Annotated in this window: 38 protein-coding genes (2 of these 38 cut by a window edge); 26 read left to right on the forward strand and 12 right to left on the reverse strand. The window is 32.0% G+C overall.

The features are described from left to right. The 3 genes from ASC44_RS01755 to ASC44_RS01765 all read left to right on the forward strand — a co-directional run. Positions 1-1953, forward strand: partial view of a M16 family metallopeptidase gene (locus ASC44_RS01755; protein ID WP_055445906.1) — the 3' portion only. Its footprint begins 873 nt before the window's first position; only the last 1953 of its 2826 coding nucleotides appear in the window; the start codon falls outside the window, past its left edge; the stop codon is at positions 1951-1953. A 126-nt stretch (positions 1954-2079) separates the two neighbouring features. Next, positions 2080-2994, forward strand: coding sequence for a serine hydrolase (locus ASC44_RS01760; RefSeq protein ID WP_055445907.1), 915 nt, complete (start codon positions 2080-2082; stop codon positions 2992-2994). Positions 2995-3000: 6 nt separating this feature from the next. Then, positions 3001-5841, forward strand: coding sequence for an NTP/NDP exchange transporter (locus ASC44_RS01765; protein ID WP_241491389.1), 2841 nt, complete (start codon positions 3001-3003; stop codon positions 5839-5841). Here ASC44_RS01765 and ASC44_RS01770 read toward each other — a convergent pair. Together ASC44_RS01770 and ASC44_RS01775 are read right to left on the reverse strand one after the other, a co-directional pair. Beyond that, positions 5838-7151, reverse strand: a complete 1314-nt coding sequence (locus tag ASC44_RS01770) for a serine hydrolase (RefSeq protein ID WP_055445908.1) — start codon at positions 7149-7151, stop codon at positions 5838-5840. The two genes, ASC44_RS01765 and ASC44_RS01770, sit on opposite strands and share 4 nt — an antisense overlap. 8 nt (positions 7152-7159) lie before the next feature. Further along, positions 7160-10063, reverse strand: coding sequence for a PEP/pyruvate-binding domain-containing protein (locus ASC44_RS01775; protein ID WP_055445909.1), 2904 nt, complete (start codon positions 10061-10063; stop codon positions 7160-7162). Between the two features lie 224 nt (positions 10064-10287). Between ASC44_RS01775 and ASC44_RS01780 the strand changes: the two genes are divergently transcribed. After that, positions 10288-10716 carry a PepSY-like domain-containing protein gene (locus ASC44_RS01780; RefSeq protein ID WP_055445910.1) on the forward strand — a complete coding sequence of 143 codons (429 nt, stop codon included), beginning with the start codon at positions 10288-10290 and terminating at the stop codon, positions 10714-10716. 10 nt (positions 10717-10726) lie between these two features. Here ASC44_RS01780 and ASC44_RS18415 read toward each other — a convergent pair whose 3' ends face one another. Continuing rightward, positions 10727-10900 (reverse strand): YqaE/Pmp3 family membrane protein, encoded by a 174-nt coding sequence (locus ASC44_RS18415; protein WP_083476228.1) that lies wholly within the window; start codon positions 10898-10900, stop codon positions 10727-10729. A gap of 38 nt (positions 10901-10938) precedes the next feature. Between ASC44_RS18415 and ASC44_RS01785 the strand changes: the two genes are divergently transcribed. The 6 genes from ASC44_RS01785 to ASC44_RS01810 all read left to right on the forward strand — a co-directional run bounded on the left by ASC44_RS01785 (position 10939) and on the right by ASC44_RS01810 (position 17194). Beyond that, positions 10939-11844: a YihY/virulence factor BrkB family protein gene (locus tag ASC44_RS01785; RefSeq protein WP_055445911.1), complete on the forward strand. Its 906-nt coding sequence runs from the start codon at positions 10939-10941 to the stop codon at positions 11842-11844. Between the two features lie 63 nt (positions 11845-11907). Continuing rightward, positions 11908-12504: a GNAT family N-acetyltransferase gene (locus ASC44_RS01790; RefSeq protein WP_055445912.1), complete on the forward strand. Its 597-nt coding sequence runs from the start codon at positions 11908-11910 to the stop codon at positions 12502-12504. A 259-nt stretch (positions 12505-12763) separates the two neighbouring features. Further along, positions 12764-14008 carry a DEAD/DEAH box helicase gene (locus ASC44_RS01795; protein ID WP_083476220.1) on the forward strand — a complete coding sequence of 415 codons (1245 nt, stop codon included), beginning with the start codon at positions 12764-12766 and terminating at the stop codon, positions 14006-14008. Between the two features lie 109 nt (positions 14009-14117). After that, complete coding sequence (locus tag ASC44_RS01800; RefSeq protein ID WP_055445914.1) at positions 14118-14972, forward strand: winged helix-turn-helix domain-containing protein; 855 nt, start codon at positions 14118-14120, stop codon at positions 14970-14972. A gap of 175 nt (positions 14973-15147) precedes the next feature. Next, on the forward strand, positions 15148-15654 hold the full coding sequence (locus ASC44_RS01805; protein WP_055445915.1) for a redoxin domain-containing protein: 507 nt from the start codon (positions 15148-15150) through the stop codon (positions 15652-15654). 142 nt (positions 15655-15796) lie between these two features. Further along, entirely contained in the window at positions 15797-17194 is a 1398-nt protein-coding gene (locus ASC44_RS01810) for an NAD-dependent succinate-semialdehyde dehydrogenase (RefSeq protein ID WP_055445916.1), read from the forward strand. 65 nt (positions 17195-17259) lie between these two features. Here ASC44_RS01810 and ASC44_RS01815 read toward each other — a convergent pair whose 3' ends face one another. Further along, the gene (locus tag ASC44_RS01815) at positions 17260-18225 is read right to left on the reverse strand and encodes a BT4734/BF3469 family protein (RefSeq protein ID WP_055445917.1); all 966 of its coding nucleotides are present in this window, start codon (positions 18223-18225) and stop codon (positions 17260-17262) included. 277 nt (positions 18226-18502) lie between these two features. Here ASC44_RS01815 and ASC44_RS01820 point away from each other — a divergent pair, with 277 nt between their 5' ends. The 13 genes from ASC44_RS01820 (at position 18503) to ASC44_RS01880 (ending at position 32105) form a co-directional block, all read left to right on the forward strand. Beyond that, the gene (locus tag ASC44_RS01820; RefSeq protein ID WP_161804993.1) at positions 18503-20290 is read left to right on the forward strand and encodes a reverse transcriptase domain-containing protein; all 1788 of its coding nucleotides are present in this window, start codon (positions 18503-18505) and stop codon (positions 20288-20290) included. A gap of 45 nt (positions 20291-20335) precedes the next feature. Then, positions 20336-21601, forward strand: coding sequence for a DUF2130 domain-containing protein (locus tag ASC44_RS01825; protein ID WP_055445919.1), 1266 nt, complete (start codon positions 20336-20338; stop codon positions 21599-21601). A 245-nt stretch (positions 21602-21846) separates the two neighbouring features. Then, on the forward strand, positions 21847-22038 hold the full coding sequence (locus ASC44_RS01830; RefSeq protein WP_034058905.1) for a cold-shock protein: 192 nt from the start codon (positions 21847-21849) through the stop codon (positions 22036-22038). 154 nt (positions 22039-22192) lie between these two features. Beyond that, the gene (locus tag ASC44_RS01835) at positions 22193-23533 is read left to right on the forward strand and encodes a DEAD/DEAH box helicase (protein WP_055445920.1); all 1341 of its coding nucleotides are present in this window, start codon (positions 22193-22195) and stop codon (positions 23531-23533) included. A 143-nt stretch (positions 23534-23676) separates the two neighbouring features. Continuing rightward, complete coding sequence (locus ASC44_RS01840) at positions 23677-25212, forward strand: SDR family NAD(P)-dependent oxidoreductase (protein WP_055445921.1); 1536 nt, start codon at positions 23677-23679, stop codon at positions 25210-25212. A gap of 422 nt (positions 25213-25634) precedes the next feature. Further along, entirely contained in the window at positions 25635-26021 is a 387-nt protein-coding gene (locus ASC44_RS01845) for a SpoIIAA family protein (protein ID WP_055445922.1), read from the forward strand. Between the two features lie 106 nt (positions 26022-26127). Further along, the gene (locus tag ASC44_RS01850) at positions 26128-27021 is read left to right on the forward strand and encodes an EamA family transporter (RefSeq protein WP_055445923.1); all 894 of its coding nucleotides are present in this window, start codon (positions 26128-26130) and stop codon (positions 27019-27021) included. A gap of 65 nt (positions 27022-27086) precedes the next feature. After that, entirely contained in the window at positions 27087-27278 is a 192-nt protein-coding gene (locus tag ASC44_RS01855; RefSeq protein WP_055445924.1) for a cold-shock protein, read from the forward strand. 207 nt (positions 27279-27485) lie between these two features. Continuing rightward, positions 27486-28082: a hypothetical protein gene (locus ASC44_RS01860; protein ID WP_152973248.1), complete on the forward strand. Its 597-nt coding sequence runs from the start codon at positions 27486-27488 to the stop codon at positions 28080-28082. 143 nt (positions 28083-28225) lie between these two features. Continuing rightward, positions 28226-29902, forward strand: coding sequence for an SGNH/GDSL hydrolase family protein (locus ASC44_RS01865; RefSeq protein WP_055445926.1), 1677 nt, complete (start codon positions 28226-28228; stop codon positions 29900-29902). Between the two features lie 420 nt (positions 29903-30322). Next, the gene (locus tag ASC44_RS01870) at positions 30323-31297 is read left to right on the forward strand and encodes a fatty acid desaturase family protein (RefSeq protein WP_241491390.1); all 975 of its coding nucleotides are present in this window, start codon (positions 30323-30325) and stop codon (positions 31295-31297) included. Positions 31298-31387: 90 nt separating this feature from the next. Beyond that, the gene (locus ASC44_RS01875; protein ID WP_055437225.1) at positions 31388-31579 is read left to right on the forward strand and encodes a cold-shock protein; all 192 of its coding nucleotides are present in this window, start codon (positions 31388-31390) and stop codon (positions 31577-31579) included. Between the two features lie 334 nt (positions 31580-31913). Beyond that, entirely contained in the window at positions 31914-32105 is a 192-nt protein-coding gene (locus ASC44_RS01880; protein ID WP_055445928.1) for a cold-shock protein, read from the forward strand. 122 nt (positions 32106-32227) lie between these two features. Here the strand turns inward: ASC44_RS01880 and ASC44_RS01885 are convergent, their stop codons facing one another. Next, positions 32228-32623, reverse strand: coding sequence for a DUF983 domain-containing protein (locus ASC44_RS01885; RefSeq protein ID WP_055445929.1), 396 nt, complete (start codon positions 32621-32623; stop codon positions 32228-32230). A 186-nt stretch (positions 32624-32809) separates the two neighbouring features. Here ASC44_RS01885 and ASC44_RS01890 point away from each other — a divergent pair, with 186 nt between their 5' ends. Then, positions 32810-33694, forward strand: a complete 885-nt coding sequence (locus ASC44_RS01890) for an AraC family transcriptional regulator (protein ID WP_055445930.1) — start codon at positions 32810-32812, stop codon at positions 33692-33694. A 36-nt stretch (positions 33695-33730) separates the two neighbouring features. On the opposite strand, the gene ASC44_RS01895 is transcribed toward ASC44_RS01890, so the two are convergent. Next, complete coding sequence (locus ASC44_RS01895; RefSeq protein ID WP_055445931.1) at positions 33731-34633, reverse strand: EamA family transporter; 903 nt, start codon at positions 34631-34633, stop codon at positions 33731-33733. A gap of 206 nt (positions 34634-34839) precedes the next feature. Between ASC44_RS01895 and ASC44_RS01900 the strand changes: the two genes are divergently transcribed. Beyond that, positions 34840-35763 (forward strand): hypothetical protein, encoded by a 924-nt coding sequence (locus ASC44_RS01900; RefSeq protein ID WP_055445932.1) that lies wholly within the window; start codon positions 34840-34842, stop codon positions 35761-35763. 62 nt (positions 35764-35825) lie between these two features. Here ASC44_RS01900 and ASC44_RS01905 read toward each other — a convergent pair whose 3' ends face one another. Beyond that, the gene (locus ASC44_RS01905; protein WP_055445933.1) at positions 35826-36446 is read right to left on the reverse strand and encodes a hypothetical protein; all 621 of its coding nucleotides are present in this window, start codon (positions 36444-36446) and stop codon (positions 35826-35828) included. 344 nt (positions 36447-36790) lie between these two features. Further along, entirely contained in the window at positions 36791-37231 is a 441-nt protein-coding gene (locus ASC44_RS01910; protein WP_055445934.1) for a TlpA family protein disulfide reductase, read from the reverse strand. 309 nt (positions 37232-37540) lie between these two features. Between ASC44_RS01910 and ASC44_RS01915 the strand changes: the two genes are divergently transcribed. Then, entirely contained in the window at positions 37541-39394 is a 1854-nt protein-coding gene (locus ASC44_RS01915; protein WP_083476222.1) for a S41 family peptidase, read from the forward strand. 10 nt (positions 39395-39404) lie between these two features. Here ASC44_RS01915 and ASC44_RS01920 read toward each other — a convergent pair whose 3' ends face one another. The 4 genes from ASC44_RS01920 to ASC44_RS01935 form a co-directional block, all read right to left on the reverse strand. Beyond that, positions 39405-40400 carry a PorP/SprF family type IX secretion system membrane protein gene (locus ASC44_RS01920; protein ID WP_055445936.1) on the reverse strand — a complete coding sequence of 332 codons (996 nt, stop codon included), beginning with the start codon at positions 40398-40400 and terminating at the stop codon, positions 39405-39407. Positions 40401-40429: 29 nt separating this feature from the next. Further along, positions 40430-54274, reverse strand: a complete 13845-nt coding sequence (locus ASC44_RS01925) for a T9SS type B sorting domain-containing protein (RefSeq protein WP_055445937.1) — start codon at positions 54272-54274, stop codon at positions 40430-40432. A 68-nt stretch (positions 54275-54342) separates the two neighbouring features. Beyond that, positions 54343-56997, reverse strand: coding sequence for a PorP/SprF family type IX secretion system membrane protein (locus tag ASC44_RS01930; protein ID WP_055445938.1), 2655 nt, complete (start codon positions 56995-56997; stop codon positions 54343-54345). Position 56998: 1 nt separating this feature from the next. Further along, positions 56999-57671, reverse strand: partial view of a T9SS type B sorting domain-containing protein gene (locus tag ASC44_RS01935; RefSeq protein WP_241491391.1) — the 3' end only. It continues 719 nt past the right edge of the window; the window shows 673 of its 1392 coding nt (coding positions 720-1392); the start codon falls outside the window, past its right edge; it ends in the stop codon at positions 56999-57001.

The raw sequence follows: 57671 nt of genomic DNA on the forward strand, positions 1-57671 counted from the left end.
CAAGATAAATATGCACTAGAAATTTTAGGTGAGCTGTTAAGCGGGAGCAAAAAAGCACCGTTATATAAAACAATTGTCGAAGAACAAAAACTAGCACCAGGAGTTGGTACTTATCAAAGCAGTAGCGAATTAGCAGGAGAATTTGTTTTTAGAATACGTGCTAATGCAGGAATAGATTTAGATAACGTAAAAACGGCTTTAGATGAAGGTTTAGCGCGTTTTGAACAAGAAGGTGTTAATGATAGCGATTTAAAACGTATTAAAGCAGAATTAGAAACCAATTTGTATAGAGGAATAAGTACGGTTTTAAATAAAGCATTTCAATTGGTAGAAGATAATGAGTATAAAGGAGACCCAAGTTATATTACGCAAACAGCAAAATTATCTAATGCCGTTACTGCGGCAGATGTAATGCGCGTGTATAATAAATACATTAAAGGTCAAAACTATGTCATGACGAGTGTTGTACCCAAAGGTAATTTAGATTTAGCGGTTGCGGAATCTGAACAAGCAACCGTTTGGATTGAAGAGGTTAAAAAAGATGTTGCAAACGAAGAAGTAAGCCAAGGCGCAGAAGCTGTTTACGAAAAAACAATTTCTAAGCATGATAGAAGCGAACCTGCTTATGGAGAATTACCATTGTTTAAATCTCCAACAGTATGGAAAGATGCTCTCAACAATGGCCTAACAATTTATGGTATTGAAAATAACGAAGTGCCTTTAGTGCAGTTTGATATAACTATTCCTGGCGGACATTTATTGGATCCAATCAATAAATCTGGTGTAGCTAGTTTATTAAGTGATTTAATGTTGGAAGGTACTATAAATAAAACATCGGCAGATTTAGAGGAGGCTATTGGTCTTTTAGGAGCTAACATAAATACTTATTCTACGTCTGAAGATTTTCATATTACGGGCTCTTGTTTAGCTAAAAATTTCGATGCAACTATTGCATTGGTAAAAGAAATAATTCTAGAGCCACGTTGGGATAAAAAGGAATTCAATAGACTAAAAAAAGCATTAGAAACAAGCTTAAAAGGACGTGAAGCTAACCCAAATAGTATTGCATCAATGGCTTACAATAAGTTAATATATGGTGAAAATCATATATTTTCGGTTCCTAGTTCTGGAACTCAAGAATCAGTTAAGGATATAACAATAGAAGATTTAAAGGCCTATTATAAAAATTTATCACCAGAAAACACAACTTTTCATATTGCTGGTGCATTAAATCAATCGGCTATAAAAAATACATTAACGGCATTAAATAATTGGAATACAAAAAGTGTCGCTATTCCAGAATACAAGTTACCTGAAAGTACAGCAAAGAATCAGTTGTATTTTATAGATTTTCCCGGAGCAAAACAATCTGTTTTTTTAATTGGTAAGTCGGTATTGTCACAGGAAAACGAAGACGCAAACAATTTAAGTTTTGCTAACGAAATTTTAGGAGGTGGATCTAGCGGAAAATTATTTCAAACCTTAAGAATAGGTAAAGGTTATACTTACGGCGCTTATTCAAGTATAATTAGTAATAAAGAAGTGTCACCTTTTACAATTAGAACAAGTGTAAGAGCAAATGCAACATTAAAATCGTTAGAAATTATTAAAAATATGGTGTCTAATTATGCTAATGATTTTACAGAAACAGAAGTAGAGCTTACTAAAAATAAAATTCTAAAAGGAAATACTAGAGCTTTCGAAAGTTTAGGAGCGCAATTAGGGATGCTTAAAGAGATTAGTAAATATAAATTATCTCAAACATTTACAGAAGATAATCAAGAAGAGTTGGTAAATATGTCTTTAGAAGATTACAAAAATATTATTAATAAATATTTAGTTGAAGAGGATATGATTTATGTAATAGTTGGTGATAAATCGACTCAATTTGAGGAAGTTAAGAAGCTTGGTAAAACTATAGTTGAGCTTGATATTAATGGAAATAAAATATAGTTTTTATAAACCTAGAAATCAATAGTTTAAAACATAAATATTAACATTAAGTTATGAAGAAAAAACAGGAACTTTGGCACATATATTGTATACTATGTTAGTTACGATTAAAACTTAAAAAAGGAAATGAATAACACGATAAAAAATGCCGTTTCTATAGTAATATTATTCTTAGGTGTATTAGGTTTTTCGCAAACCGAATTACCATTAAAATCAACTGAAGCAATTGATCCTATTGCAGAATTACAAAATGCCGACTTGCAAAAACTTTTGCAAACCGAAATTTATAAGAATGCCGAATGGAAGAGTTTAATTCAAAATAAGAAGATGTCTATTGCTATTGTAGATTTAACAGATCAATGCAATATTAAATATGCTGGTTTAAATGATGACCATATGATGTATGCAGCGAGTTTACCAAAAATAGCGATATTATTAGCAGCAATGGATGCTATTGACACTGGCGAATTGGAGGATACTAAAGAGGTGCGTAATGACATGAGGTTAATGATTAGCAAATCTAATAACCAGGCATCCACACGTATGATTGATCGTGTTGGTTATGATAAAATTGAAGCTGTTTTAAGAGCTCCTAAAAATAAACTCTACGACGAAGAAGTTGGTGGAGGCCTTTGGGTTGGAAAGCGTTATGCAGCAGGAGGAAAGCGCCATCCAGAACCAATGAAAGGTTTAAGTCATGCAGCAACTACAAAACAGGTTTGCAGTTTCTATTATCAATTGGCAATGGGTAATTTGGTAAATACAGAGCGTTCTAAAGAAATGTTAGAAATAATGAAAGATCCTGCTTTGCATCATAAATTTGTTAATACGTTAGATAGAATAGCACCTAAAGCTACAATCTATAGAAAATCTGGTTCTTGGAAAAATTACCATGCAGATTCTGCGCTAGTTTGGGGACCAAAGCGTAAGTATATTATTGTGGCATTAATAGAAAATGATTTGGGAGAACAAATTACTAGAAATTTAGTAGTGCCTATTGAGAAAGTTCTTAAAAAATCACGTTCTTTGATTAAGATATAAAAGACTTTGCTGCCCTTACTAAAAAATATACTTAATAAAACATTTGGATTAAGAGATGGTGAAATATACATCTCTTTTTTAATGCAGTTATATATCTTTCTTGTTATAACGGTATTATTAATTGTAAAACCAACGGTTAATGCACTTTTTGTCAATCAGCTTGGAGCAGACAGTTTGCCATATGGTTATTTGCTGGTTGCATTGGTAGCCGTATTTACATCAATATTTTATAACAAAGCCGTTAGGGCATTTTCGTTACTTAAAGTAACTATTGGTTCTTTAGTAATCTTTAGTTTAGCGTTTATTGCATTAAGTATCGTTTTGCATTATAATATCCTTGAAAAAGGATTATTATACTTTTATTATTTAAGCATTTCACTATTTGCTGTAATTGCAACGTCCCAGTTTTGGATTTTAGCCAACATGGTTTTTAATGCTAGGGAAGCTAAGCGGTTATTTGGATTTATTGGTGCAGGAGCAATAGCAGGTGGTGTTTTTGGAGGTTATTTAACTAGTATTATCGTATCCTCTTATGGTAATAAATATGCTATATTTATAGCCGCTCTTTTTATTTTGTGTTGCATTCCAATTATCCAAAAAATTTGGAAATTGAGAATACAAAAAATGACTACTTACGTTAGAAAACAACGTAAAGATAGCGAGTCTAATGTACAAGATTCTTCTTTTAATTTAATCTTAAAATCTAAGCATCTAACTTACTTAGCATTAATCACTGGTATAAGTGTTATTGTAGCAAAATTGGTAGATTTTCAGTTTAGTGATTTTGCAAATAAAGCGATTTCAGATCCCGATGAGCTAGCTTCTTTCTTTGGTTTTTGGTTTTCAACTTTTAATGTTATCGCCTTAGTGCTTCAGTTGTTTATTACTAACCGATTTTTGAGTCGCTTGGGTGTTTCATCTACATTATTAATCTTACCGCTAGGTATTGCTTTAGGGAGTTTATTATTTTTAACTTTTCCAGAATTGTGGGTTTTAGTCATTATAAAAGGTATCGATGGAAGTTTTAAGCAATCTTTAAACAAGGCTGCGGTAGAATTATCCATAATGCCAATTCCAAACAGCATTAAAAATCAGGCAAAATCTTTTATAGATGTTGCTGTAGATAGTATCGCTACAGGTATTGCAGGTTTTTTACTTATCTTTTTAATAAAGAGATTAGATTTAAGTACGTCTTATATTACAATTATAATTCTGCTTTTTGTTTTTATTTGGATTCTTCTAATTTACAGGTTGCGTGAAGCTTATTTTGATTCCTTCAGAACAAATATTCAAAAAACATTAGTTTTCGAGGCTAAAACAAAGAAGAGAGAAAAGTATGAAACAACTTTAGTTGCAGCTAGACGTATTTTTAACTCTGGAGCTGAAACTGAAATTTTAAGCCTTTTGGAGCAATTAGATTCTTATAGATTAATACCATTAAAGGATAGTATTATAAATTTATTAGAACATCCATCAAATTGCGTTAAAACCGAAGCAATAAAGCAGTTATTTCAATACGATAGAGGTACAGCTATAAAAAAGGTAGAGGCTTTAGTTACTGAGCAAAACGATGATTTAGTTTATAATGCGCTAAACTATATTATTCATCATTCTAACATTAATGCTGATGAGTTTTTCGATAAATATTTAAATCATGAAACCGATTATATTTCTAATGCAGCATTACTATGTCTTGCAAAAGAAGGCGTAAATAATAACAAATTATCTATTAAGTATAATTTACAAACTAGAATTGCACAACAAGTAAGAACATTAAATACACCCGAAGGCTTTAGTAGAAAGGAAGCAGTTGCAAAATTATTAGTCACTATTGCTTATTCTGGAATTGAGAAGTTTTATCCTTTTATAACGGTACATTTAAATAATAGAGATCAATATATAGTAAAGTATGCTATTAAAGCTGCAGGAATAACTGCTAATGAGCGTTTTGTTGATGAGTTGTTGAACTATTTATCCATTAAAGAATACCGAAAACGTGCGATTAAGGCTTTAAAAAATTATGGAACAGGAATAACTAAAACCATTTTAGATTTAGATAAATCTGAAGATTTAGCGGATAATATCAAGCAGCAATTACCAAAAGTAATTAGCGCTTTTAACTCTCAAAATTCTGTAAAAATTTTATTAAGGTTATTAAAAAGTAATGATGTTGTAATAAGGCTTGAATCTTCAAAAGCTTTATTAAAATTAAGACAGAAAAACCAGTCACTTTTTTATAATAAGCGTATTTTCAGGAGTGTAATATTAAGAGAAAGTAGATATTATAAGAGCACTATAGATGCTATCGCATCAATACAAAACACAATCAATCATGCGCTTTTGGAGCCTGAAAACGATACGATTACTGAGGTTTTTATTGCAAGACAAAGTTTAATTGATGTTTTAGAAAATCAGTTAGAAACAAGTTTAACCTGTATTTTTAAGCTGCTAAGTTTGGTGTATGATGAAGCAGATATTGAGGTTACTTATTCTGGACTCTTTAGTGAAGTTAAAGAAGCAAGAGTTAATGCTCTAGAATTCTTAGATAACTTATTAAATGCACAATTAAAATCTAAAGTATTTCCGTTAATAGAGCATACGGTTATTGAAGAAGATCATTTCGATTCTACGGTATTAAAAATCAATACCATTCCTGAAAAGGCCTATTTAACGATGCTAATTAAAAGAAGAGGTAAACGTGTTAAATTAGAAGTTTTACACCTTATTAAAGTACTTGATAATAAAAAATACGTCCCAATTGTAATGCCTTTAAAGAAGCATCGTAATAAGGACGTAAAATTCTTTGCTTATGCTACGATTGATAGTTTAACAGATGTTAAACTTTAGTTTCCGCCGGTATCATCTTTATCTTTAAAATTCTCATCTAATTTAGCATCAGAGTTTTCGTTGTTTTTTTCAATTAAATCATCAAGTTTACTCGCCAAATACATGTGTGCTCCTGCAGAATTCTTGTTTAATACGTTAGACATTAAACAAACAATGTATTTAGTACCGTTGTTTGGATGTTCTACAATAATAACAGAATTCATATAATTAAAAACGTTTCCGGCATAATCCTTACAATCAGGATTCTTCTTTCTATCGCATTTGTAATAGCTACCAGACTTAAAATATACAGCAGCACTATCTAGTCTATTAGATTTTGCATAACGAATACGCCTGTCTGTAGAGTAGAGTAGTCGTTTCATTTCAAGACTAGTCTTTGTATCTACAATTTTACCTTGCTCTAGTTTAACAAACCATTTCATTAAACCTTTTGGCGTACCAATACTACCACCTTTTCTGCCCACATACTTATCTGCTGTACGTGTAAACATACCACCAAGTCTCCAATCGTCTTCAGTGATTCCTAAATCTCTTAAAGGTTCGTTTACTACCGTATTTGCTAAGTTTGTTAAACTATCTCTTGATGTCTCTTTAAAGTAGTTTTCACCTTGTTCCTCGGTTAAATTAACATATTCTTGTCCAAAAGCTGCCATTAACATTGCTTCTCTGTACATAACACTTGCGGCACCATTATTACTAACAGAAACCATATGGTCTAACCATTCAAATAACGAAAACTTATCGCTGGCTATAACTTGTCTTTTAGATAGTTTATCTTTTTCAATATCATAAATTGGCACAGTATGGTGATCTCCAGTTCCCCAATAACGAGAAGACACTTTAATGTCTTTTAGGTACATAATACGTTCATCGAAATCGGTACATACTTTAGCCATTTGCGTAAAAACAGCATTTAAAACGGCTATTTTACCAACACTTCCTGGTTGGTAACCCACATTTTCTCTATGCGCCGCGTATTTTAAATCCTTAGCATTGGTCATGTCCATAATTGCTAAAGAATAAGCACCACTAGGCACCAAACGTTTAATACGGTCAGCAAATTCTTTATTTTCTACAAATAATTCTTTAATACTGTCTTCGGTTCTAGACGTTAGATTAAGCTTAATATCTGCTAACTTTTTATAGGCACCAAACGGAATACGGTTATAAGGCACACTGTCTATTTGCATTTTATGTATTTGGTATAAACGCTTAATTCCAGTACGCTGGTAACCATCTATTGGGTAGGATACAAACCCAAAAGAAAGTAAAATACAAAGACCAATAGATATGTAGAATATTTTTTTCATAATATTTTTTATAGTTTTTCTGAAAGACTGATTAATGTATCACCTTCAATTTTTGGTGAGATAGAAGAGAGGTATTCAGAACTTTTTGCCTGCTTGTTTTCCACAAACGGACGAATTTGAAACAACCACAATTTATCATCCTTGAAACCAAATTCTACATCGTAAGCTTGATTTGGAGTGTCGGCATGTTGCACCATTTTTTTTCTAATTTCGGTTGCCAATGTTCTAATTTCACTAATATTACGAGCATTTAAAATTGGAAACTCAAAAGTTGTTGTATATTTTTTAGTGCCACCATAATCTGGAAGTCTTATGTAATCGTTTTGTCTTGCAGGCGCTAATAATTCATCTGTTTTAGATGAAATTAAACGTGTCTCTGCACTTTGTCCGTCTACAGCACCACCAGCACCACGACTAAAAGCAACCGTTAAATCGTTATCATTTCCAGAGTTAATACCTTTAGTAATCATAACACCAGAATAATCAACATCTACACTTGGTATTATTAAAATAGAAGGAAATACATTTTCAGGATTACTTAAATATTTTTGACGCCATTTAAAGCTACGTTCTGTGTAAGCACTTGCCCAAACACGTTTAATACCTTTTACAATGGCATCTTCATCTTTAATATTAAACAACGTTAAATTTAATCCAGCACCTGTAAATTCTTTCAAATCTTCCATATTGGTATCACTACGTAAAAACACAGGAACATTACCAATAGTGTCTCCAAAAGCGGATTTAAAATTAGATTTCATGTCTTCAATAAAACTAGTTTCTAAAGGCATGTTTATAATAGCGTCATGCAATTTTTTTAAGTTTTTAAGCTGAAATTCTTCTACTACAGCTTCATCAGTTTTATTAGCACGCATATCATTAGCAACAGTAAACGTAGCGTTTAGGTATTCCCAATACGTTTTATTCTCATTTGCCATTTTTGTATTCATGTGCGATCTAAAAATTCCGAAAGGAATAATAATACCTTCCACAACCTGCTCAGGAAACAATTGCTTTAACTCTCCTAAATTAGCAGCTTTTGGTCCACATAGCTTACCGGAATCTGTAGCATCAACATCACGCATATTAAGTACTTTAGATACGTCTAAACGAATTTGATCTACAGGAACAGCAATAATGTTTTTACTACGTTCTTTTTTGCTAAAAAGCTCTTTTTCGGTAGAAGACATAGCGTCTTCTGCTTTAATAATTACACTACCTTTATTTGACACCGCATAGAAAATGGTTTTGCCATTGTATTTTTTCATTGCTTTTAAATTATCATAAGACAAAGCAGCATTTGGTATTCCTAAATTACGGGCTAAAAGTTGAACGTGAGACACTAAATTACCTTCAGAAACGGTTAGTATTCCTGCAACTGGTTTTAAATCGTGAGGTGGTTTTTCAAAAATATAAATGTTATTACTGTTCACTTCAACATCATCAGGATTACCATCTACAACAACCAATTCACCAAAGGCATATCCAGGATTTAATCCTCTTATTGCACTTTGATTTTCTATAGACATCACCGCGTTGTTAATTTTAGACGTTTTAGAAACAAAAGCACCAAATTCGCTAACGGTTTCACCTAAGCTTAAAGCAACGCTACTTCTAACGCGATCATCTATAAAACCATAAGATAGTGGCTCGAAAGTAGTATAGTCGTCAACAATATCTTGATAATTAGCTTTAACCATTGCAGCACTCCATTCTACAACACTGCGACTTGTGGTTAATAATTGATTTAAATCGTTAATACTTAATTCGGTATTTGCAATTTTACTATTAGTTGTCTCTTCTATGGCATTGTATTCCCAATCTTCAATTAAACCAGTTCCTAGGGCAGCACAAGACAAAGCGCTAATTTTATCTAGGCTTTCTCCAGGTGTAGTGGTTTTCCAATTTTGAGTTTCGGTAAGTAAAGTATGTTCTAATTGGTTAGATAAATCCAATAATTTTAAACGGTCTTCACTGCTTTTATAGCTTAAGATATTACTTCTAATTTCAACTAAAATAGTAGCGATTTCAGAAATAAAAGAAGCTGAGGTATTATCATTTTTATTAGCAGTAATAAAATCTTGAATTCTTTTAGTTGTAATGTTAGTGCTTGGTAATGTTTTTAAATCTTCTTTTAATCTTGTAAAATCGATAGGAGCATAAAATTTATCCATGGTTGCTAATAACGCATCGAAATCCTTCTTTAATTCTTCTGGAATACTTTTAGTTTCCATAAAATCTTTCACCAATTTAATATCAGTAACTTCTGGTTGCCCATGAATTTTAATTCTAATATCCATAAACGATTTCAAGTCTTCAGAAATAGTTTTACTTTGACTTCTCATTAATTGTGCAATATTATCATCGCCATTATGAGGGACATCTTTTAATACTTGTCTTAAAAAATAATAATTGGCATCAATAAACTGTTCGTCTTTTAATAACCATTCAAAAAAGTCTTTTCCCCAAGTGTCTTCATCTTCACTTTGTATAGCACCTCTGTAGTATTGTGCTTTTTGTAAAACCCATCCATCATCTACACTAGCAAGGTATTTACCAATTTGATATTGTTTTATTCGGCTAAACTTATGGTCCCGATTTAAAAAATCGTTTTGCTTTACGGCAGCAATAATTTCACCAAAATAAAGACGATTTGTTTTTCTTAAATTTAAAGCAGATTCTTTAAAACTGGCATGTTGTATTCCGCCTCCAATACTATCAGGACAAGGATCTTTGGGCTCACGTTCCGTATTGTCTTCACAAAACCACTTAATACGATTATAAGGACCTCTAGGATCTTTTTTATAAGCTTCTATTAAGTTTTTAATTTGCTTTTTTTTAAGTTCTTGTGCTTCTGTTTTTAAATTAAAAGCAATAAGAATAACAATAAATGGGATTAAATTTTTTAACATTATTTTAAGATTTGTCTTCACACAAAAATATCTAATTTATTAATGTGATTTTTCTTTTATTTAATTATTTATAAGATTTAAATGAACACAATCGCCTAGTATTTTTTTTTATTAAAAATATTAAGATTAGCTGCTACTAAATGGCCATGTTTTAAGATAGTTTTATAAAAATTTTATTTTACAATTATTAAATTCACAGTATAATAATTATTAAAATCAGGAATATGAAAAGGAAATCAATAATATTATTAGTTGTTTTTGCAATGGCATTTTTTGGTTGTCAGAACAAAGCAGAAAGTCAGACTCCAAAAGCAGTAAAAGAAGCATTTCAAGCAAAGTACCCAGGCGAGAATGACCCAGATTGGGAAATTGATAGTAATGGAAACTACGAATCTCATTTTAAAATAAAAGGTGTAAAATATAGAGCAGATTTTGCTCCAAGTGGAAACTGGATTGAAACCGAAACAAGTATAGATAAAAAAGACTTGCCAAAACCTATTAGAGAAGCTATCAAGAAAAATTATGGCAGTGAATCTATTACTGAAATAGAAAAAGTAGATAGCGCATCTAAAGGAGAATTTTATGATGTAGAATTCAAGAAAAAAGGAAAAAACATGGATGTAGAGTATCGTGCATCAGGCGAGGAACTATAACATATTTTAATTAATTAGAAAAAGTATAACCAATGCTTAGGTTATACTTTTTTCTATCTTTCACTTGCATAAATACATGTATAATAGCTGGTAACCAACCTGAAAAAGTTAATAGTAGATTAATAATAAATTTACTAACAATGCCATGATGTAGAATAGAAGCACTATTCTTTTGTTTTACAATTTATATACTGTTTAAAATAATAGAACTAAATTTATTGCATGGATAAACCTGAGAAATTTAAACTCAAACATTTACCAAAATTATTAATAAAAACAGCTAGTTCATGGTTCGATAGCGAACCTTTTGAGCGCAGTGCTGTTGTTGCTTATTATGCTATTTTATCTCTACCGGCGTTGACAATAATAATTTTAAATATTGTTGGAGGCATTTGGGGACGTGAAATTGTTCAAGGAGAATTATTAGGGGAAATAACAAAAGCTTTAGGGCAAGAGGTAGCAGAATCTATTAGATTAATGATGGTAGATAGAGGTAATGAAAGCACTTCAATATTTGCAACAGTTGTTGGTATTGGTACTTTGCTTTATGGTTCTACAGGTGTGTTTTTTCAATTGCAATCTGCTTTAGATAAAATATGGGATCAAAAACCAAAGTATAAAAATAGTATAATAGCTACGCTTGTTAGTCGCGTTAGGAGTTTTGGATTCATATTAATTATTGGCTTTTTACTGTTAACCAGTTTTGTGCTTACTTCAATATTAAGCACTTTTAGTAATCGACTAGAACGTTTATTGCCTGAACATTTATTCGAATATCTTTATGTTTTCGATCTATTAATATCTCTAGGTTTTATTTACGTCTTGTTTGGGGCTATGTTTAGGTTTTTACCATCGGCAAGTATACCTTGGAAATCTGTTAGAGTTGGTGCGTTACTAACAACTATATTATTTCTTATAGGAAAATATTTATTAGCCATCTATTTTAGCGAAATGCAGCCAGGCTCAACTTATGGAGCAGCAGGATCTGTTATTTTAATTATGCTTTGGGTGTCTTATTCTTGTATTATATTACTGTTTGGAGCACATTTTACAAAAGTATATTCCGATAAATATGTGACTCAAATTATAGTTTCAGAAGCACCACAGATTTCTAATAGTAAAGAGTAGAAACTTTAAGTTATTATTTAATGTGAAGTTAATATTAGTAATAAACCAATTAAAAGAGATAAAATGAAAACCGTAGACTTTAAAATTGAATATATTTTAGAAAATGATGTTGTAAGGTTAATTCCTTTAAAACCTGAAGATTTTAAAAAGCTTTCTACCTTTTCTTTAAACGAACCAGCGCTTTGGGACTATTCTTTACAGCCTGCAGATGGATTAGAAAATCTGAAAACCTATTTAGATAAAGCACTACAAGATAAGGCAGATAAAAAAACTTATCCTTTTATAGTATTCGATAAACGCACAAATGAATACGCAGGAAGCACACGTTTTTATGATTATTTACCACAATATAAGACCGTACAGTTGGGCTACACTTGGTATGGTGAAAATTTTCAAGGCACAGGATTAAACAAAAATTGTAAATTTTTAATGCTTTCTTTTGCTTTCGATACCTTAGGAGTAGAGCGTGTAGAATTTAGGGCAGATAATAACAATAAAAAAAGCATTGCGGCCATGAAAAGTTTAGGTTGTGTAGTAGAAGGTGTTTTAAGACAGAATTGCTCGACACCTAATGGAGAAAGGCGTGACAGTATTATACTTAGTATTTTAAAAGCCGAATGGTTTGGAGGCGTTAAAGCCAATTTAGAAACGTTGTTATAAAACGAATAGAATCCATTAGTAGCTATTTTTTCTTCTTTTTGATTAGTTTAATAACTCAGTAAATAATTATGATAGAAAATAGAAGATATGCCATGCTTAGTGTTTTGAAAAATAGAGAAATAAAAGATTAGTTCTAAAATAGAAAAAAATAACTCAAACCAAAAACTGTAGTTATCTTTGCAAAAAAAAGAGTAATGTCAAACCAAAAAAAACGCATAAAGCAATATTAGCGAAATTAGGTATAGAAGCACTAAATCCTATGCAGGAGGAAGCGTATTTATCTATTACATCTATTGCAAATACTGTTTTGTTATCACCAACAGGAACAGGTAAAACGCTTGCGTTTTTATTACCTACAATAAGCGAATTGTCTACTAAGTGTGAGAATGTACAATTACTAATATTAGTACCTTCTCGAGAGTTAGCAATACAAATAGAACAGGTAATTAGAGAAATAGGATCTGGTTTTAAAGCCAATGCCGTTTATGGTGGTAGACCATTCTCTAAAGATAAGATAGAACTTTCCCACGCACCAGCAATATTAATTGGAACTCCTGGTCGTGTTGCAGATCATTTAAGGAAAAAAACCGTTTCTGTAGAAGACATTAAAACTTTGGTTTTAGATGAATTCGATAAATCTCTAGAAATAGGTTTCGAAAAAGAAATGAGCGAAATCCTTAGCAGCTTACCAAGTATTAAAAAACGTATTCTAACCTCGGCAACTCAGGATATGGAAATTCCTAGATTTGTAGGTTTAGAAAATGAAATAGTAATCGACTATTTAGACACCAAAATATCTAACTTAGTTATTAAAAAGGTAATCTCACCAGATAAAAATAAACTACAAACGTTAGTAGATTTATTACAGCATATAGGTAACAAACCAGGTATTATATTCTGTAACTTTAAAGATACTATACAGTATGTAAGCGACTTTTTAAATACTAACGATATTCCACACGGTTGCTTTTTTGGTGGTATGGAACAAATAGATAGAGAGCGCGCGCTTATAAAATTTAGAAACGGCTCTCATAAAATTATTATAGCTACAGATTTAGCCGCTCGTGGATTAGATATTCCAGAGTTAAACTTTATCGTGCATTATCAATTACCATTAAAAGCTGAAGAATTCACCCATAGAAACGGTAGAACAGCAAGAATGAACGCACAAGGAACAGCGTACGTTTTACAATGGGAAAACGAATACTTACCAGAGTTTATTACAGCTTCAGAAATTGTAAAACTTAAAGGCAGACCAACCAATATGGATAGTTTATGGTCTACTTTATTTATTTCTGGTGGTAGAAAAGATAAAATCTCTAAAGGAGATATTGCAGGTTTGTTTTTTAAACAAGGCGATTTAGAGCGTAACGAATTAGGTGTTATAGAACTAAAACAAGACTGTGCATTTGTAGCAGTCCCAAAAGCAAAAGCAGAAGCAATAGTAGAGAAAGTAAATAATAAACACGTTAAAAAACGTAAAGTGCGTGTTACCATTATTTAGCAGCATTTTTGTAACTTTCAATTGTCAAAAAAGTGTAAAATAAGTGTCAACAGCTATTAGAAGTCACTAAATAGCAAGTTATTTACATCGATTTTAAAACTCCAAAGCATTGAGAATCTATAAAGCATTTTTAGTACTAATAGTAGCACTAGTCTTTTTTTCGTGTAAAACCGAAAACAATACTAACGTTTCGGCATTGGCTAAAGTTGCTATTCGTGAAGCCGGCAATCAATTATTACTAAAAAATCAAGATTCCACATCATTAATATTGCCGGTTTTAGAATTGAAGACCTCGGTTTTTAAACTAGAATTTAGTAAACCACTAGCTTTCGAGCCAAGTCAACTCGTAAAAGCAATAGAAGATAGTTTTAATAAAACAGCACTTGCTAAAAGTTACCGCGTAGAAGTATTGCAATGCACAGATAACGAAGTTGCCTACAGTTACGAAATTCACGAAACGCAGGAACTTACTATCATACCATGCGCAGGTCGTGTGTTACCAGAAAGCTGCTATATCATTACTATTTCATTTTTAGATAATCCTAAAGCAGCAAACAGCTATACTTGGCTTTTATACCTTTTAGTAATGGCTCTCCTTATTGTTATAGGTATAATGGTATTCAAAAAAAGGAAATTAGAAACGGTATCAAAAGCAATAGCTACAGATTTCGAAAAACTTGGTGTTTTTCAATTTTATCCAGAACAGAATAAACTTGTAAAAGCCGCAACAACTATTAACCTTTCTAAAAAGGAATGCGAAATTCTAGCCATTTTTGTAGCCAACCCAAACCAAATCATTAAACGCGACACGCTTACCAAGAAAGTATGGGAAGACAATGGTGTTATTGTGGGCAGAAGTTTGGACACCTACATTTCTAAACTCCGTAAAAAATTAAAAGACGACACCACTATAAAACTGACCAATGTACACGGTGTAGGTTATAAATTAGAGGTAGCAGATTAACTAAACGTTAACATCGAAACGCTAGACTGTTAAAGGTTTCCGTTGTTATGTTATTTTTCTCATAAGGTCTTCTTAAAGACAATGCTTAAGTTTTAGATGTTATGTATCTTTAGATAAGAGAAAAGATATATAATTAAAGAGTACGTTACGAAACCACTCTAAAAAACAAAAAGCAATGATTAAACCAAGAGAAAAAGCACCAGAATTAAAAATAGAACTAGTAAACGGTACAACATGGACATTAAGCGAGCAATCGCCAGAAAACTTCACGTTACTATTAGTATATAGAGGTAAACACTGTCCGGTTTGTAAAGGCCAGTTAGAAGAACTTCAGAAAAAAATAGGTAAGTTTTCAGATCGCGGTGTAAACGTTATCGCCATAAGTGCCGATACTAAAGAAATAGCAGAAGAAACTTATAAAGAATGGGAGATTAACGATATTCCATTAGGTTATAATTTTTCTATCGATGAAGCCAGAAAATGGGGATTATTTATTTCCGAAGGCATAAAACAAGAACCGAAACATTTTGTAGAGCCAGGATTATTTTTAATCACACCAGACCAAACCATGTATTGGGAATCTATCCAATCTATGCCATTTGGTAGACCACCATTTAACGAAGTCTTAGGAGGAATCGATTATATTCTTAAAGCAGATTATCCTGCTAGAGGTGAAGCCTAAAACTTCAGGATTAACAATCCGTTAATCCAAATACTACTATTAGCCTTTTATTAAAGGCCAAACACAAGAAGCGTTATCATTTTAAATGTTCATTCAGTATCGAACAAGATAGCGCGTATCATAAACTTAAAAATAAAATAACATGAGTAATACCACAGATAAAGGATTTGCAACTATTAATCCTGCTACCGAAAAAGAAATTAAACACTATACATACATGACGGAAGACGAAGCTGTAAAAGCAGTAGAGTCCTGTCACGAAGCTTTTTTAGATTGGAAACTAAAATCTTTAGAAGAGCGTTCTGAAATTATAAAAGCCGTTGGTAAAACACTAATGGATGTAAAAGATGAGTATGCCACATTAATGACCCAAGAAATGGGAAAATTAGTAAAGCACAGTCACGACGAAATAGAACTTTGTGCAGGCATTTGCGAGTACACAGCGACCGCAGGCATCAAACATTTACAAGATGAAGTAAGAACCATGGAAAATGGCGGAAAAGGAATCATTCAACAAGCGCCAATAGGTGTAATTTATGGCATCCAACCATGGAATTTCCCATTATACCAAGCCATTCGTTATGCTATTGTAAACCTAATGGCAGGAAACGGCGTCTTATTAAAACACGCTAAAAACGTAACTGGTTCAGCTTTAAAACTTAAAGAAGTTTTAGAAAAAGCAGGATTACCAAAAAATCTATTTACCGTTTTAATTATAGATCACAAAACGTCCGATAAAATTATCGAGCACAAACTAGTAAGAGGTGTTACCTTAACCGGAAGCTCTAAAGCTGGAGAATACGTGGCCCAAAAAGCAGCAAAAGTATTAAAAAAGACAGTATTAGAGTTAGGGAGTAACGATGCCTATTTGGTGTTAGATGATGCCGATATAGACCTAGCAGTACAAACCAGTATTTTTGCCCGTACTTATAACAACGGAGAAACCTGCGTTGCAGCCAAACGTTTTGTGGTGGTAGAAAAAGTGTACGACCAATTTAAAGTCGCTTTTGTTAAAGGCATGGAAGCCGTTAATTTTGGAGATCCAATGGACAAAGCGTCTAAATTAGGACCAATGGCTAGAGAAGATTTAAGAGATAAAATTCACGAACAAGTAGAAGAAAGTGTAAGCAACGGTGCCACTATTTTATGCGGTGGGCAAGTGCCAGACGTTACAGGTTATTACTATCCATCTACCGTTTTAGGCGATGTAAAACCTGGACAACCTGCTTACAGCGATGAGTTATTTGGACCAGTAGCCTCATTAATTAAGGCAAAAGATAACGAAGATGCTATGCGCATTGCAAACGATAGTCGTTTCGGGCTTGGTGGCGGAATTTTTAGTAAAGACGAAGACAAAGCCATTCAATTAGCAAAAGACCATTTCGATACAGGAATGATTAACATTAACTCTTACGGTTTAGCACACCCAAACATGCCATTCGGAGGCGTTAAAGACTCTGGTTATGGCCGTGAACACGGTGGTTTTGGTATTAGAGAGTTTGTAAATACTAAATCTATTATGTTGAATAATAGTAAGTAATTTATAATAGAGTAACGTTTATTATAGAAAAAGATCAAGTTGTAAAGCTTGATCTTTTTTTTGTTTTATTTTGTAAATTTATCTTTCTTGGAAATGAATCCTTTTTCTTTTGCATAAAAAACAATTGTTCCTAAAGAAATAGTTGATGAAGAATCTAATTTTCTATTATTATAGCAGTATTTGAGAACATTTTTACTTTCAAGTTCATTATGCTTTGCATTATCTAATTCACACAAGCTTAAAAAATATTTTTCACCTAAGTCATAACTGAAAGTACTAGAGATGGCCAATGCAACTCTAAGCCATTCGTCGAAAGACGCAGTAATAGAAATTTCTTTTCTTTTTAAGTATTTAATAATTAAATTTAATATTTTTCGGTGTTCAGACTTATTTAAACCTTCAGTAGCATATGCATTTTTCCTTAACGATTTATTTAAATTTATACTCTTACTTTTTTTAGTTTGCTTAATTTCTTCTATAATTAGTTTATCAACATAAATTTCGGAGTTTAAATTTATAAATAAATTTTCATCCCAAGACACAAAACATAATCTAGTGACATCACTACCACTGTTATCTAATTCAATATTATATGTATTCTGAAAATACTCTTTTAGAGAACTAAAACTTTGCTTATGTTCTATTGGACTACTATCTATTCTTACTAATGCTTTTAAACCTTCATTTGATGGAGACAGCCAAACAGCATAAATGTATTTATCTTTTGTAAGTGTTTCCTTAATTTTATCTAATTCGGATAGATTTATATGATCGATATCTATAATCATTAGGTTATTATAGTTATCTAAATTTTCAAGTTTTCTACCATCTTTGAATGTCCCACAAAAAGTTACTATAGGTAATTTTATCTTTAGTACTTTGTAAGAGGCATAATCATTATTTTTGGTAAACTCTCTGCATTTTTTAATTATAGATTGGTATTTCCCTTCTTTTATATCTTTTAATTCATCTAATAAATCTGTTTGAATTATTGATTGCGTGTATATATTTTTAAATTTTGAAACTTTCATTTTTTAATAACAAATAATAAGTTATAAATATACTATATTTGATTTAAGGCGTGAGCAAGAGTGGAATTTTTTATTCCATTATATTGAACAGGTATGAGACTTATTTTAAGTCTTTAGGTGTTAGTAGCATTAACATTTTGTTATAACCGAAATCACTGAAACAATTTACGAGACTGATAATCCTGATGCTTATGGTCTCTGCTGATTTGTATATAAAAAAAACAGGGCAGCAATGTATCTCAATCAAAATGAATACTACGTTCACGTCTTATTTTTTATGAAGCAATTAGAAGATTATTATAGAGACTCGCAGATAATTAAAATGTTGTGTAAACACAGAGCAGGAATATCTCATAAAAGACATAAAAAACATATGTTAAGGGATATTAGTTATCATAATAACACTAATAAAATAGTAGTGTCAACAAAAGATGTGGACTTTTATACTATTCAATCATTATTCCCTACTCGTAGAAACTGGAAAAAACTAAATCAAACAGAAAGACTTGACCCTAATAGGTTTACTAATAGTCTGGAAAAAAATGAATTGAGATTATGGAAATCTTATAAATTAGAAAAATATTTAGTTGATTATAAAAATAAAAAACCAGATGAGTGGTACATAAGGCTTTTAGTTTTTTGTAATAAAATAAGACAGAAAGTAAATGATATATCTTTAGATAAATATAAACTTGATAAACCTGTTATATTTCCGTTGCCAAAATCAAATAAAGGTGGTAAGCATGTTTATAGACCAATTGCTAAATTTACGTTAGAAGACAAAATTATTACATCTTTGTTTTCTAAATATTTAACATTAAATTTTGATTCTATTTTTTTAGACTGCTCTTATGCTTTTAGAGCTAGAAATAAAGAGAATATTGTACCAAATCATCACGATTCAATTATAGAGATTTTAAAATATAGAAAAAAGTATAGAAAACTTTGGGTTTCAGAATGTGATATTCAAAAATTTTTTGACACCGTACAGCATGAGCATTTACTTAGTATTTTTAAGAAAACGGTTGATGAATTATCTTTAAAAGGAGTTGTAATATCAAATACCGCTATTAAATTATTTTCTTTATTTTTAAATTCATATTCATTTAATGAAGATGTTTTGATAAAGAATAACGATGTTAATTATTTTAAAAGCTGTGGTGTTCCTGTAGGAGAATTTGGATGGGTAAAAGATGAACTAACAAAAAAATATTCTAAAGATTATATTAGTAAATTTAAAATTGGAGTACCACAAGGAAACGCTGTTTCTTGTTTTATAGCGAATCTAATATTGCATAATATAGATAAAGATGTCAAAGATGTCAATAAGGATATTTTCTATGTAAGATATTGTGATGATATGGTTTTAGCTCATAAAGACGAAGAAGTTTGTAAAAAAGCTTTAGAAGTCTATAAAAAAGGGATAAATAGTAACTTTCTGCTTTATCATGAACCACAAGAATTTCGGGACTATAAAAATTCTGCAAACGATTTTTGGAATGTAAAATCAAAAAAACCATATTATTGGGGAAATAAATTTGAAAATGACAGAAATATTCCGTGGCTTTCTTTTGTCGGTTATCAAATAAATTATAAAGGAGAATTAAGGGTTAGAAAAAGTTCATTGCAAAAAGAAATGAGCAAACAAATTAATGAGACTCAAAAAATATTGTTATCGCTAGGCCTTGATAAACAAAGAAATCTACTTGATATAAGTAAATTTTCAAGAAAAACGAAAAGTCAAATAGTTTTTAGTTTAGAACAAAGATTGATATCAATGTCAGTAGGAAGACTTACAATATATAATTATGAAGAAACTGATTTCAGTCATGGTTTATGTTGGACCAATGGATTTCATTTATTATATAAAAATAGTGATATTAAAAAAAACTTATCCAAGAAACAATTACAGAAATTAGACAAAGGAAGAGAACAGCAAATTTCATATTTAAAAAGAAGAATATCTCATTTAAAGAAAGATTCAGTTGTTATAGATGAATTACCTAAATACATGGATGACTTATACTTTGGTGTTCCTTACAGCTATTTTAATCATTTAAAATAGAACATAATCTAATAATATAAAAAATCAAATTATTTGAGTGTTAATATGAAAAACGAAAATCAAATAAAATGTCCTAATTGTGGGACTTCCATAGATGTTCAAGATATTTTATCGCATCAATTAGAAGAGGAAATAAAGCAAAAATACCAGTCGCAAATAGCGGCAGAGAAGAAGCGTTACGAAAGTCAGCAAGAAAAGCTAAAACTAGAAAAGTTAGATTTCGAGAATAAGAAAAAGCGCGAAAATGTGTTATTTCAGGAACGTTTAGAAAATCAGTTAAAAGAAGATAAAAAGGAAATAGAAGCGAAGCTAAAGCTTAAATTAAAGGAGGAATCTTCCGATCAGTTTGAAGCCTTACAAAAGGAATTAAACGAAAAATCTGAGCAAGTAAAAGAGTTAAACCGTTCTAAAGCTGAGATAGAAAAGCTTAAAAGAGAAAAAGGCGAACTTAAAGAAGCTGCCGAAGCCGAGGCACAGAAAAAGCTAAATGAGATTCTAACTTCAGAAAAAGAAAAAATTAAAAAATCTGAGGAAGACAAAAACGAATTGCGTTTTAAAGAAATGCAAAAGCAGTTAGAAGACCAGAAAAAGCTAACTGAAGAAATGAAACGTAAGCAAGAACAAGGTTCTATGCAATTGCAAGGTGAAGTTCAGGAATTGGCAATAGAGGAGTGGTTGGCGTCTAAGTTTCCGTTAGATACAATACAAGAAATTAAAAAAGGAGCTAGAGGTGGCGATTGTCTTCAAATTGTACACACCAGAACCGAGCAAAACTGTGGTACTATCTATTACGAAAGTAAACGTACTAAAGATTTTCAGCCCAGTTGGATAGAAAAATTTAAAGCCGATATTAGAGACAAAGGTGCCAATATTGGTGTGTTGGTGACAGAAGTTATGCCATCGGACATGGACCGAATGGGATTAAGAGATGGTATTTGGATTTGTAATTACGACGAGTTTAAAGGTTTGTGTGCCGTTTTAAGAGAAGGTATTTTACAAGTAAACAACGCTATAATCACCCAAGAAAATAAAGGTGATAAAATGGACTTACTTTACGATTACCTAACCAGTACAACCTTTAGAATGCAAATTGAAGCGATTGTAGAAGGTTTTACACAAATGAAATCGGACTTAGAAAGCGAAAAACGTTCTATGCAACGTATTTGGAAACAAAGAGAAAAGCAAATAGAGAAAGTAGTAACCAATACAATAGATATGTATGGTTCTATAAAAGGCATTGCTGGAAACGCAATCCAATCTGTTAAAGCATTAGAGTTACCTGGTTACGATGACGACGATGATGATGTATAATAGATAATTTGCTAAAGTTTGTAGGAGTAGAGAACAATTGTAACTCTAAATATAATAACTCTATTATTACTAAAGGTTTAGTGTTTTTTAACTTTAGAATGATGAATGGAAACTTTAAACGTATTTTTTTTACGACTTAAACCAAAATTAAAAGTTCTAAAAACTTATATTTAAATGATTTAATGTTGTTTTACGAATTAATGGTATTATCTTTACTGCACATTAATAAATTAAATTACATTACAATGAGTAAAGGAACAGTTAAATTTTTCAACGACGCTAAAGGATTTGGATTCATCACAGAAGAAGGTGTTGATAAAGATCATTTTGTACACATTTCTGGATTAATCGATGAGATTAGAGAAGGTGACCAAGTTGAATTCGATTTACAAGAAGGAAACAAAGGATTAAACGCGGTTAACGTAAAAGTTATCTAAGAATATATTCATATATTTTCAAAAAGCCTATCTTTTATTAGATGGGCTTTTTTATGCGCTATAATTTTATACTTCATATAAAGAAAACAATCATCTTTTTCTTTTACCGCTATTTCAAACAAGAAATGGTATTATCTTTGCCAAAAAATATTTTATGTCAAAACAGTTTTCAGATATTGGGATTAATAAGCAACTTCAAGAGCGATTAGAGGCTTTACAAATTTCTGTTCCTACAGATATTCAAGAAAAAGTTATTCCTATTATTCTAAACCAAAAAGAAGATGTTGTTGCACTAGCAAAAACAGGAACAGGTAAAACTGCTGCTTTTGGTTTACCATTATTACAACTTATAGACGTAGATAAAGCTAATATTCAAGCTATAATACTTGCGCCTACTAGAGAGTTAGGACAACAAATTTTTAATAATTTAGAGTCTTATAAAGCAGAAAGCATGCAAGTTACTATTGCGGGATTATTTGGAGGCATCCCAATAAAACCACAAATAGAAAGATTAAAAGAAACAACACATATAGTTGTAGCAACTCCTGGACGTTTAGCAGATTTAATAGAACGAAATGCTATAAACGTAAAAGAGATTACTTATTTTGTATTAGATGAAGCTGATGAAATGGTAACGGCGCACAAAGAAGGCGTAGATGCTATTATTAAAGTTTTACCTAAAAATAGAAGAACTTTACTCTTTACAGCGACACTACCAGGAACTATTAAACAAATGGTTCAAAACTACATGTCTAAGCATGTGGTGCAAATTGAAGCAAATATGGAATCTGTTGGTCATCAAGGTATCGATCACCAATACATAGTTGTAGAGCCTATAGAAAAACTGGAAGTGTTACTTCATTTTTTAAATGCAAACGAAGGACAACGTGGTATTATATTCTGTAAAACTAAAGCTGCAGTAAACAAACTAGCAAAAAAACTAGCCATTAATAAATTCTCTTCTGGTGCTATACACGGAAGCCTAACACAAGGTATTCGAGATCGTATTATGGGACAATTTAGAGAAGGCCATATAGATATTTTAGTGGCTACAGATTTAGCAGCTCGTGGTATTGATGTAAAAGAGTTGTCTTGGGTAGTTAATTACCATTTACCAGACACTTACGAAGCGTATGTACATAGAAGTGGACGTACTGCTAGAGCAGGAGCAAACGGTTTATCACTTACTATTATACAGCAAGAAGAAGTTGAAGATATTGGAGAGTTTGAAGAAGAACTAGACATTACATTTACACCTTTTAAAAAGCCAGATGCCCAAAGTATTGAAGATAATAATACGTTATTATGGGCTAAAAAAATATTTAAAGCGAAGCCTAACAGAGAAGTTAATGAAGCTTTAAAAGGACAAATTAAAACCATATTCCATCATTTAACAAAAGAGGAATTAGTAGATAAAATATTGGCGAATTACTTAATGCAAACTAAAGCAAGTAAAGAAAAGCCAGAAGAGACTAAAAAGAAGAAAAGTAAGTAATTTTATAATAGAATGTTGTCACTTCGAGTGATTCCGAAGTATGAGGAATTGTATCGAGAAGTTTAACTCTAAATTGTTCTCGAATTAATTCTGAAGAAAAAATAAAAATCATTCGAACTGACAATACACCGTTAGATAATTTTATGAAGGAAAAGGAAAACAATCTAGAGATTGAAAACTGTATTGCTACAATTCAGAAACTTTTGGATGATACCGATCAGCTTTTCGAATTGCCAGAAGACCAACGTGTCGCACTTTTTAAAGTAGCAGGAGCATTAACGCGACCAAGTCGAGACGAGTTTCAGCGTAGACGTAAAGATGCTAAAAAAGCAGCAAAGCGTAAAATGATTGAAAGCGATAAGCACGCTAGAAAAACTACTGGTATTCGTAGTGCGAGAGAAGCGACTTTATTTGTTGCTCCAAAATTATTGGCAGCTGCTGTAATTAATGAAGATACTCCAGAATTAGAATCGCCAAGAAATTGCTACGTTTGTAAAACAGTCTACACTAAATTGCATCATTTTTACGATACGATGTGTACCGACTGTGGCGATTTAAACTATGCTAAACGTTTTCAAACTACAGATTTAAAAGATCAAGTTGCTGTAATAACAGGTTCTCGATTAAAAATTGGATACCATATTACATTAATGTTATTGCGTTCTGGTGCAACAGTTGTTGCTACTACACGTTTTCCGGCAGATTCTGCTATTCGTTTTTCTAAAGAAGACGATTATAAAACATGGAGCGATCGCTTGCATATTCATGGTTTAGACTTAAGACACATACCAAGTGTTGAGATTTTTTGCAACTATATAGAGCAAAAATACGATCGTTTAGACATCTTAATTAATAATGCTGCACAAACGGTAAGGCGTCCATCTGGTTTTTATTTCCATTTAATGGAAAATGAAAAATTACCAATAGATAAATTACCAAAACTAGCTCAGGCTTTATTACAAGACCACGAAAGTTGTTTAGAAGAATTGACGAGCTTAAGTGTTGGCCCTTCAAAAACAGATAAAAACAACGTATTACCTGTAACTTGGCATGGTCCAGAACCAGGAATAGGGTTACGTAATTCGGCAGAACTATCACAAATTCCTTACAGTTTTGATAACTCGTTACAAACGGCAGAGGTATTCCCAGAAGGCGAATTGGATGCAGATTTACAGCAAGTAGATTTACGTAAAACTAACAGTTGGAGACTAAAACTAGGAGAGATAGAAACTACCGAAATGGTAGAAGTACAGTTAGTGAATGCTGTAGCACCTTTTGTATTGTGTAATCGTTTGTCTAATTTAATGATGAAAGAAAACACAGGCAAAAAACACATTATTAATGTGTCTGCAATGGAAGGGAAGTTTCATCGTTTTAAGAAAGAAGATAGACATCCACATACAAACATGGCAAAAGCGGCTTTAAATATGTTAACGCATACTTCTGCAGGAACTTTTGCTAAGTCTGGTATTTATATGAATGCTGTAGATACAGGTTGGGTTACAGACGAAGATCCAGCAGAATTATCTAAAAAGAAAGTGGAAGTACACGATTTCCAGCCACCTTTAGATATTGTAGATGGTGCGGCGCGTGTTATGGATCCATTAATAGACGGCATTAATACTGGTAAGCATTGGAGTGGTAAATTCTTAAAAGATTATTTCCCTATAGATTGGTAGACGTTGTTGAATGATAAAAATGATAAAGCTGTTAAAATAGAACAACTATAAGTTAATAGTGTTGTTTTTTAATTTGCAATAAGACAGTAAATTTATACTTCAAGATTTTGAATGAAACATAAAGTAATTGGTTTGTATAAATCATTAAAAAGAAACATTCATTAAACAATAAAAAAGCTTTCAGATTCTGAAAGCTTTTTTTGTGAAAGAGAATTAGAAAACGAGTAGTGGCGTTTAAACTTAATACAAATTGTAACTATCGAAATGGTAGAAATATGGTTAGGTGAATGTAGTTTTTCCATAATTACAGATAGGATAGTAAGTTCTTAAGAGCTTATTTTTTTAATCACAAATAACGTTATTATTTGATTTTCAGTCATTTAAATTTATTTTTTTTGTAACTTGTAATTTCCTAACGAAAGATGCAACAACCTAATAAACAAACAATTCTAGATTTTGCTACTATAGATTTTTACGAATCTGTAGTTGTCTGTAAAATTAATACAGGTGTTACTTTAAACATTGATGAAGTTGTGATTTTGCATAAAATATACCGTAAATATTATGGAGAAAAGAAATTTGGTTACATCTTCGACCGTACTAATGATTACACTATTAATCCACTAGCTTATATAAAATGCCCGTATTATCCAGATGTAACAGCATTTGCTATTGTAACTGAAAGGTTTTCTACTAAAAAACTTATAGAGTTTGAAGAAAATTTCTCTAAACTACCACTAAAGACCTTTGACAAATTACAAGAAGCGATGGATTGGATTATGTCTATTAATGCTTTGGAAGACGCGTAAAATAAATATTTAATACTAATTTGTATTCTAATTTAATAAGTATCTTTCCGCTCTTATTAAATAATAAAACAGACAAGTATTTTTTAATTCTTTACACAACTTTAAAATGCCTAAACCAAGCTCAAAAGCACTTATTATAGTCGCATTTTTCTCTATTTATATTATTTGGGGATCTACATATTTGCTTAATAAAATAGCAGTTACAGAGTTGTCTCCATTTTATCTGGCATCTATTCGGTTTTTTTGTGCAAGTGTCTTAATATTTTCTATAGCAAAGGTTTTGAAAATGAAACTGTCCATAACCAAAAAGCAGTTTCGAAACTCTATACTAGTCGGTTTTCTATTTTTAGTTTATGGAAACGGAGTCTTTGTTTGGGCTCTAAGGTATGTAGATAGTGGATTTGCGGCGTTACTAGCATCTACACAACCTTTATTTGTATTATTATTAATGCGATTAATGGACAACAAAAAAATGAAACCTAAGTCTTTAATAGGTGTTGGGTTAGGTCTTGTGGGCATGTATTTATTGGTAAGTCAACAAGATTTAGTTGCCAATGAAGGTGCTCTTTTAGGTGTTTTTATGATTTTTACCTGTGTTCTTGGTTGGAGTTATGCTAGTGTATTTGTCTCTAAAGCAGATATGCCTGAAAATTATTTTGTAGCAACAGGCTACCAAATGGCTATTGGAAGTATAATGTTACTTTGTGCAAGTTTACTAACCAAAGAAGAATGGATTTCACCTTTAGAATGGAGTAAAGATGTAAAAATAGCCATGTTTTTATTAATAACCTTTGGAAGTATAGTTGCCTTTACGGCCTTTAACTTCTTGTTAAAACAAGTGTCTACAGAGAAAGTAGCAACCTCGGCGTATGTAAATCCTATTGTAGCAATGCTTTTAGGATGGTATGTTTTAGACGAGACCTTAAGTACACAATCTATAATAGCAGCAGTAGTATTGCTAACCGGCGTTTATTTTATTACTTCAAGAAAAAGAAGATAGCATTTTATTTCTGGCATCATCTTTGTAATCTAGTTAGTAATTATTAAAATTAAATATTACATATTATGAGTAAAGGAACAGTTAAATTTTTCAACGACACAAAAGGATTTGGATTCATCACAGAAGAAGGAGTAGATAAAGACCATTTTGTACACGTTTCAGGACTAATCGATGAGATTAGAGAAGGAGACGAAGTTGAATTTGACCTTCAAGAAGGAAACAAAGGATTAAATGCAGTTAATGTAAAAGTTATCTAAGATATATACTTTAAGTTTTTACAAAAGCCCATCAGCAATGATGGGCTTTTTTTGTTTTGCAGATACTATAATCTATTTAAGCTTGTGAAAAACAGCCTTAAAAAGAGAGTGCTTTTTTAAGATATTAAACTTATATTTTTTATAAAAATTATTACTTTTACATATAAGCTAATTATTAAAATTAGTAACCAACCCAAATATCAAGATATGCCTACAAATCTACTTTTAAAATCAAAAATTATTCTATTTCTTTTTTTATGTTCTTCTGTTCATTTTATGTCAGCACAAACCGAAACCATTTATATAGATTTTGGAAGTTCTGGAACAAATGAAAGTGCTTCTCCTTGGAATAATATTACAAATGACGTTTCAGGAATTTTTTATAATCTTCTTAATACTAATACCGACAACACAGGACTAAACTTTGCCATTACTGATGATTTTGAAGGTATAAACGAATTAGGAACCACAGCACCAAATACTAGTTTAAATTATACAGGAACTGCGACAAGCGATAGCTTTTTTGGTTCTAATGCAAATACTAGTGCAGCAATGACCATTAGTAACTTAGTTATTGGAAAAGTGTATTCCATTAACATATTTGGATCTAGAACTGGTGTTACAGATAATAGAGAAACGGCTTATACCATTGATGGAGAACTTACAGAAACTATTTATTTAGATGTTTCAGAAAACACAAATACTGTTGCCAATGCTACTTTTAAACCTAAAACAGATGGAACTATCACTATAACCGTAGCAAAAGGGCCAAACAATACCAATGATGCTGGTTTTTTTATTTAGGACTTATTGAATTAGAGTATCCTACAGATGCTCCAATATATTCTGATAATGCTTTATTTGTAGATTTTGGGAATAGTACTAATCAGACTGGTTCTAATTGGAACAACTTAACAAATGCCTTAACTACTGGTAGCTTAAATAACTTGGTTAATAATGGAGGTGTTACTACTAATATTGATTTAGCAGTAACAGATGACTTCAATTTTATAAATGAAAATGGTACAGATGTACCTGGTCAAAGTTTAGGAATCCCTAATACAGCTACAGCAGATAGCTTTTTTGGTAATACTGTAGAATTTCAAGATAAAACGGAACCAACAGGAGCTATAGAATATAGTAATTTCGATCCAAATACAGATTTATCATTAACCATTTATGCTTCACGAATAGATTATATTGAAATTGATAATAGAGAAACAATGTACACTATTGAAGGATTAACAACTGAAATAGTCTATTTAAACTCTGCAAATAATATAAATAACACTATTTCTACTACTTTAAAACCTAAAGCAGATGGAACTTTAACAATAACGGTTGCTAAAGGACCAAACAATACTAATGCTAATGGTTTTTTCTACCTAGGAGCTATGGCAATAGAATACACTCCAGATCCTGCAATAACATTAAGTAATCCAAATGGAGGAGAATTTTGGCAAGAAGGAAAAATAACAGAAATATCTTGGAGTTCTGCCGGAATAACTTCAGATATTAGTTTAGAGTATTCGATAGATAATGGTCTAAATTGGAGTACAATTAGTACAACGATACCTTATACTTCTAATCATTATGATTGGACAGTACCAAATACAATTTCTGAAAATTGTTTGGTAAGAGCAACTTCCAATCTTGTTAATGACACTAGTGATGCTGTTTTTGAAATTTCAAACGATCCAACTACTTGTAACATTGTAGTCATTGGCTCTTCTACCGCAGAAGGTATTGGTGCTTCTGCACCAGAAAAAGCATGGGTAAGTTTGTATGCCGAAGCTATTTATCAAAAAAACACGAAGCTTAACGTTATAAATCTAGGAAAAGGAGGTTACACAACATATCATCTTTTACCAACAGGAACAACTATACCAAGTGGTGTTAGTGCGACTATTGATACTGAAAGAAATATTACAAAAGCACTTAGTTTTAATCCTATTGCTATTATAATGAATACACCTTCGAATGATACGGCTGAAGGTTATCCTGTGGCAGATCAACTAGCCAATTACAATATTATTTATAATGAAGCTAGCAGCAGTACAGTGCCAATATGGATTGCTACACCGCAACCAAGAAATTTTAGTACGCCTGCAAAAATACAAGATCAAATAGATGTTAGAAATGGTATATTAACAACTTATTCTGCAAATGCTATTAATTTCTGGGTCGATATTGCAGATACTGATGGTACCATATTAAACAATTTAGATTTTGGAGATGGTGTTCATTTAAACGATACAGGGCATGCACTTTTGTATAATAAAGTTTTAGAGACCAGCATAGATAGTTTAGAATGTGAAATGGATGAAACATTAAACACCTCTGAGTTTGAGAATACTTATTTCTCAATACGTGCTTATCCTAACCCTATTAAAGAGCAATTAAATTTGAATTTTAACGCTTCAACGAATGGTGTCTTTACTTTACAATTGTATGATGTTTTAGGAAAAGAAATTTTAAAGAAATCTTCAAATTTCAATGCAGGTAGTAACCTGAATGTATTCAATTTACAGCATTTAAACACTCAAGTAATACTAGGGAGAGTGGTATTTAAAAAAGATAATGGAGAAACTTCTGTTAAACAACTTAAACTTATTATTGAATAGTTCGAGTAAGTTCTAAAAAAAGCCCATCAGCAATGATAGCATGATGGCTTTTTTTGTTTTGCTTTTCTATTTTGAAATGAAAATATTAAAAACATTAATTATAGAAACATTAAATAGTTATACATAACACTATATATTTAATCTATCTTTACACCTCAAGTTGTTGATCGCCTTATACTATAAATTTTCCCTTTTTAACTCTTTGCTTTTTTCAATTTTTAAAGAGACGTTTTTCAGTTAACAAACCTGATGCGTTGTATTATTTAAATTTTAAAAATTAATAGCATCAACAATCCAAAATTTTCAAGAGACATAAATCCTGACTTTGCAAGAACGTTAAGATCACGAGTAAACACCTACTTCAAAACGCATAAAAAAAGTCGTAATGCTAACACAACAATGGTTATTAAAACCATTATTATGCTTTCATTATTTATTGTGCCTTTAGCGTTATTATCTTCTGGTCTGGTAACTCAAAGCTGGCAATTATTTTCGCTATATATTCTTAGTGGTTTTGGGATGGCAGGTATTGGTATGGGCGTTATGCATGATGCTATCCATGGTTCGTATTCTAAAAATAAAAACGTAAATAAACTTTTAAGCTATTCTTTTAATCTTATTGGTGCTAATGCTACTGTGTGGAGAATTCAGCATAATGTTTTACACCATACGTATACTAATATTGATCATGCAGACGACGATTTAAATGCTCCTTTTTTTCTTAGGTTTTCGCCACATGCCAAACATTATAAATCACACCAATACCAACATATTTATATTTGGTTTTTCTATGGTATCTCAACAATATCTTGGATTACCACTAAAGACTTTGTGCGTTTAAAACGTTATAGAGACATGGGCTTTTTAAATAAAAAGAACGAGTATAAAAAAGCATTAATTAGCATGACAGCTTGGAAACTTGCTTACTATACTTATGCTATTGTTTTACCTATGGTTTTATTGCCATTCGCTTGGTATACTATATTGTTAGCCTTTATTTGTATGCATTTTATTACAGGTCTTGTAGTAAGCACTGTTTTTCAAGTGGCACATATAATGCATGATAACACGTTTCCATTACCTGATGAAGATGGAGCAATGAATGATAACTGGTATGCACATCAATTTGCGACCACTTGCAATTTTGCTCCTAGAAGTAAAATTCTATTTTGGCTTTTAGGTGGCTTAAACTATCAAGTAGAGCACCATGTCTTGCCTGATGTTTGTCATGTACATTATCAAGAATTAGCTAAAATTGTGTCAGACACGGCAATAGAGTTTGGCATGCCATATCACGTTAAAAAATCTTTTTTTCAAGCGATTATAGATCATACTAAAACCCTTAAGCAGTTAGGTAAAAAAGATGTTGTGGATGTAGTAGGAGAGTTAATATAAAAATAATTAGAAAAATAGCTTGTTAATTATTACAATGGCATTATCTTTGCGTAACAGTAAGTAATTATTAAAATTAAACATTATATTATTATGAGTACAGGAACAGTTAAATTTTTCAACGACACAAAAGGTTTTGGATTTATTACAGAAGAAGGAGTAGACAAAGATCATTTTGTACACGTTTCAGGATTAATCGATGAGATTAGAGAAGGAGACGAGGTTGAATTTGACCTACAAGAAGGAAACAAAGGATTAAACGCGGTTAACGTAAAAGTTATCTAAGATATATACTTAAAGTTTTTACAAAAGCCCATCAATTAATTGATGGGTTTTTTTTGTTTTATACTTGTTGCTAATTAAGTATTGCAGCTACAAATAAATACTCTAATTATAAATAAAAAAATCAAAATAAGGTTATCTTATAAATGGATGCAATGAATTGGAAATGATTTTTTTTATATAAACATTAATGTTCATTTTAAGGGTTTGCTTTATTTTAATACTGTACAACAGGTATTTAATATATTGCTACAAGAGAAAATAATAGCATTTTCCTTTTTCTGGCATCATCTTTGTATTCTAATAAGTAATTATTAAAATTAAATATTATATTATTATGAGTACAGGAACAGTTAAATTTTTCAACGACACAAAAGGATTTGGATTTATTACAGAAGAAGGAGTAGATAAAGATCACTTTGTACACGTTTCAGGATTAATCGATGAGATTAGAGAAGGAGACACAGTTGAATTTGACCTTCAAGAAGGAAACAAAGGATTAAACGCAGTTAACGTAAAAGTTATCTAAGATATATACTTAAAGTTTTTACGAAAGCCCATCCATTTATTTGGATGGGCTTTTTTTATGCTAATTAGAATATAAAATTAAAGATATTCAGTATAGTACAAGCGCTTTTATAATAAATACTCTTATTTTTTTATTGCAGCTGTTTTAGGCTTTTTATAGTTCATAAAAAGGTTTATCCATATATTTCTTGAAAGCCTCAAAATTATTGGTAACGCAATTACCATAACGCTAACTATTAAAAAATAGCAGACAGCTAAAGACAAGTGCAAAAGGAAATATGAAATAAAAAACGTTGTTCCTCCAAAAAAGATACCAACAGGATAACTAACATACATAGCACCAAAAAAGAAAGAGGGCTCTATTTTATATTTTGTATTACAATGGCTACAACGTTCGTTCATGGTTAATGTACTATTTACCTTGTATGGATTAAGCACCGTGTACATACTTTCATTTTGGCAGACAGGACAATTTCCTGTAAAAATGCTATATACTTTTGTTCCTTTTAAAAATTTCATAATTAAACTATTTTAGTTAATTTTTATAGTATAAGAAGAATTGTCGTGACAAATGGTTATTTTTTATTTCGCTTTTTTTGTTATACTATGATGATTTGTTTAACATTACAAAGGTATATTATTATAGTAATTTAAGGCTTGTACTATTGTCTCCAGTTTTTGTATATTTAGGACATATTTCTATTTATGAAAAATGTACCAATATTAAATATACAGCAGTTTGAAAAAGAAGATACGCTATCTAATTTTTATAGTAATGCTTTAAGTTTACATATAAAAAAGAACGCAGACATAGTACATAAGCCGCATAGCCATGATTTTTTTTTATGTGTACTTTTTACCGAAGGTACAGGTACGCACGAAATAGATTTTACAGCATATACAGTTAGTAAAGGAAGCGTTTTTTTTCTAAGGCCAGGCCAGACGCATAGTTGGAAATTTAGTAGTATACCTAAAGGTTATATATTTTTCCATACTCAAGATTTTTATGAATTTTATTTTTTGAATAAAAAACTAAAACAATTTCCATTCTATTATTCTTATAAAAACCCTCCAAATCTTATTTTAAAGGAATCACAAATAAATGGCATAGAAAGAAGATTTGAAGATCTCAATATCGAATATCATGACGAGTCTCCTTATAAAAAGCAAAAACTAGTAAGTCTTATTAATATAATCTATATAGACTTATCCCGTATTTATACAACGATAGATAGTAAAAAGGAAACATTATCCTCATCCTATTTAGAAGCCTTAAGTGTATTAGAAGAAACTATTGAAATGTTTTATAAAACAGAAAAATCTGTTATATTTTATGCTAATAAGCTTAATATAACTGCTAAACATTTAAACAGAATAACCAAAGTAACAATTAATAAAACCAGTACAGAGCTTATTACAGAACGTGTAATATTAGAGGCCAAACGTTTAATTGTACACTCAAAGAAACCATTATCTATAACTGCAGAAACATTAGGTTATAATGATTATGCTCATTTTTCTAAATTATTTAAATTAAAAACAGGAATAACACCTTTAAGATTTAAGAAAAAATACGATTCTACTATTTAATGAAAATTGAGGAGGAATTTAGACTAGTATTTTTATTTATCCGGAATACAAAATCAAAAACACACCTAGCATAATACCAGCTAAAGGCACTAATTTTTTACGCTTGTTTTTCTCTTTAAATACAATACCACCAATAACCACTGCAATTATTAACTGACTTCGTTTTATTGCAGACAATAACATAATTAGAGCCTCAGGATCTTGCAGCGCCTTAAAATAGAAGTAATCTGCTGCAACTAGCAAAACGCCAACAGCAACAATAGACCATCTAAATTTAAATGCTTTACGTTTAGCAGCATAAGGAAACCAAGTAATACTCAAGATAACTAGTAGAATAAGTATAGTATAAAAGCAAAACCAGAATTGTAACGTTTGCGGATTTAAACTTAAAGTTTGTATTAAAAACTTATCGTATAAACCACTAGAAGCACCTAAAAAAGTAGCACCAATAATGGCAAAAATCCATTTGTTGCGTTTAAAATTTATGCCTTCTTTTTTACCAATTCTAGAATATAATATCACTGAAAATATAATCAGAAAAAAACCAACCCATTGGTATGCATTTGGACTTTCCTTATAGATTACAATAGCACCAATAAACGTAAAAAACGGTCCAGCCGAACGTATTGGTGTAACTATAGTTAATGGTAAATGTTTTAAGGCTTGATAAGCCAAAATCCATGAAGCGGCCATTATAGAAGACTTTATAAAAATAAAGCCATGCATTTTCCAGGCAATATCTTGAAAATTATAACCATTTTCTTGAGCATAACTCGGGTAGAAAATAGAGAGCAAATAAAAAGCACTTACAAATACAAAACCACTAGATACAGTACCTAAAAGCACAGGGAAAACCTCGTTTCCTTGTACTGCATGTTTTTTGCATAAGTTGTGTAATCCCAGAAAAAGTGCGGCCAATAAGCCTAAATACATCCACATGGCGCGAATATAGTTTTTTATAGAATTTTGGAGTTAGAAAAATATATAGTTTTTAATTAATTATAGTATTATAGTATAAACATGAGTTTTCAAACAATGCTAAGGCTTTGATTACTTATAGAATGGTAATTCGGGTATAACTACTTGTAAATCTATAGTTTAAAGTTGTTAGATTACTATGTTATTCATTTTAAAATTTAAATCACATGTTATTTTTCGAACACAACAAAGTATTATTTGTAGATTATAATTCACCTATTTTTTTAATATTATTTCTCTTAACCTCTGTTGTAGAGGGTAATGCACAAGTCAAGAAGATAGACTGGAGCTCTAAATTTACCTTTAGTGCAGCTTATGGACAAATAAATCCAACTTTAGATGGTAACCAAAGCTTAACCATTACAGCGTTTCCATCTCAACAACAAAACGAAACTATCCTTGCTACACAACGTGTGGTAAATAATAACATAGCTAATAGTTATCTGTTTGAATTCGAAACTTTATACCAATTAAAACCTAAACTTAATTTAGGATTGGCTTTACAATTTAATGGACCAATTAATTACCAATCGCAACTGTATTATAGTGAACAGAAATTAATACCATCTAATAACACAGTACTAAAAACCACAGGTTTTTATAATCAAAATACACGAATCACTAGTATAACGGCAGCTGCGGTATCTAATTTTGAATGGTTTACTATTAAAATGAAGACCACAAGTATTGCTTTAGAAACCGGAATAGGTTTAGGAGCATCCTTTATAAGTTTAAGATCTGGGATATCTAATATAGAACTTACTTTAAAAGAAGCGAATAGCAGTACAACACAAAATGATGTTTTAAACCGTGGAGATTTAGCTCTAGAAACCGATAGACTAACCACTATTACGTGGCAAATAAGTTCTGGAATAATGATAAAATTAAAAGAAAAACCAGCGTTTAAATTAGGATTTCGTTATGTAGATTTAGGTAAAGTAACGCTTTTTAAAAGACAAGAAACAGCGCAAGACTTATTTACATTAACGAGTACTGTAACTGGAGCTCAAGATCAAAACCTAGTATTAGCATCTACCAATACAAAGCGACGTTTGTTCTCTAAAGCAATTTACATTCAGTTTTATTTCTAAAAAATTGGACATAAAAAAAGCGAAACACTAATGTTAGTGTTTCGCTTAAGTAAAATATAAAATTATTGTCTTTCCCAAAGTGGCGTTTCAACGCCTAAAGACGCTCCATTATCACCTTTTACATGAATGTTTGGCGCTAAAAAACGAATTTGCGAGTGGTTTTCTCCTTTCTGAATTGTGCAATCCATAACAATACCAAATAGACTTCCAGATACCGAATAATCGTACGCAGTGTTGTTAATATTACCTTTATACTTAAAAGTATTAGTCTTGTTAGCCATTTTTACCATAGCATCAATAATTGTAGTTTGTTGCGCTGTAGTTAAGCCATAAGAGGTCATGGTATGTGTCGTTTGTTTGTGAGTTGTTTTACTTCCTCCTGCAGAAAACCATAAAAAGAAACCACGTCCTCCACTAGAAGTATCCTCGGTTAGTTGGTCGTATTTTGCTTGTTGAGATGCAGATAACATACCTCTAATTAAAGCATCCAATGCATCTACGTTATCCGGTGTTACACATTGCATTGTTAAATCGAATTTAACATCAATATTACCATGTGCAGGAATAGTGTAAGTTGCGCCAGAGCATTGGCCTTGTCCATATGCATTTACCGACACACCATCTGTAGAAGCACCGCTGTTATTTACAGCTGGATTTTTGAAAATTGTTCTTAAATCGTTCATAATTTAAAGTATTTAATAGATTAATAATACTGTAAAATTACTGTAAATCAATACTTTATAAATAAGTATAAATACCTGAATATCAAATCGGTAAAAAACGAAGAGTCCTACGTAGTTGTACTTGGGTTTGGTTATTTAGGGAGTGTTTTGGTGTTGGGATTTTTTTTATTGTTGAATTAGGTTTCCCGTAAAATGGTACTGTTTGGTTTTATTACTTGTCGTTTTTAATAAATTAAGGCAACGAAGATTGGGAAAGAAATTGAGTGTATTTGTTATAAAAATGAATAAAATGATATCTGTACTTTAGTGTTGAAAATTATATTGATTAAATATAAATCAATAGCTTACCTATCAACAACAACACTCTCCAGCGCATAATAAATTCTATTCTGTGCATTTTCTTGAGACCCAAAAATAGAACGAAACAATTCTCCTTTTTCGGTAATTAGTAACCATTGTGGTGTGCCTTCAGCATTAAACTGGCTGTACACCTTGTGGTTTTTGTCTATAAAAATGGGAAATGGATTTTCGCCACTTGTAAAAACACTTTTTATGTTTTCTTTTGTGCCTTCTCTGTTTTGAAAATCGGCATGAATACCTGCTACTTGAATAGATGGATAATCTTGTTGAAATTTATAAGCCAATGGTATTGCACGACCAGTACAACCCAAACAATCGTTATTATAAATAATAAGTAGCAATACTTTATTTTTATAAGCCGCGATTAAATCTACAGCAACACCATCTAAATCTTTAACGTGTATGTGTTGTATTGGGTTATTCATTTTAAGTTTTTCAGTGTTATTACTATTTACAAATTTAGGTGTAAAATTATATTACAACAGCTCTTTACTAAAAATTAACTAAATGTGAAGTTTTCGTTTTTCAGTATAAAAAAAACAACCATCTCATAAATCGCGTATTTGAAAATTTATTTCCTGTGGTACGGAATATTGAAATTATGAAGCTTTACATTTTTTAGGTTCGTTTTAACCTTTTAATTTGATATTAGTTATTGTCAAAATATATAATTGCTATATTGTTTAATCGGTTTTTGAGAATTGCTTTAATCATTCAGTTTAAAAATTAAAAATATGAAAACATATGTATTACTCACGCTTTTATGTTTGAGTTCAATTGTAAGTTTAAGTCAGACATTAGCATTAGAAAAAGCATCACCTTTTACTGCTGTAAAATGGGAGAATGAAGAACCTATTGTACAATTTGAAAACGAATGGTATCATTTTGAAAAACTAGAGTACCTCAGCAAAAAAGAACTTTTAGATTTCTGTAAAAAAGAGTTTGGCAAAAAATGGCAAAAACGTTTTACTGAAGATTTAGTAGAAGTACTTCTAGATGGCTTTAATTACAAACCAAATACAGAAGTTGTTTTACAGTTATCTAAAGCGGGTGTTTCGAAAAAATATACGGGAACATTTACACTTGAAAACAGACAGCGTTCTCTTAAATATAATAGGAGTATAGCTACTTCTAATGTGAAGAATGCTTTGCCTGAAAAAATAAAAATTGGAGAAGCAATTGAAGATTTAAAGGCATTTGAAAACATACTCGATTCTACATCGTCTTATGCACAATTATCTGCGTTTAATTATAAGTCTGCTATTAGTAATTTAATAGTATCTATTGAAAGTAAAAAGAGTGCTGTTGATAGAAATGAATTTGCGAATGCGATAAGTAAAATAATGTCGGAAATAGGAGATAGACATTCGTCGATTAAAAATGAAGCCTTCCGTAAAGGAGAACATAAAACGTATAATTTAAGGCTTCCGTTTGGTGTAACGTCTATAGATGGACATATTGTAGCAACAAAGAACAATGTAAATAATGAAAATTCTAGTTACTATTATAGTTCGTATCCTAGAATTAAAAGCATCAACGGAATTGCTATAGGAACCCTAATAGATTCTTTTAATTATAGAGCAAAAAAAGCACCAAAAGAAGCTAAAATTTATAGAGGTAGTAAGGCTATTGAAAAATATGGTGAACTGTTATTTAAAAATAATATAGCGTGTGCAGATAGTGTAAATGTAGTGTTTAGTAATGGTAAGAATGAAAGGGAAGAATTGGTAGCGTTAACCACTACTAGAAAAGGTTATACTTCTAAATTACTGAATGAAAGTTACAGTAACATGGCCAAAATGAAGACGGGAAACTTGGAAGATTTAAGTACAATGCTAGAAGATAACATTGGTTATATTAACATACCAAGAATGTATAGCTATAATGAAATTGAAGGTTTAGAAAAGGTTATAGAAACTACGCTTGAAAACTTTATTGATACAAAAGCGTTGATTATTGATGTTAGAAATAATCCAGGTGGTGTAAGAGCTATTTTGCAAACGTTTGCAAGTTATATAATACAGCCAGATCAATCGCCTTGGATTGCTAATGTTGCATATTTAAGAACAGATAATCATAAAATTGAAGATGAAGCGTCTATGGGTTCTCGTTATCTTTATAGTTATAATTCTGAAAATCTAACCGATAAAGACAGGCAAGCAATAGACCATTTTAATACTACTTTTAAACTTGATAAATCTTTTAATAAATTAAAATTTAGTGGCCCTTTTTATATGGTTTTGCATAAAGGCGATAAAGCATATACGCAACCTGTTTACATATTGGTTAATGAGAATAGTTTTAGTGCAGCTTCTGTTTTTACAAGTGCTTTTAAAAGTTTAGCAAACGTAAAAATAGTAGGTGTTACTACTGATGGTTCTAGTGGTAATTCTAGAGTTTTACATTTAAAACATTCTAATACGCGCGTTAAGGTGTCTACAATGTTGTCTTTTCAACGCAATGGAAAAACGTTAGACGGTAATGGAACTATACCAGATATACTAATTCCGGCAAATGAAATACAAGTTTTAAAAGGTGTCGACCATCAATTAAATCATTTAATAGCGCTAATTAATGGTACTAATTAGGTGTTTAATTTTATCTATTTAAACCTGCACCTCTATATTTTCTCCAACTGGTTCCTTTTGTACACGGACAATCGCTCATGCCTTGTAAAAAGTCAATACCTATTGTAAGTGCGTGTGTTCCTGAATTAAATCCAGATAAATCGTTAATGGTTATTTGGTAAGAATACCCTAAATAGAATCCTTTTTTCATGAGTCCAGCCATTGGTCCAATATTTAATGGTTTTAAAGCTTGGTCATTTAAAAAACGATACGATGCACCTATCCAATAGTAATCTCCAGAGCGGTTAAACTTTCTATATTTAAAATTAATATCTGTACTTGAACGTCCGTCGTTATTATAACGTTGGTAAAAAACAGAAGGTTCTATTTCTGTGTTTTTTGCCGTTTGAATAATATAACCAGTATAAGCTTGGTAATTTAAAAGTTTACTAGGTTCTATTCCGGTAAAGTTATCGATATCCTTGTCTAAAAGGTTATTAGCATTTAAACTGAGATAAAACATTTTATAGCGATAGAGTATTCCAACATCGAAGTTACTATTATTAATAGAACGATCGTCTGTAATGGTTGGATCTACAATTGGCATTTCTTCTGTTCCTTCGAAGTTTTCTATATCAATTCTAAAACTATTAATGTTATACGAAAGACCAAAAGATAAATACTGTTGCGATTTATAATCTAAAACAATATGATGTGCAAAAGAGAATTTTACACCTTTTTGACGCGTGTTTCCATTCTTATCATTATAAAGAGACACACCAACGCCAGTTTGATTTCCTATTCTAAAATCGGCATATAAGGCTTGGTTATCTGGAGCGTTTTTAATACCTACCCATTGTGTTAATCCGTTAGCTCTAATTCTTAAATTCTCTCCAATTCCTGCGTAGGTTGGAGAGATAATAAAATCGTTATCTGCTAAATATTGTGTAAAAACAGGTAAGTTTAGTTCTTGCGCGTAATTAAACGAAGCTATAAAAAGAACGATATAAAGTGTGAATTTTTTCATGTGATTCTGTTTTTTATAATTCGTTAATATTACCTGTAAAGCGTAAAGTGTCCAACATATTCTTTGTCTAATAGAGAGCTATTGGTTTTTACTACGTACCAATAATCTCCTGTTGGTAATTCGGTTCCATTATATCTACCATCCCAATATTGTCCAACTCTATATGTTGCGACTTTACGGCCGTAGCGATCGAAAATATCGAAGGTTAGGTTTGGAAAATCATCAATACAACCAGGTGCCCAAGTATCGGTTATGCCATCACCATTTGGTGAAAAATAGTTAGACATACATGGACCTATAAGTTCAATTTTAATACTTGCTTCTGCTTGGCAACCAGCACTATCTGTTACAATTATGGTATACGTACCAGCTTCTGACACTTCATATTGATTAACACTACCATAATTGGTGTTATTAAAAGTATAAGTGTATTCTCCCGTACCGCCAGTAGCTTCGGCTATAATTTCACCAGGATTATTACCTTCATTTAAAATTAAGGCTAAGGGTTGGTAGTTTTCTATGGTAAAGAAACCAGTGTATTGTATACAACCATTAGTGTGTGTAACTTCTATATAATGATCTGCTCCAGAAGCATAATCTACATTTGTAAAAATGTTACTTGCTTGCGGATCGACACCATCCAAAGCGAAGGTTAAAAGACTAAGATCTGTTATGCTTTCATCTACTATTACTGTAACAGTATTTATAAGTGTATCATCCTCACATAAATATTCTATTTCTAAAGTTGGATTAATTTTAACCGATTCTGGGAAGGTAATGTTCCATTCAGTTTTACAACCTAGAGCATCTTCTATATAAACCATGTGATCTCCACCACCTAAGTTTGAAAAATCGAAAATGGTTTGTGTAGCATCTCCAGTAGTGTATGGACCATCGTAATTGTCTAAAGAAACACTGTATGGTAAGCTTCCGCCTGAAATATCAATACTAAAAGCACCATCATTTTCACCTTCACAATTTGCTGCAAATAATGAATCTGCAACAATTTGAATAATAACAGGAATAGGATCTGTAATAGTAAATGTATCTGTATAGTAACACCCTAAAGTATCTTGAGCAATAAACTCGTAAGTACCAGCAGCTAAATTCTCGAAAATATTAGTATCGAAAAATTGATTTAATTGTGGTGAAATAGCATACTTAATAATACCTGTTCCGCCAGAGGCTGTTATTGTTAAAATTCCATCGTTACTACCACTACAAGTAATGTTGTTAACGTTAAAATCTACTTGTAATGCAGTTGCTGGTTCTGTTATGGTTACTTGACTAGTTTCTGTAATACAATTATCGCTAATAACATTAACAGTATATGTACCAGCAAACAAATCTGTAAAACTTGCAGGACTGTCCGTAGTAGTAGAAATAGTATTACCAAGATCGTCTTCTAATGTGTAAGTGTAATTTCCTAAGCCACCTTGAGCAGTTGCAACAATACTTGCATTATTGTCTCCTGCACAGTTAATAGTTAAATTATCACTTTCTAAATTAATAACTAATTCAGGAAGTGTGTCTATGGTAATTTCATTTGAAACATTAGCAATACAACCATTAGCATCTCTTACATAATATTGATACGTTCCAGGTCCTACCGTAATGGTAGTAGAGGTTGTAAAAGAACCAAGTATGTTAGTAAAGTTACTTGAATCACTGTAAGTATAGATTCCTGTACCGCCAGATGCAGATAGAATTAATTCATATGCAATAGGACAAAGTTGTATGTCTGCATTTATTAAACTCGCTTGTATTGGAGTTGGTTGCGTTATTATAATATCTGTAGAAGTTACTGCACAATTAAAGCCATCTTCTATAGTAATAGAATATGTTCCTGCTGCTAAATTTGTAAAGACATTAGACAATTGTGGTCCAGAATTAGTAACACTAGGAGATGCACTATTTAAAGTATAAGTATAATTACTGCCTTGTCCACCTGTAACACCACTTACTGTTATAGTTGCATTTTGATCGCCAAAACATAATAAAGCACTTGTATCTGCTGTAAAAGTTGCCGTTATAGGATCTGGTAATGCTAGAATTATATCTTCTGAAACAATACATCCTTGTGAATCTCTTACGTTAACCGTGTAGTTTCCTGCAGATAAGTTTGTAAATGTTCCGTTAGAAGAATAAGCTATAGTTGCACTTCCTGTTAATTCATATTCTAGATTTCCCCAACCGCCTTCACCAACAGCTGTAATAGTACCAATACCATCAAGGCAGGTTACCGATGTTTGTGTTGTTGACAGTGCTAATTCAGCATTAGGTCTTGTTATTGTAAAATTCTTAGTTACTGTACAAAAAGGACTATCTATTAAAGTAGCGTTTATAGTAAATGTTCCGCCTGTTAAACCTGTAATAGTAATTGGTCCTGCATTTGTAGTTACTCCAGAATCTACTGTTGTACCTAAACTATCTGTAATAGTATAGTTAAATGGTCCTGATTGATCTGGGTTAGTTGCAGAAATAACCTCATCTACAAACGTAACAGTTGCACTTCCATTATTATCGTTAAAACAAGTAACATCGATAACAGTATCTACTATAAGATCGAAAGTATTTGGGTTATTAACATAATGTACAGTTTCTAGATTACAACCTGTATCTAAATTGGTAACTGTAATAATATAGTTTGCAATATCTAGTCCTGTAAAAATACCAGTAGTATTTGTTTGGTTATAAATAGTTCCTGTAGTTGTTCCGGTTACATCTTGAACAGTGAACTCTAAATTAGTAGGTGTCCCACTAGCTCCAGAAGCAGTTACTGTAATGTCTTCAAGATTTGTACATGTTATAGCATTATCAATAGTAACAGATACATCATCTAAATCGAAATAAGGATTTATAATTACTGCTGATGTTGTGCTACCTAAACAGCCTTGATCGTCATAAACGTTAACTGTATATGTTCCACCAGTAGCATCAGATTCTATATAAATATTACTAGTTCCAGATTGTAAAACGGTACCACTTTCTATAAACTCATAAATAGTGTATGTTCCAGAGCCTCCTGTTACAGTATCTACTGTAATTGAAGCGTAATTTAATGTGTTACCAGAAGTACAACTGTATTGTGACACAGTAGGAGCAGAGACCATAATAATAGTAGGTTCTGTTACTGTAACGGTGTCTATTTCTGTACAACCTCTTCCAGAAGTCACTTGCACTGTGTAAGTACCAGCAGCTAAACCTGTAAAAATATTAGAGTTTTGTGGTGCAACAGTAATTGGAGCTGTAATCTCATACGTATAAGTTGGGTTATCATTACTTGCAGGTAAGTCTACTGTTATTACACCATTACTCTCTCCATTACAAGTTACATTATTAACACTAGTAGTAAAAGTTACTGGTGTTGCTGTATCTAATATTACATTAGCATCATTAGTACATAATGTTGTTGTATCTGTAATTGTAACCACATAAGATCCTGATGGTACACCAGTAAATACGTTTCCGGTTAATATTACTGAGGTAGGATTTGGACTTAAAGTATAACTATAATTACCTGTTCCGCCAAAGCCAGTTACTGTAATTTCTCCATCATCATCACTACAACTAGGAGATACTGCAGCGAGTGTTAATGCAACAGGATCTTCAATAGTATAAGTTGTTGTATTGGTACAACCATTAGCATCTTTAACTGTTATAGTATAAGTACCAGAAGCACTTACTGTAAAAGTAGCATTTGATTGAAAACCATTACCTATGCTGTATTCGTAAGGTGCTACACCTGAAGCTACGTTTACTGTAAACGTATAATCGTTTGTTGCACTAGGACATTGAGAACCTGTAACTGTTAATCCTGTTGGAATAGGATCTGTAGTGATTGTAATGCTTAATGGAGTAGAAATAACACAGTTGTTAGTGTCTTGCACATAAACATCCCAAGTTGTAGAAACTGCTGGATCTAATATAGCAGTATTAGAACTAGAATATGTTCCTGCAGGAGCTCCACTTACAACAAACGAATAACTATATGCTCCATTTCCTCCAGAAGCTGTTACACTTACTTGAGCACCAGAATTACAATTTGCATTAATAAATGGATCTGCAACTAAAGAAAGAGGATCTGACTGTGTTACATTTATAAAAGTTGTAGCGGTGCATCCTGTTGCTTCATCTGTAACAACAATAGTTTGTGTACTTGCAGATGATAATCCTGTTACTGTAACAGTTGGATTAGTTTGTGCAGTAATTTCTGTTCCTCCATTAATAGCGTAGCTGTAAGTGGTTGTAAAATTAGAAATTGAAAATATAACTTCACCATCTGTTCCAGGATTACAGGTCACATCGCTAATTAACTGACCATTTACGGCAATGTTTTCTACATCTTCTAAGATGTATAACTCTTGATAAGAACAACCATTGGCATCTGTAATTTGGAACGTATAACTATCGGCCGTTAATCCTGTAAAAATTCCATTTGAAGCACCAGTAGTATTTGTTGTTGCACTTGCTGGTGAAAGTATTTCATAACTTAAAGCAGCAACACCTCCTGTGGTCGTTAATGTAACATCGCTAGTACTAACTAAGCAAGTAATAGGAGTAGAACTGAAGTCTAAATCTGATGGTGAATCTAATGGATTAACGGTTACAGTACCTGTAACTTCACAACCATTAGCATCTCTTACAATATAATTAATAGTTTGCACAGTGCCATTATTGTTTACTGTGTAAGTATTATTTGTAGAGAAACCACTACCGTTAAAATCGTAATAGTACTCACCAGAAGGTGTTGGTGTGCCATCTTGACCTAATACGGTAATTACAGTAGCAACATCACAAGCTGTTGTTGTAGAAACTGAATCTGTTGCTGCTAGAGCTAATGGTTCTGTTATAGTGATTGGCGCACTAGTATAAGTACAAGCATTAGCATCTATTACTGTAATAGTATAAGTGCCTTGTGGTAAACCAGTAAATACATTCGAACTTTGTGGTGTTCCTGCATCTAGTTGATACATAAAGGGACCAGTAGACGATGTAGTGGTAACTGTAATAGAACCATCACTACCTGCATTACAACTTACGTTAGTTTCTGCTGTTGTAAAAGTTGTTGGTAATATTGGATTTAAAATATATGTTGTAGTCGATTCACAACCAGCGGCATCGGTAACCATAAAAGTATAAGTACCATCAGTGGCAGCAGAATAAACATTGGTAGCCATAGGACTAAAAGTAACACCATCTGTTGCTACTTGATAAGTATATGATGTATTGTCACCACCTGTTGCTGTTAAAGTAATTTCAGCATTTGGTGTAGCGCTACAATCTAAAGGATTTGTTAAAGCGGCACTTAATAATAGTTGATCATTAACTATATATGGTGTTGAAGCAATACAACCATTTCCATCTTGTATATATAAAGTGTATGTTCCTGCAGAAGCTACTGAAAAATCTGGACTTGATACAAATGTTGTTCCATTCATACTATATAACGGACTTCCTATTGTAACACTACCAGTAATAGTAATATCTATAGGGTTACCCATAAAACAAGGAGCTATTTGCACGTCTATAGCTGGCTCTGCATCCTTAATTAATGTAAGGTCAACATCTCTAATACAACCATAAGCATCTATAGCATAAACAGTATAATTATTAGCTGCCACAGTAAATGTATTTGGTGATGCCCATTCTGTACTTGTAGCTATTGGAGCAGTATCTGTATCTAATAAAATTTGATATTGATATGGAGCAGTACCATTACTAGCAATTGCAGTAATAACTCCTAAATTATTACAATTTTCATTTGAAGATACAGAAGCTGATAAATCAAAAATGAAAGCAGATTCGGTAATATTAAAAGAATCAGTCGTTACAATACTACATCCTGTGTTAGTACCAGAAGTTTCTGTAATTAAGACATAATAGTTTCCAAAAGGAAGTGGACCTAAGTTACTAATAGGAAGTGATCCATTTGCAGGTACTGTTCCAGATCCTGTAACACCTGTTGTTGTTAATGATAATGAATTAAATATCTCATAATCTACATCAATAGCTGAAGCCTCAGGATTATTTATTGTAAATGAAACATTACCATCAGCACTGCCTGTACATGTAATATTATTTGAACTTACAGTATCTACTGTTAGCGTAGAATTTGTAGGTATTGGAGTAGCAGCTGTTTCAAAATAAGTACAACCTGTAAGCGAATCGTAAACAATAAAAGTATAAGTAACTCCTGTTGTTAAACCTGTAAAGGTTGTTGAACCAGGTGTTGTTTCTGCTTGCCAAGATCCTCCTGGTGGAGGAGATGGAATAGTACCATTATAAATATCGAAATAGAAAGGACCAGAACCAGCTAAGGTTGTACTTACGGTCACTACGGCTTCACCACCAGTAGCACAATCTGCTAATGTATCAATTGTAATATCTAAATCGTCTGGAGGTGAAGCAACTAATACGTCTTGTATTAAAACCGAACATCCATTAGTATCGACAACATTAATTTGATATAATCCAAAATCGACAACATCGAAAGTCGTTGATGTGTCTCCTATGTTATTAAGTTCTACCTCATCATAACCGTTTGTGCCTGTAACAAAATAGTTATAAGGGCCTGTACCACCTGAAACACTATCAACAATTACCGATCCTTGAGAAACACCACTGGCAGTACAAGTAATTGGCACTGTAGAGTGATTAACAATAATTGAATCTGGTTGCAATATAATAATAGTTTCTACTTCTGTACAGCCTCTAGCATCTGTTACCGTAACAGTGTAACTTCCTGCAGGTAAACCTGAAGTTTGTGATCCATATGATGTACTTGTTGTTGTATTAAACACTTCAAACGTAAATGGTGCTTGACCAAGTGTTGTATCTGGAGTTATAGAAATAGCTGCTGTTTCTTCTCCATTACAATTAATAAATGCTGTTTGGGCAACCGTAATATCTGGGTTAATAGCTGGTGTTAAATCTATAGGTGTTGTTATTACTACTGTACAAGTATTAGCATCGGTAACCATGAAAGTATAACTTCCAGGTGCTGTTGTGTTTAACACATTAGTAGCCATATTGGTATAAGTAGTACCTCCATCTGTAGAGTAGGCGTAAGTATAACTTGAAGTATCTCCTCCAGTTGCTGTTAATGTTATTTGACCTTCTTCGGGTAAAATACAAGTAATGTCTTTATCTAATACAGCAGAGAGTGTTAATTGTGGATTAACAGTTACTGTATCTGTTACTTCACAACCATTACCATCTCTTAATGTTACAGTATATGTTCCTGGTGTTACTGTAAATGTATTTTCTGTTTGAAAATTAGTAGCATCAATACTATACATTAAAGTAGCAACACCTGTTGCAGTGGCAGTAATTGTAAAATCATTTCCTGTTCCTGTACATTGGTTATCTATATCTGCAGTAACAGTTGGTAAAATATCACTTGTAATAGTTACGGTATCCATAACAGTACAATTATTACTATCCATTACATAGACATCAATTACTAACCCTAATATACTAGTGTCTACAGTTGTTGCTGTACTAAAATCACTATTAGTAGGTGCCGAACTTCCAGATGTAACATATGCATAAGTGTATCCGCCTGTTCCGCCTGATAATGTTGGAAAACTAATTGTAGATATAGCGTTATTACAACTCACATTACTAGCGTCTACTGTAAAAATAATTTGTGTTACAGCATCAATTGTAATACTTGCTGTATTATTACAACCTGTGGTAGAATCTACAACATCAAAAGTATAAGTTCCAGTTGGTAAATTTGTTATTGTTACTTCATTATCTGTTTGTGTAATAGTTCCTGCACTTGGTGACAATGTATAAGTATAATTACCTGTAGTGCTAACATCAGTCATCGTGAAAATAGCTGTTCCATCATCAGAACCAAAACAAATTTGATCTGTGTTTGTTTGTGCTATAGCAATATTAGTAGCTGGAGCAATAGTATGTGAAGCAGTAATTATACATCCATTACTATCTGTTACTTGAAACGTATAATTTCCAGGTGTTAAATTAGTAAATATTCCGTTCGTAGCGCCAGTAACATTTGTAGTTGCTGATGCAGGAGCTGTAATTTGATAAGCAAATGCAGCGACTCCGTTTATAGGCGTTAAAGTTACATCTGTAGTGGTATCGTTACATGTAATTGCATTAGCATCTGTAAATGTTATTCCTGTTAAAGGATTGAATGGAGCAATATCGATGGTATCGGTAACAATACAACCATTAGCATCTCTTACAGAATATGTTATAGTTTGTGTTGTACTTGTATTAGTTACTGTTAATACATTTGTTGCTGTGTAAGCAGTATTTCCGTTAAAACTATAGCTGTAATTACCATTGCCTCCAGAGGCATTTACCGTAATATCTGTAGTAGTGCTACAATTTGTATTATTAGATAAAGTAGCAGTTGCAACAATTTCTGTTGGATTATTTAAAGTGATGGTATAAATAGGAGACAGACAGCTATTACTATCTTGTATTTGATAGGTATATTCTGTAGTTGTTGCAGTAGTTGTATTTGCATTTAATGCATTATAAAATGAAGTCGCTGAAAAAGTACCACCATTAAAACTGAAAGTGTAACCACCAGAACCATCTGCACCAAATAATTGAATTTCTCCGTTTGCATCATTAAAACAAAGTGGATCTATACCGTTTGCTGTTCCTGTTGGTGTTGAAATAGCATCTATAGTATTAATTGCCGATTCTGATGTACAACCTTGTGCATCTGTAACTTGAAATTGGTATGTACCAGCTGTTGGTGTCGAATAATTAAATGGTGTACCAGTAGTCCCTAAATCTGTATATGCACTTCCATTTTCAGAAACGGCATACGTAAATGGCGCTGATCCTCCTGTTATAGTTCCTGTTATTACAGCATCAGGAGTTATTGTACAGTCTAACTCTTTTGTTATTACTGTTATTAATGTTAATTGAGGTGCTATCGTTTCAGTAGGTAAAGTAACTTCACATCCAAAAGCATCTTTTACAATAATTGTATATGTTCCTGGTGTTAAACTATCAAAAACATTGTCATTTTGAAAAGCACCTCCATTAATATTATATTGATAAGGTGTTGTGCCTCCTGAAGCTGTAACTTCTATTGTAGCTTCATTTTCGGCATCATAACAAAAATCTGATGTTGTACTTAGTGTTGCTGTAGGTGCTATTGGTGCCACTAAACTAAGTGTTGTTGATGCAGTACAACCAGCAGCATCTGTTACTTCAATAGTATAATCTCCTGCTGTAACACCTGTTAAAATACCATTTTCAAAATCAGTTGTAGTAAAAGGAGAAACAGTATCAATTAGTTGAAAAGAATAACTAGGTGTTCCTTCTGTTGCCGTTGCTGTAATTGTAGCACCTTCTAAACAAGTAACCTCTGTATTCGTATAACTAAGAACTAATGGCTGTGCTGAGGTTATTGTTTGTACAAAATCAAAAGCACAAGTATCAGCTGAATCATCATAACGAATTTGGATGTTATAAGTCGTATCTGTTAAGTCTGTAATAGTATAAGGAGATGTTGTTTGTGTTGTCCAAGTCGCTCCATTATCTATTGAATATTGATACCCTAATGTCGTATCAAAATTTTGTACAGCGATTGTAACTTCTCCATCTGCATTACCAGAACAGCTTACCATTGAAGTTCCTGTAATGTCTGCGGTAAAAGCATTTCCAGATTCAATAATAAAAGGAAAGTCTACTACGGTAGAACAAGCTATTGGAAGTTGAAACACTCTTAAATCATCTATAGCAACATCATTACCGGTTACCTGTTGAACATTAGATCTTAAAATAAATTTTAAACTCGTGTTTGCTCCAGGATCTAAAGTTATTGGAGTAGTAGGGTATTCAACCCAATTTTCTGTTTTAGGAATATCTCCAGTATTATAGAAAGATATTTCCGTACCCGAAGCATCTACTAATGCGACTCTTAAATCAGGATCAGCTTCACTAATACCTGTTCTAAGTAAATTTATTGCAGCGAACTCAACTTGTATTGGTTGATTAGGTATTATATCATTTATTTGCTTTTCGTATAAAACTTCAGAAGCAGGTATTGTTGCTCCAATATTAACAACCATATATCTACCGTTTGGTGTTACAGGGGATGTTGCAGGAGTATAGTCTGTTGGGTTTACCCAAGACCAATAAGGAAACTCAATATGAGAAGTCACTGAATATTCTCCATCATTTATATTAGGACTATTTCCACACTGTGTTGCCGAGACTTGCTGCTCAAAACAATAGTATACAGGATTAATACCAGGAGAGGTTGTGTCTTCACCATACCCAAAAGTTTCATAAAGTAAATTACTAAATGTTGGTACTGTTAATAAAGTATATTCTACACTAATAGTGTGTGATCCTGAAGGTACATTTGTAAATATTTCTGGATCTGTTGTATTTGGGTTAAGTGTACCATCTAAATAATAGTCGTAAGTATAAGATGATCCACCATTGTTTGTAACCGTTACTGTAGCGTTTCCAGAGCCATCACAATTAAAAATAGTATCACCAACTTCAATAGTTGGAGCAGGAGGTTCTTGATCTAGAATAGTATCCTGCATGGCATAAATACAGCCATTAGCATCACGAATATAAACAGTGTAAGTTCCTGGGTTTATGTATGCTTCGTTTGATGTTATCCATGTTACTTGGTTATCAAAACTATATTCATAAAAATTAGGTGCTGGAAATGGTGTTCCACCTTGAGGATTTGTAATTCTAATAATACCTTCTCCAGACGGTCCGCAACCTGCAAGTTCAGATATTCCAGCAGTAGCAGTTAAGGCTTCATCTGGTTGATTTACGGTAATTGTTTCAGCTATAGTAAAACACTCAGAATTATCGAGTGTATAATTAATTATTACTTGATAATCACCTCCATTTAAACCAGTGAATACGGGATTTGGAGTATAAGTAACACCATTATCGATACTATATTCTATAGTATATCCATTAGCATTAGTAATATTAATTAGAATCTCGCCAGAATTATCGTTATAACATAAAATGTCTGTTTGACTAATATTATACTCTGGAGCAGGTATATCTTCTATTGTAATTGTTGTACTAGCACTACAGTTGTTAGAGTCTACTACTGTAATATCATAAGTTCCAGAAGTGGTTACAATAATCTCTGGTACTGTTTGAAAATCTGTTGTACTGTTTACAAAGTAGAAGTAAGGTGGTACTCCTCCTAAAGGATATACTGTAATTTCACCTTCATTACACGTTAATGGACTAGTTATAGCTGCGGTTACAGTTAATAATGGAGGCTCTATAATAACGACGTCTTCAGTATAAGTACAACCATTTTCAGTTTCTATTGTAACAGTATATGTTCCTGGGTTTAAGTTTTCAAAAGCATACGTGTTATCTAAAATTGGACCAACACTGTTTACTAAGGTGCCGCTTTCGAATAAAGCATATGAATATTGTGGGTCTACATCATTTGCAGCCAATAAAATACTGCCTTTATCACCATAACAAAGTGGTTGTGTTATAGTTGAGCTCGCTGTAAAGTCGCGTTCTCTAATCTGAACGTTTAATACAGAAAATATGCATGGGTTACTAGAAACTCCTATTTGTCTTATATAAACATTATAAGTTCCAGCGGTGTCTACTGTAAACACGTTACTATTTTGATATGTAATAGCGTCTAAACTATATTCGTAGCCAGAAGGGACGTTGTTAACGGTAATAGTACCTAATGTTGTACAAATAATATCTGTGGCAACTACTGTTGGACTTAATAAATTCTGATAAACATTAAAATAGAATTGAACAAAACAACCACCCTCATAATTAATGGTTAATCTAAACTGTCCTGAAGTATTAGCTAAATAATTTGGTCCTGTTGCTACTTGATTCCATAAGCAAGTATCATCTTCATTAGCACAATCTGTGTTAGATACTGCATCACAACTAGATTCGTCTAACTGTTCCCATATTATAGATGCTGCACCAGCAATATTAGTTTGTATATCTCTAGAGTCATTGCTACCACATAAATAGATATTAGGTAATAATTTTCCGTCATTAGGACAGGTGACAACCTCGTCTGCATAAGGAATGACAGGATTATCTATTGTACCTCCAAAAAGATCTACAACAAATTCTTGAACTATAGATTGGCAAGGTGCTATTGCTGTATTGAATACATAATAAGTTCCTGTTTCGGTTACTGTAATAGTTTGTTCTGTTCCAATTACTGGCGTTCCTGTTTCACTTGTAGACCAAGAATAAGTATCGTAACCATTAGCGGCGGTCATTTCTAAAGTTGAACCACATAGTATTTCGTCTTGAGAAAATTCACAATCTAAATTTGCGAGAAAATTTGTTGCTTGCGGTATTAATAAACAACCTGTGTTACTATTTAAACTAGGGTCTTCTGAAATTTCAAAATTAGTATTATAGAAACCGTTATAAGTAGCATATGCTTGATTATTAATAATGTTAGAGCAAGCATCTGCTAATTGATTACAAGCATCAACGACTTGAACTTCAATGCGAATTTCATATACGGGATCATTTTCTTCAACTAAATAATCTTCGATGTTAAATATAATTTCTCTAGTAACAGGATCGTAACTAGCAATAGTAACACCTGCAGGAAGTACTAAATCTGTTGGATAATTAAAAATAATATTAACAGGTAAAATATCTTTAATTTGAAAACTTGTTGCATTATCGTTTCCTGTATTTTGAAAACCAATAACATAATTTAAAGAAGCACCTAATCCCACTAATTCTCCTCCAATATTATTTCCAGCATCATCTTCTACAATTTTGGTTAATACAATATCCGGTTCGATTATTTCGACTGCAAAAGCAAAAAAGTATTGAAAATAAGTATCACCACTTGTTTCTAAGCGTACTGTAGCTGAGGTTGCATCGTTTGCAATGACAGCATTTCCAGGATTCGGAATGGCCATAACACCTGTATCAAACCCTAAAGTATTGGTGCTATTTGGTGCTCTGTTGTTAACTGGTAGTGCGCTTAACTGTGTTACAGAACTATTAAAAAAATTATCTACTGGACGATCTATTGCAGATAGATTTACACCGTTTAATAGCATTTGATCTCCTGTAATTGGGCTATCACCTTCTAATGTGGCAAATGCAAAGTTTGCTCTTACAGGAGCAGGAGCAGGTACGGTTCTAAAACCACTAATAGGAATATCAGCTGTTGGGTTTTCAGAAGCACTAATAGCACTAAATCCATCAAAACTAGTTACTGATTTACCAGGTAGTGTTGGATCTTCGTATACTACAAAAAGTGACCACCCAGCAGATTGACCTGTACCATTATAAGGTGAAAAATTTGATGTTTGTCCTTCGCCAGATGATACATTTGCGACAGTATAAGTTCCTAAATCTGAACCAGAACCAAAAGCTGTAACTATATCTGTAACATCGGCATAACAGGCATAAGAAAAACTATTACCACCATCTACAGAGTTACCATTAGCATCGTAAATAATTGTACCTTGGATATCATTATAACCACCTGTTGGTCCTTTAAGTTTTATATCTGTTATTGATTCATTTCCGGGATTTACAGCTCCCCAATATAAACCTGCATATATTATACGGTAACAATTTGGGTTAGGAATCTCTAAATCTGCACTCGAAGAGCTAAATGTTGTATTATCACTATCAATGTCAATATAAGTCATATCCACATTATGGTTATAAACAGAATTGTTATTGAAAGCGTTATTATCTGGGCCTAGAATATTGTTACCAATAAGAATAATATCACCTTTTAAATCCTGATCGAATCGTGGAGAAAAAGGTTCGTAATTTTGAGCAAAGGATGTTAAGCCTAAAAAAAGTAGAGATACAGTAAGTACCAATTTAACATAAGTAGGGATTTTCATGTTGTTATATTTTATCCTGTTCCTATAATTACCGCTTTAGGCAACGATAATTATAGAAATTAGATTAATTAATTTTCTATTTTCACTATTGACATTTTACTATTGTAAAATGTGGTTCCCTTATTAGCGTTTAAGGATGTATTGGCTGATTGAATATTATCGAATTTTGCATAGTAAATGTAGTATTTACTAGAATTGATATCGTAGAAAAAGTTAACATCTGTACGACCCGACTGAACAACTTTTGTTAAGAAATCGTTTCGTTTATTAACATCACTATGAATAGCTATAACTAAATAATATCCGCTTTCTGCATTTTTAACGTTCTCCAAAATTTGAATGTTATCACTTTGTTTTTCTCCAAAATCGAAATCATCTTCAGTCAATGGAGTAGTATTGGAAACACTGTTTTCTTTTATACGTTTTAATGTCTCTCTATCTTGAGTATAGCGTTCATCTTCATTCTCGAATGCAGCACGTTTAATTCTTCTTCTTCGCTCAAATTCTGTAGACACTTTAATGTCTGCTAATCTTTTATCCAATTTGTTTTTGGCTTCAATAGCTTCTTTTTGTTCAGCTTCTAATCGTTTTATTGTTTTCTGATAAAAGAGATCAACATTATCTAATATTATTATACCAGCTTCAGAATTATCTTCTTCTAACTTTTTTAAAGCTTTAATTTCTTCATTTCGTATTGCAATGATGTTTTCTAATTCGGATTTGATTTTGTTTAAAGTATTGTTTTCTTCTGAAATACTTTTAAAAGGTTTTGCTTTAACTGAAATACCTTGTTCGCTTAAATCGTTTTCTTCTTTTAAATCTTGAAGATCTTTATCTTTAATTGCAACCATGGCATCAAAGCTTTGTAATAATTGATTTTGAGTGATTTTAGATTCTTCTGTTTGTAAGGCAATAGTTTGTAGAGCTTTTCCAAGCTTATCTGTAGGATTAAATATTGGTTCCTCTTTAGCTTTTTGTTCTGCTAATAATTCTGCTTGAGCATTAGCATCTTCTTTAGCCTTTTGTTCTGCTAATAATTCTGCTTGAGCATTAGCTTCTTCTTTAGCTTTTTGTTCTGCTAATAATTCTGCTTGAGCATTAGCATCTTCTTTAGCCTTTTGTTCTGCTAATAATTCTGCTTGAGCATTAGCTTCTTCTATAGCTTTTTGCTCTGCTAATAATTCTGCTTGAGCATTAGCATCTTCTTTAGCCTTTTGTTGTGCTATTAGTTTTGCTTGGGCATCAGCTTCTTCTTTAGCTTTTTGTTGAGCTATTAGTTTTGCTTGAGCATCAGCTTCTTCTTTAACTTTTTGTTGTGCTACTAGTTTTGCTTGAGCATCAGCTTCTTCTTTAGCCTTTTGTTGTGCTATTAGTTTTGCTTGGGCATCAGCTTCTTCTTTAGCCTTTTGTTGTGCTATTAGTTTTGCTTGGGCATCAGCTTCTTCTTGAGCTTTTTGTTGAGCTATTAGTTTTGCTTGAGCATCAGCTTCTTCTTTAGCTTTTTGTTGTGCTATTAGTTTTGCTTGGGCATCAGCTTCTTCTTTAGCTTTTTGTTGAGCTATTAGTTTTGCTTGAGCATCAGCTTCTGCTTTAGCTTTTTGTTGTGCTATTAGTTTTGCTTGGGCATCAGCTTCTGCTTTAGCTTTTTGTTGAGATGCTAGTTTTGTTTCTTTGTCAGTTTTATCTGTAACTTTCTGTTTAGCAACTACTTCTTTATTACGTTGTGTTCTTATTGTATTTTTCTTTTTTCGTTTTTTCTTATTCCCAGTAAGTAGACTAGAAACTTCATCACCGCTGCTGTATTCATAATTTTCGGTGTTTTTAAATCTATATGCAAGTGAAATTTCATGAGAAGTTTCAAAAACTGTTAAATCACCAATTGCTTTTTCAAAATTATATTCGATAGCAATTTGTGGAGAAATGTTAACACCTAATCCAGCGGAAGCACCATAAACAGAATTGTAACCAGCTTGCGCCCAAATACCTTTAGGAATTGTTAGCATTACCGTAGCTGCAATAATTGTCTCTTCTTTTCTAAATTCTGATTTTACTAATGTTGTAAATTTACTTTCATCAAAAAAGCCGCGTGAAGTTAAGTACCCTGTATACATAATATGACCTTGTATACCTTGTTCTGGATTATCTTCTAAAAGCATGGAGGACTGAAAATTATAGGCTACGATATTTTTAAGTGATATCCCGAAATCAAAAAATCCATTTCCATAATTTATGCCAGGATTAGCTGATACTAAGAAGTTTTCTGGAACATTTTCTATAGAAGGATCATCGAAATTTGTAATTACACTTCCCGTGTTTAATCCGCTTTTATATGCACCAATATTAAGACCAAAAGTAAGGTTACTATCTCTGGCTAATCTTACATTGTAAGCAAAATTTAAAAGGCCACCAAAAGTGGTTAGTACTCCATAGTTTTGCTGAAATACTCCAATACCAGCACCAATGTTTTCTCCAAACCTGCCAGAATAACTAGCTAGATAAGTAACTGGTGCATCTTCAAATTGAACCCATTCTCTCTTGTTAGAAATACTGATATATTTATTCTGTTCTCTTACAAAGCTAAAAGTAGGATTTATAGTAAAACGATTAAAAGTTATAGAATTTCTTAGCGGAAGGTTAAGCGCAACCACACCATCATTCTCTTGAGAATAGAACATCTGAATAGAACAGAAGCATAATACTAAAACAAGGAGTTGTTTTTTCATATTATTTTATGATTGTTATAGAACCTTTTAATACTTCATTTTCTGGCGTTGTTATTATATAATAAAACACTTGGTTAATGCTTGTAAGGTTTAAATTGTTTTCAGGGAAATTATTGAGGTAATCGTTTGTTTCTAATACAACTATTCCGCGGTTGTTTAGTATCATCACTTTTGTATTTGTACCGGTTACATATTTTACCGGTATAATCCATGTATCATTTATAGCATCTCCATTAGGACTAATAAGATTTGGTATTTTTTCTACTTCTGGAAAAGGATCAAATGCTTCAACTATTTCGAATAAAAAGGTCCTAGAAGCTATACAACCCGAAGTTTCGGTAATAACCACTTTATAATTACCAAAAGCTGTCGCTTCAAAATTATCTTCGGTAGCGCTAGAAATTAAAATGTCTTCTAAATACCATTCAAATTCAGGAGTATTAGCCGTATTAGAAACGACTATAGTCAGGGAATCTCCTGCCTCAATAATATTTGTTTCATCTACATTAATAGAGCCTTCAAAAATCTGACTTTGTAATACAATAGCTCCAGATGCAGAGCAGCTTCCTAAGTTTACTTGAACAGTATAAGTACCAGATTCTATAGTTTCAAACATTTGGTTAACTGCCTCTGGAATAATAATACCATCTTTAAACCATTGGTAGCTATTTCCT

Source organism: Lacinutrix mariniflava (assembly GCF_001418015.1).
GTDB lineage: Bacteria > Bacteroidota > Bacteroidia > Flavobacteriales > Flavobacteriaceae > Lacinutrix > Lacinutrix mariniflava.

Excerpts from the sequence above, each read along its gene's own strand:
- ASC44_RS01760 (WP_055445907.1), top strand. The coding sequence starts at position 2,080 with ATGAATAACACGATAAAAAATGCCGTTTCTATAGTAATATTATTCTTA.
- ASC44_RS01770 (WP_055445908.1), bottom strand. The coding sequence starts at position 7,151 with ATGAAAAAAATATTCTACATATCTATTGGTCTTTGTATTTTACTTTCT.
- ASC44_RS01775 (WP_055445909.1), bottom strand. The coding sequence starts at position 10,063 with ATGTTAAAAAATTTAATCCCATTTATTGTTATTCTTATTGCTTTTAAT.
- ASC44_RS01780 (WP_055445910.1), top strand. The coding sequence starts at position 10,288 with ATGAAAAGGAAATCAATAATATTATTAGTTGTTTTTGCAATGGCATTT.
- ASC44_RS01785 (WP_055445911.1), top strand. The coding sequence starts at position 10,939 with ATGGATAAACCTGAGAAATTTAAACTCAAACATTTACCAAAATTATTA.
- ASC44_RS01790 (WP_055445912.1), top strand. The coding sequence starts at position 11,908 with ATGAAAACCGTAGACTTTAAAATTGAATATATTTTAGAAAATGATGTT.
- ASC44_RS01795 (WP_083476220.1), top strand. The coding sequence starts at position 12,764 with ATGCAGGAGGAAGCGTATTTATCTATTACATCTATTGCAAATACTGTT.
- ASC44_RS01805 (WP_055445915.1), top strand. The coding sequence starts at position 15,148 with ATGATTAAACCAAGAGAAAAAGCACCAGAATTAAAAATAGAACTAGTA.
- ASC44_RS01810 (WP_055445916.1), top strand. The coding sequence starts at position 15,797 with ATGAGTAATACCACAGATAAAGGATTTGCAACTATTAATCCTGCTACC.
- ASC44_RS01815 (WP_055445917.1), bottom strand. The coding sequence starts at position 18,225 with ATGAAAGTTTCAAAATTTAAAAATATATACACGCAATCAATAATTCAA.
- ASC44_RS01820 (WP_161804993.1), top strand. The coding sequence starts at position 18,503 with ATGAAGCAATTAGAAGATTATTATAGAGACTCGCAGATAATTAAAATG.
- ASC44_RS01825 (WP_055445919.1), top strand. The coding sequence starts at position 20,336 with ATGAAAAACGAAAATCAAATAAAATGTCCTAATTGTGGGACTTCCATA.
- ASC44_RS01830 (WP_034058905.1), top strand. The coding sequence starts at position 21,847 with ATGAGTAAAGGAACAGTTAAATTTTTCAACGACGCTAAAGGATTTGGA.
- ASC44_RS01835 (WP_055445920.1), top strand. The coding sequence starts at position 22,193 with ATGTCAAAACAGTTTTCAGATATTGGGATTAATAAGCAACTTCAAGAG.
- ASC44_RS01840 (WP_055445921.1), top strand. The coding sequence starts at position 23,677 with ATGAAGGAAAAGGAAAACAATCTAGAGATTGAAAACTGTATTGCTACA.
- ASC44_RS01845 (WP_055445922.1), top strand. The coding sequence starts at position 25,635 with ATGCAACAACCTAATAAACAAACAATTCTAGATTTTGCTACTATAGAT.
- ASC44_RS01850 (WP_055445923.1), top strand. The coding sequence starts at position 26,128 with ATGCCTAAACCAAGCTCAAAAGCACTTATTATAGTCGCATTTTTCTCT.
- ASC44_RS01855 (WP_055445924.1), top strand. The coding sequence starts at position 27,087 with ATGAGTAAAGGAACAGTTAAATTTTTCAACGACACAAAAGGATTTGGA.
- ASC44_RS01860 (WP_152973248.1), top strand. The coding sequence starts at position 27,486 with ATGCCTACAAATCTACTTTTAAAATCAAAAATTATTCTATTTCTTTTT.
- ASC44_RS01870 (WP_241491390.1), top strand. The coding sequence starts at position 30,323 with ATGCTTTCATTATTTATTGTGCCTTTAGCGTTATTATCTTCTGGTCTG.
- ASC44_RS01875 (WP_055437225.1), top strand. The coding sequence starts at position 31,388 with ATGAGTACAGGAACAGTTAAATTTTTCAACGACACAAAAGGTTTTGGA.
- ASC44_RS01880 (WP_055445928.1), top strand. The coding sequence starts at position 31,914 with ATGAGTACAGGAACAGTTAAATTTTTCAACGACACAAAAGGATTTGGA.
- ASC44_RS01885 (WP_055445929.1), bottom strand. The coding sequence starts at position 32,623 with ATGAAATTTTTAAAAGGAACAAAAGTATATAGCATTTTTACAGGAAAT.
- ASC44_RS01890 (WP_055445930.1), top strand. The coding sequence starts at position 32,810 with ATGAAAAATGTACCAATATTAAATATACAGCAGTTTGAAAAAGAAGAT.
- ASC44_RS01895 (WP_055445931.1), bottom strand. The coding sequence starts at position 34,633 with ATGTGGATGTATTTAGGCTTATTGGCCGCACTTTTTCTGGGATTACAC.
- ASC44_RS01900 (WP_055445932.1), top strand. The coding sequence starts at position 34,840 with ATGTTATTTTTCGAACACAACAAAGTATTATTTGTAGATTATAATTCA.
- ASC44_RS01905 (WP_055445933.1), bottom strand. The coding sequence starts at position 36,446 with ATGAACGATTTAAGAACAATTTTCAAAAATCCAGCTGTAAATAACAGC.
- ASC44_RS01910 (WP_055445934.1), bottom strand. The coding sequence starts at position 37,231 with ATGAATAACCCAATACAACACATACACGTTAAAGATTTAGATGGTGTT.
- ASC44_RS01915 (WP_083476222.1), top strand. The coding sequence starts at position 37,541 with ATGAAAACATATGTATTACTCACGCTTTTATGTTTGAGTTCAATTGTA.
- ASC44_RS01920 (WP_055445936.1), bottom strand. The coding sequence starts at position 40,400 with ATGAAAAAATTCACACTTTATATCGTTCTTTTTATAGCTTCGTTTAAT.
- ASC44_RS01925 (WP_055445937.1), bottom strand. The coding sequence starts at position 54,274 with ATGAAAATCCCTACTTATGTTAAATTGGTACTTACTGTATCTCTACTT.
- ASC44_RS01930 (WP_055445938.1), bottom strand. The coding sequence starts at position 56,997 with ATGAAAAAACAACTCCTTGTTTTAGTATTATGCTTCTGTTCTATTCAG.